Source organism: Acidovorax bellezanensis (assembly GCF_025421555.1).
GTDB classification, from domain to species: Bacteria; Pseudomonadota; Gammaproteobacteria; order Burkholderiales; family Burkholderiaceae_C; genus Comamonas; species Comamonas bellezanensis.
This window is the reverse complement of the sequence record NZ_JAODYH010000011.1, coordinates 56491-112282: the sequence shown is the minus strand read 5'-3', so window position 1 is coordinate 112282 and position 55792 is coordinate 56491. Positions and strand designations below refer to the sequence as shown.

The 55792-nt window shown below is 65.5% G+C and carries 48 protein-coding genes and 1 tRNA gene (1 of these 49 cut by a window edge); 21 read left to right on the top strand and 28 right to left on the bottom strand.

The features are described 5' to 3' along the window. The 3 genes from N0K08_RS19100 to cysC form a co-directional block, all read left to right on the top strand. A partial coding sequence (locus N0K08_RS19100; RefSeq protein WP_261501986.1) for a YDG domain-containing protein occupies positions 1-1182 on the top strand: 1182 nt, incomplete at its 5' end. Between the two features lie 12 nt (positions 1183-1194). After that, a complete protein-coding gene (locus N0K08_RS19095) occupies positions 1195-2040 on the top strand; it encodes a sulfotransferase family protein (RefSeq protein ID WP_261501985.1) in 846 nt (281 codons plus the stop codon). Then, positions 2040-2654 carry an adenylyl-sulfate kinase gene (cysC, locus tag N0K08_RS19090; RefSeq protein ID WP_261501984.1) on the top strand — a complete coding sequence of 205 codons (615 nt, stop codon included), beginning with the start codon at positions 2040-2042 and terminating at the stop codon, positions 2652-2654. The genes N0K08_RS19095 and cysC overlap by 1 nt, the downstream gene beginning before the upstream one ends. A gap of 96 nt (positions 2655-2750) precedes the next feature. On the opposite strand, the gene N0K08_RS19085 is transcribed toward cysC, so the two are convergent. After that, positions 2751-3782: a porin gene (locus N0K08_RS19085; protein WP_261501983.1), complete on the bottom strand. Its 1032-nt coding sequence runs from the start codon at positions 3780-3782 to the stop codon at positions 2751-2753. A gap of 310 nt (positions 3783-4092) precedes the next feature. Here N0K08_RS19085 and N0K08_RS19080 point away from each other — a divergent pair, with 310 nt between their 5' ends. After that, positions 4093-4962 carry an NUDIX hydrolase gene (locus N0K08_RS19080; protein WP_261501982.1) on the top strand — a complete coding sequence of 290 codons (870 nt, stop codon included), beginning with the start codon at positions 4093-4095 and terminating at the stop codon, positions 4960-4962. 23 nt (positions 4963-4985) lie between these two features. Here N0K08_RS19080 and N0K08_RS19075 read toward each other — a convergent pair whose 3' ends face one another. Continuing rightward, positions 4986-6296 carry an aminotransferase class III-fold pyridoxal phosphate-dependent enzyme gene (locus tag N0K08_RS19075; protein ID WP_261501981.1) on the bottom strand — a complete coding sequence of 437 codons (1311 nt, stop codon included), beginning with the start codon at positions 6294-6296 and terminating at the stop codon, positions 4986-4988. A gap of 146 nt (positions 6297-6442) precedes the next feature. Continuing rightward, the gene (locus N0K08_RS19070) at positions 6443-7318 is read right to left on the bottom strand and encodes a GntR family transcriptional regulator (protein WP_261501980.1); all 876 of its coding nucleotides are present in this window, start codon (positions 7316-7318) and stop codon (positions 6443-6445) included. A 78-nt stretch (positions 7319-7396) separates the two neighbouring features. Here N0K08_RS19070 and N0K08_RS19065 point away from each other — a divergent pair, with 78 nt between their 5' ends. The 5 genes from N0K08_RS19065 (at position 7397) to N0K08_RS19045 (ending at position 13692) form a co-directional block, all read left to right on the top strand. Continuing rightward, positions 7397-8557: a C45 family autoproteolytic acyltransferase/hydolase gene (locus N0K08_RS19065; protein ID WP_261501979.1), complete on the top strand. Its 1161-nt coding sequence runs from the start codon at positions 7397-7399 to the stop codon at positions 8555-8557. A 41-nt stretch (positions 8558-8598) separates the two neighbouring features. After that, entirely contained in the window at positions 8599-10176 is a 1578-nt protein-coding gene (locus tag N0K08_RS19060) for an ABC transporter substrate-binding protein (protein ID WP_261501978.1), read from the top strand. Positions 10177-10211: 35 nt separating this feature from the next. Further along, a complete protein-coding gene (locus N0K08_RS19055; protein ID WP_261501977.1) occupies positions 10212-11168 on the top strand; it encodes an ABC transporter permease in 957 nt (318 codons plus the stop codon). Continuing rightward, positions 11165-11995, top strand: coding sequence for an ABC transporter permease (locus N0K08_RS19050; protein ID WP_261501976.1), 831 nt, complete (start codon positions 11165-11167; stop codon positions 11993-11995). Before N0K08_RS19055 ends, N0K08_RS19050 begins: the two co-directional genes overlap by 4 nt. 68 nt (positions 11996-12063) lie before the next feature. Continuing rightward, positions 12064-13692 (top strand): dipeptide ABC transporter ATP-binding protein, encoded by a 1629-nt coding sequence (locus N0K08_RS19045; protein WP_261501975.1) that lies wholly within the window; start codon positions 12064-12066, stop codon positions 13690-13692. Positions 13693-13857: 165 nt separating this feature from the next. Here the strand turns inward: N0K08_RS19045 and N0K08_RS19040 are convergent. The 8 genes from N0K08_RS19040 to N0K08_RS19005 form a co-directional block, all read right to left on the bottom strand. Beyond that, a tRNA-Thr gene (locus N0K08_RS19040) sits at positions 13858-13933 on the bottom strand. A gap of 23 nt (positions 13934-13956) precedes the next feature. Continuing rightward, the gene (locus tag N0K08_RS19035) at positions 13957-14964 is read right to left on the bottom strand and encodes a class 1 fructose-bisphosphatase (RefSeq protein ID WP_261501974.1); all 1008 of its coding nucleotides are present in this window, start codon (positions 14962-14964) and stop codon (positions 13957-13959) included. A 163-nt stretch (positions 14965-15127) separates the two neighbouring features. Then, entirely contained in the window at positions 15128-17857 is a 2730-nt protein-coding gene (gene pepN / locus N0K08_RS19030; RefSeq protein WP_261501973.1) for an aminopeptidase N, read from the bottom strand. Positions 17858-17872: 15 nt separating this feature from the next. Next, a protein-coding gene (gene prfB / locus N0K08_RS19025) for a peptide chain release factor 2 (RefSeq protein WP_261501972.1) occupies positions 17873-18977 on the bottom strand; the annotation gives its coding sequence in 2 pieces (ribosomal slippage) (positions 17873-18895 and positions 18897-18977; 1104 coding nt in all). A 132-nt stretch (positions 18978-19109) separates the two neighbouring features. Continuing rightward, positions 19110-20837: a methyl-accepting chemotaxis protein gene (locus N0K08_RS19020; RefSeq protein ID WP_261501971.1), complete on the bottom strand. Its 1728-nt coding sequence runs from the start codon at positions 20835-20837 to the stop codon at positions 19110-19112. Positions 20838-21133: 296 nt separating this feature from the next. Next, positions 21134-22405: an acyl-CoA dehydrogenase family protein gene (locus tag N0K08_RS19015; RefSeq protein ID WP_261501969.1), complete on the bottom strand. Its 1272-nt coding sequence runs from the start codon at positions 22403-22405 to the stop codon at positions 21134-21136. Between the two features lie 30 nt (positions 22406-22435). Beyond that, positions 22436-23527 carry a phosphotransferase gene (locus tag N0K08_RS19010; RefSeq protein WP_261501968.1) on the bottom strand — a complete coding sequence of 364 codons (1092 nt, stop codon included), beginning with the start codon at positions 23525-23527 and terminating at the stop codon, positions 22436-22438. Between the two features lie 20 nt (positions 23528-23547). Next, positions 23548-24267: a Crp/Fnr family transcriptional regulator gene (locus N0K08_RS19005; protein WP_261501967.1), complete on the bottom strand. Its 720-nt coding sequence runs from the start codon at positions 24265-24267 to the stop codon at positions 23548-23550. A 440-nt stretch (positions 24268-24707) separates the two neighbouring features. On the opposite strand from N0K08_RS19005, the gene N0K08_RS19000 reads away from it, so the two are divergent. Next, entirely contained in the window at positions 24708-26864 is a 2157-nt protein-coding gene (locus N0K08_RS19000; protein WP_261501966.1) for a hypothetical protein, read from the top strand. A 51-nt stretch (positions 26865-26915) separates the two neighbouring features. Here N0K08_RS19000 and thiE read toward each other — a convergent pair whose 3' ends face one another. Genes thiE through N0K08_RS18980 form a run of 4 tightly spaced genes read right to left on the bottom strand, consistent with a single transcriptional unit; the run spans position 26916 to position 30035 of the window. Beyond that, complete coding sequence (gene thiE / locus N0K08_RS18995; protein ID WP_261501965.1) at positions 26916-27845, bottom strand: thiamine phosphate synthase; 930 nt, start codon at positions 27843-27845, stop codon at positions 26916-26918. 11 nt (positions 27846-27856) lie between these two features. Further along, positions 27857-28678, bottom strand: coding sequence for a thiazole synthase (locus N0K08_RS18990; protein WP_261501964.1), 822 nt, complete (start codon positions 28676-28678; stop codon positions 27857-27859). A 45-nt stretch (positions 28679-28723) separates the two neighbouring features. Beyond that, positions 28724-28921 carry a sulfur carrier protein ThiS gene (thiS, locus tag N0K08_RS18985; RefSeq protein ID WP_261501963.1) on the bottom strand — a complete coding sequence of 66 codons (198 nt, stop codon included), beginning with the start codon at positions 28919-28921 and terminating at the stop codon, positions 28724-28726. Between the two features lie 22 nt (positions 28922-28943). Then, complete coding sequence (locus N0K08_RS18980) at positions 28944-30035, bottom strand: FAD-dependent oxidoreductase (RefSeq protein WP_261501962.1); 1092 nt, start codon at positions 30033-30035, stop codon at positions 28944-28946. Positions 30036-30304: 269 nt separating this feature from the next. Here N0K08_RS18980 and thiD point away from each other — a divergent pair, with 269 nt between their 5' ends. Continuing rightward, positions 30305-31189, top strand: a complete 885-nt coding sequence (gene thiD, locus N0K08_RS18975) for a bifunctional hydroxymethylpyrimidine kinase/phosphomethylpyrimidine kinase (RefSeq protein WP_261501961.1) — start codon at positions 30305-30307, stop codon at positions 31187-31189. A gap of 142 nt (positions 31190-31331) precedes the next feature. Here the strand turns inward: thiD and N0K08_RS18970 are convergent, their stop codons facing one another. From N0K08_RS18970 to N0K08_RS18960, 3 genes are all read right to left on the bottom strand, one after another. Beyond that, a complete protein-coding gene (locus N0K08_RS18970; RefSeq protein ID WP_261501991.1) occupies positions 31332-31802 on the bottom strand; it encodes an SH3 domain-containing protein in 471 nt (156 codons plus the stop codon). A gap of 351 nt (positions 31803-32153) precedes the next feature. Then, a complete protein-coding gene (locus tag N0K08_RS18965) occupies positions 32154-33473 on the bottom strand; it encodes a purine-cytosine permease family protein (protein WP_261501960.1) in 1320 nt (439 codons plus the stop codon). Between the two features lie 192 nt (positions 33474-33665). Next, positions 33666-33809, bottom strand: coding sequence for a hypothetical protein (locus N0K08_RS18960; RefSeq protein ID WP_261501959.1), 144 nt, complete (start codon positions 33807-33809; stop codon positions 33666-33668). Positions 33810-34013: 204 nt separating this feature from the next. Between N0K08_RS18960 and N0K08_RS18955 the strand changes: the two genes are divergently transcribed. After that, the gene (locus tag N0K08_RS18955; protein WP_261501958.1) at positions 34014-34448 is read left to right on the top strand and encodes a hypothetical protein; all 435 of its coding nucleotides are present in this window, start codon (positions 34014-34016) and stop codon (positions 34446-34448) included. A 163-nt stretch (positions 34449-34611) separates the two neighbouring features. On the opposite strand, the gene N0K08_RS18950 is transcribed toward N0K08_RS18955, so the two are convergent. The 5 genes from N0K08_RS18950 to N0K08_RS18930 all read right to left on the bottom strand — a co-directional run bounded on the left by N0K08_RS18950 (position 34612) and on the right by N0K08_RS18930 (position 38261). Continuing rightward, complete coding sequence (locus N0K08_RS18950) at positions 34612-35397, bottom strand: peptidylprolyl isomerase (RefSeq protein WP_261501957.1); 786 nt, start codon at positions 35395-35397, stop codon at positions 34612-34614. Between the two features lie 72 nt (positions 35398-35469). Then, positions 35470-35742, bottom strand: coding sequence for a BolA family protein (locus N0K08_RS18945; RefSeq protein ID WP_261501956.1), 273 nt, complete (start codon positions 35740-35742; stop codon positions 35470-35472). Beyond that, entirely contained in the window at positions 35739-36296 is a 558-nt protein-coding gene (locus tag N0K08_RS18940) for a septation protein A (protein ID WP_261501955.1), read from the bottom strand. The genes N0K08_RS18945 and N0K08_RS18940 overlap by 4 nt, the downstream gene beginning before the upstream one ends. A gap of 43 nt (positions 36297-36339) precedes the next feature. Next, on the bottom strand, positions 36340-36753 hold the full coding sequence (gene msrB, locus N0K08_RS18935) for a peptide-methionine (R)-S-oxide reductase MsrB (protein ID WP_261501954.1): 414 nt from the start codon (positions 36751-36753) through the stop codon (positions 36340-36342). Then, positions 36750-38261: a protein adenylyltransferase SelO gene (locus tag N0K08_RS18930; protein WP_261501953.1), complete on the bottom strand. Its 1512-nt coding sequence runs from the start codon at positions 38259-38261 to the stop codon at positions 36750-36752. The genes msrB and N0K08_RS18930 overlap by 4 nt, the downstream gene beginning before the upstream one ends. 170 nt (positions 38262-38431) lie before the next feature. Between N0K08_RS18930 and N0K08_RS18925 the strand changes: the two genes are divergently transcribed. The 9 genes from N0K08_RS18925 to N0K08_RS18885 all read left to right on the top strand — a co-directional run bounded on the left by N0K08_RS18925 (position 38432) and on the right by N0K08_RS18885 (position 51071). After that, positions 38432-40072, top strand: a complete 1641-nt coding sequence (locus tag N0K08_RS18925) for a 3-(methylthio)propionyl-CoA ligase (RefSeq protein ID WP_261501952.1) — start codon at positions 38432-38434, stop codon at positions 40070-40072. Positions 40073-40338: 266 nt separating this feature from the next. Continuing rightward, positions 40339-41574, top strand: a complete 1236-nt coding sequence (locus tag N0K08_RS18920) for a branched-chain amino acid ABC transporter substrate-binding protein (protein WP_261501951.1) — start codon at positions 40339-40341, stop codon at positions 41572-41574. A gap of 231 nt (positions 41575-41805) precedes the next feature. After that, positions 41806-42759 carry a branched-chain amino acid ABC transporter permease gene (locus N0K08_RS18915; protein WP_261501950.1) on the top strand — a complete coding sequence of 318 codons (954 nt, stop codon included), beginning with the start codon at positions 41806-41808 and terminating at the stop codon, positions 42757-42759. A 4-nt stretch (positions 42760-42763) separates the two neighbouring features. Further along, positions 42764-44116: a branched-chain amino acid ABC transporter permease gene (locus tag N0K08_RS18910; RefSeq protein ID WP_261501949.1), complete on the top strand. Its 1353-nt coding sequence runs from the start codon at positions 42764-42766 to the stop codon at positions 44114-44116. Next, positions 44116-44895, top strand: a complete 780-nt coding sequence (locus tag N0K08_RS18905; RefSeq protein WP_261501948.1) for an ABC transporter ATP-binding protein — start codon at positions 44116-44118, stop codon at positions 44893-44895. The genes N0K08_RS18910 and N0K08_RS18905 overlap by 1 nt, the downstream gene beginning before the upstream one ends. 2 nt (positions 44896-44897) lie before the next feature. Further along, complete coding sequence (locus tag N0K08_RS18900; RefSeq protein WP_261501947.1) at positions 44898-45593, top strand: ABC transporter ATP-binding protein; 696 nt, start codon at positions 44898-44900, stop codon at positions 45591-45593. A gap of 272 nt (positions 45594-45865) precedes the next feature. Further along, complete coding sequence (locus tag N0K08_RS18895; RefSeq protein ID WP_261501946.1) at positions 45866-47962, top strand: 3-hydroxyacyl-CoA dehydrogenase NAD-binding domain-containing protein; 2097 nt, start codon at positions 45866-45868, stop codon at positions 47960-47962. 36 nt (positions 47963-47998) lie between these two features. Further along, entirely contained in the window at positions 47999-49174 is a 1176-nt protein-coding gene (locus tag N0K08_RS18890; protein ID WP_261501945.1) for an acetyl-CoA C-acyltransferase, read from the top strand. A gap of 70 nt (positions 49175-49244) precedes the next feature. Continuing rightward, positions 49245-51071 carry an acyl-CoA dehydrogenase gene (locus tag N0K08_RS18885; RefSeq protein WP_261501944.1) on the top strand — a complete coding sequence of 609 codons (1827 nt, stop codon included), beginning with the start codon at positions 49245-49247 and terminating at the stop codon, positions 51069-51071. 37 nt (positions 51072-51108) lie between these two features. On the opposite strand, the gene N0K08_RS18880 is transcribed toward N0K08_RS18885, so the two are convergent. The 5 genes from N0K08_RS18880 to N0K08_RS18860 all read right to left on the bottom strand — a co-directional run. Beyond that, on the bottom strand, positions 51109-51879 hold the full coding sequence (locus N0K08_RS18880; RefSeq protein WP_261501943.1) for an SDR family oxidoreductase: 771 nt from the start codon (positions 51877-51879) through the stop codon (positions 51109-51111). A 131-nt stretch (positions 51880-52010) separates the two neighbouring features. Then, positions 52011-53567 carry a phosphonate ABC transporter, permease protein PhnE gene (gene phnE / locus N0K08_RS18875; RefSeq protein WP_261501942.1) on the bottom strand — a complete coding sequence of 519 codons (1557 nt, stop codon included), beginning with the start codon at positions 53565-53567 and terminating at the stop codon, positions 52011-52013. Next, positions 53558-54376, bottom strand: coding sequence for a phosphonate ABC transporter ATP-binding protein (locus N0K08_RS18870; RefSeq protein ID WP_261501941.1), 819 nt, complete (start codon positions 54374-54376; stop codon positions 53558-53560). Before N0K08_RS18870 ends, phnE begins: the two co-directional genes overlap by 10 nt. Before the next feature lie 5 nt (positions 54377-54381). Then, positions 54382-55263, bottom strand: a complete 882-nt coding sequence (locus tag N0K08_RS18865) for a putative selenate ABC transporter substrate-binding protein (RefSeq protein WP_261501940.1) — start codon at positions 55261-55263, stop codon at positions 54382-54384. 384 nt (positions 55264-55647) lie between these two features. After that, positions 55648-55792: the final stretch of a hypothetical protein gene (locus N0K08_RS18860; RefSeq protein ID WP_261501939.1), read on the bottom strand. 161 nt of this gene lie beyond the right edge of the window; only the last 145 of its 306 coding nucleotides appear in the window; its start codon lies beyond the right edge, outside the window — the gene reads right to left on this strand; its stop codon occupies positions 55648-55650.

The window sequence follows — 55792 nt, the reverse complement described above, 5'->3', positions numbered from 1 at the left end:
GCCGACATCAACGCCAAGGCCTTGACGGTCAGCGGCGTGACCGCCGGCAACAAGACCTATGACGGCACGACCGCCGCAGCGCTGTCGGGCGGCACGCTCAATGGCCTGGTGGGTTCGGAGACCTTGGTTCTGTCGGGCCAGACGGGCACTTTCGCGGACAAGAACGTCGCCGCCGGTCAGACCGTGACCGTGACTGGCGCCACATTGGGCAACGGCACGGGTCTGGCGAGCAACTACACGGTCAGCAACGCCACGGGCGTGACGGCTGACATCACGGCCAAGGCCTTGACGGTCAGCGGCGTGACCGCGGGCAACAAGACTTATGACGGTACGACGGGGGCCACGCTCTCGGGCGGCACGCTCAATGGCCTGGTCGGTAACGAAACCTTGACCTTGACCGGTCAGTCGGGCGTCTTCAGCGACCAGAACGCGGGTGCCGGCAAGACGGTGACCGTGACCGGCGCGACGCTGGCCAACGGCACGGGCCTGGCCAGCAACTACACGGTCAGCAACGCCACGGGCGTGACGGCCGATATCACGCCCAAGGCCTTGACCGTGACCGGCATGACGGCCCAGGACAAGACCGCCGATGGCAGCGTGGTCGCCACTTTGGCTGGCGGCAAGCTGAGTGGTCTGGTGGGTTCGGAAACACTGGGCTTCACGGGCCAGAGCGGGCGCTTCGATGACGCCGATATCGGCACGGCCAAATCCGTCACCGTCAGTGGCCTGAGCCTGGTGAATGGCACGGGCCTGGCCAGCAATTACAGCGTGAGCAATCCTGCGGGCCTGTCGGCCAGCATCATCGCGCCTGCGAGAACCGCGGTCGGAGATGCCATCGCCGCTGCCCAGAACGTCGTGATGCCGGTGGCGGTGGGCGGCAACGTTGTGGCGCCCCAGATCGTGTTGGCACAGCAGCCGGTCACGACAGGCGAGGTATTGCCGGTCGACAACACGCTGCCCACGGCCGAGTCCGTATCCCGACAGGCAAGGGCCGACAACACCGAATCGGCAGTGCGCACCAACGTCGGTGTGTTGCCTTCGGTCTTGCAGGGCATGGGCCTTAATGTCGTGGGCAATGGTGTGAATCTGGCATTTGCTTCACCCGCGATAGGTGACGCTACGGGCAGCACCGGCGCATTCCGCCCGGCACCGGTCGATGACAATACGCGGGAACAGCGCTAAACAGGAAAGTCCATGCATTTCAACTTCGTTGGCATCACCGGTCTGCCGCGTGCCGGCTCCACTTTGCTGGGCCAGTTGCTGGCCCAGCATCCCGAGGTGCATTGCGAGGGCAACAGCTCGCCGCTGTGCAGCACACTGCAGGGCATACGGCGCCAGGTCAGCCATGAGCCGTTCTTTCTGTCGCAGCTCGATGGCGACTTCGACACCGCTTACGGGCATCTGGAGTCGGCCATGCAGGGATTTCTGCGTGGCTGGTACCGGGACGTGAAGAAGCCCATGGTGGTGGACAAGAGCCGCGCCTGGTTGAATTCGGTGGAGACCCTGCTGGCCCTGGCGCCCGAGGCCAGGCTCATCATCTGCCTGCGCGAACTGGGGCAGGTTTATGGCTCGGTCGAAGCGCGACACCAGAAGACGCCGTTACTCGACTTCGTCGACCAATTGGCGGACCTTGACCGTTTCGGCCGAGCCGATGCGCTGTTCACCAAGGAACGCGTGATTGGCGCGCCGCTGGCGTCGCTGCAGTCTGTTGGCGATTTGCCGCTGGCGGTTCGCCAGCGCCTGTTTTTTTTGCGCTTCGAGGACTTGATGGCCAATCCCGTGGCCTGCATGTCGCACCTGTTCGCCTGGCTGGGCATCGCGCCTTATGCCATCGATCCCGAGAACCTGCCCATAGGCGCGCCTGAAAGCGACAGCCACTACCGCATGAAGTACATGCATAGGCAGTCCGGTCGCATTTCCTCGCCGCGCCAGCATGAGATTCCGCCGCGCATCCAGGCGCAGATCGAGAAGGCATGTGCCTGGTACTACGAGCGCTATTACCCCGGTTTCAGCGCTGTCGCACAGCCTGAGCGGGCCTGATGTCAGTCCATCCCGCGCCGCCGGCGAACCTGGTCTGGCAGACCGGCCTGCTGGATGCTGCCGCTCGCCGCCAGCGCAACGGCCATCGCGGCGCCGTGGTCTGGCTGACCGGTCTGCCGGGCTCGGGCAAGTCCACGCTGGCGTTCAGGGCTGAAGTGCAGCTGCATGCCCTGGGTTTTCAGACCGCGGTGCTCGACGGCGACAACCTGCGCCACGGCCTGTGCGCCGACCTGGGTTTCTCACTGGAAGACCGGCGCGAGAACATGCGCCGCGTCGGCGAGGTGGCTCGCTTGTTCGCCGCGCAGGGCAGTGTGGTCTTCGTGGCCCTGGTCTCGCCGCTGCGCGCCGCGCGTGACGCGGTGCGTGAACGCCTGCCGCAGGGCGATTTCATCGAAGTCCATTGCGACTGTCCGTTGCTCGTGTGCCAGCAGCGCGACCCCAAAGGCATGTACGCCAAGGCCGCGCAGGGCCTGATCCCCGATTTCACCGGAGTGTTCTCGCCCTACGAGGAGCCGCTGGCGGCGGAACTCGTGGTGCACACGGCGCATGAAGGCAGTGAAACTTCGGCACAGCGGCTCGCGGAGTTTCTGCTTCAGCGTCTGCGCGCAAACTGAAAAGGCTGGTTCCTGTCTACGACAGGGACCAGCCTTCCACGATGGCCCAGTTTCCTGGGGCCGGTTCAATGCGCGACAGCGCACATGCCCCGGCGCTTAGAAGTTGTGGCGCAGGCCGATTTCGTAGCCCGTGAGGTTCTTGCCAACGTTGGGCGTGGGGCTCAGCGACGAACCAAGCTTGCGTGCCGCCTTGTCGTCATTGCTGATGTGCGCCACGGTCGCATAGATTTCCGTACGCTTGGACAGCTTGTAGCCATAGCCCAGGGCCAGGCGCTGCGAGTCGGCATCGTTTTGCTTCTTGTCCTTGTACATGGTGTAGGCGGCGCGCAGCTCGCCCGTGCCCAGATCCATCTTCAAGCCCACGCTGTACAAGTCCACGCGCTTGGCATTGCCGCGGTCCGAAGCGATCAGCAGCATGGGCGTGAAAGCGCCCAGCTGGTAGGAGGCGCCGAGGTTGAATGTCTTGTAGTCCAGGCCTGTTGCCGCCGTGCCGCCGCGTGCAACGCCGTAGGCTGCAGCCATGTTCAGAGGGCCCGCGGCATAACCCAGGCGCAGCCCGGTGTTGCTGGACAGGCTGCTGTTGTCGGCCTGCTCGCCAAAGCTGTGGGTCGCCTGGCCATAGATGCCGCCCAGCTTGGGCAGCAGGTAGCTGACGCTGTTGGAGACGCGCTTGGGGTTGGAGCCTTCGGGCGTTCCGGCCGCGGAGCCGCTGATCAGGCTGTGGCCGTTGATGGCGCCCATGCCGGCGTCGCCGAACGCATGGAAGGTTTCCAGGTTCTGATAGGCCGGCGTCTTGTCGCGGCCCAGGCGCAGTTCACCGAAGTCGCCCGACAGGCTGATGGTGGAGCGGCGGTCGAACTTGAAGCCGGCAGCATTGCCATCATCGACCGTGAGGCCGCCTTCAAGCCAGAAGCTGGCCTTGAGGCCCGCGCCCAGTTCCTCCACGCCACGAAAACCCAGGCGGCTGCTGGAATTGCCACCGTTGGCCAGGCCCGAGACATTCTTGCCGGAAGTCGAGAGATGGGCGACAGAGACGTCGGCCACGCCGAAGATGGTCACGCTGGAGCTTTGGGCCATGGCGCCAGTGGCAACGGTCAGGGCGGCGAGGGCGAGGAGTTGTCGTTTCATGCTGTGTACGGTGAGTATGGAAATCGGAAGGCCCTTGAGGGGCATGGGCCAGACATCGGCCATGCCCTGCTAGGGACTGAATCCATTAGACAAGTCGCAAATGAAACAATAGTTACAACCCCTAGCTTTGCCAAAAAAACTCTCAATCCGATGACACCCGGATCCGTGCCATGCCGGCAGATGCCCATTGGAGACATCTGGCCTGCGGGAGTTGCGGCAAACTATGACCGGTAATTCGCCAGCCAGACTTCAACCAGCAGGCCTTCCACGAAAGCTGGAGCGGTTCACTGCAAGGTAAACAAAGGTTTCAATGAGCCTCTCTACTTCTCCTATCGTTACTCCCAAGCACGCCTCGACCTTGATCTTGCTGCGCGACTCGGCGCAAGGGCCGGAGGTTCTCATGCTCAAGCGCAGCGGTCTGTCCGACGTGCTGGGCGATGCCTATGTGTTTCCCGGTGGAAAGCTGGACGCGGATGATTTCCAGCTGGATCCACGGATCTCCCTGGACGAACCGCTTGCGCTTCTCAAGCAGCGAATCTCCGACGATGCTTGCGACGCCGAAACCGCCGCGGCCTTGTTCGTTGCGGCCATTCGCGAGACTTTCGAGGAGTCGGGGATTCTCTTGGTCAACGGAGCCACCGCGCCTTTGTGCGAGCAGGTCGCGCGTGGTCTGCGTGAGGGCGCGTCGTTCAGTCAGACGCTGAGCGCGTCGAACCTGATGCTGAGCGTCTCGGCGCTGGCGCCCTGGTCGCGCTGGATCACACCGATCTCCTCGCTTCAAGCGAAGCGTTTCGACACCCGCTTCTTTGTCGCGCGGGTGCCTGAAGGCGCGTTGGGGCGCCACGACGGCCACGAGACCACGGCGAGCGCCTGGATGCGGCCACGCCAGGCCATGGACAGGTACTGGGCGGGTGAGATCAAGCTGGCGCCGCCGCAAATCATGACCTTGGTGGATTTCTCGGATGAGCGCGACGTGGAGAGCATCCTCGCCGCGGCGCGCTCCCGCGTCCCGCCCCTGGTGCAGCCGGTGATTCTGCAGGGTGAGGACGGCCCCAAACTGTGCTATCCCGGCGACCCGGACCACGACCAGCCCTTGCGTGCCATGCGTGGTCCGTTGAGGCTGGCCATACGCAACGGCCGGTACGAGCCAGAGAAGGGTTTCGCGGCCTTCTTCGAGTGACCTGTATTTGAGGGGCGCTGGCGTCAGGCGGTGGCCAGCAGGGCGGTGCGGATGCTGTCCACAATTTCGCCGATCTGCGCCGCGCTGATCACCAGCGGCGGCGAGAGCACCAGCGTGTCGCCCGAGTTGCGTACGAGTACGCCCGCCTCGAAGCAGGCCGTATGCACGGCGTTGCCGCGCGCGCCAGCAGCGCCTGGGCGCGATGCCAGGTCCACGGCGCCCAGCAGGCCGATGTTGCGCACGTCTGCCACGTGCGGCGCATCGCGCAGGCCGTGCAGCGCGGCTTCCCACACCGGGGCAATGGCCTGCACGCGCGCGGCCAGTTCCAGTTCCTCATGCACGTCCAGCGTGGCCAGGCCGGCCGCGCAGGCCAGCGGGTGGGCCGAGTAGGTGTAGCCGTGGAACAGTTCGATCACGCTGGACGTGCCCTGCATGAACGCGTCGTACACCGTGTTGCCCACGATCACTCCACCCATGGGCACTGCGCCGTTGGTCATGCCCTTGGCGCAGCAGATCAGGTCGGGCGTCACGCCAAAGGCCTGGGCCGCGAACGGCGCGCCCACGCGTGCAAAGCCGGTGATCACCTCGTCGAAGATCAACAAGATGCCGTGCTGCGTGCACAGCTCGCGCAAGCGCTGCAGATAGCCCACCGGCGGAGGGTACACCCCGCCCGAGCCCGTGACGGGCTCCACGATCACCGCGGCAATCGTGGCCGGGTCGTGCACCACGAACAACTGCTCCAGCGCATTCGCGTACTGCGCGTCCGTAGCGGGCTGGCCGTGCGAGAAGCGCGCATCGGCGTCATAGGGAAGGGGCAGGTGGGCCGTGTCGGGCAGCAGCGGACCGAAGTCGCGCTTGTGGCGGCCGAGGCCGGAGACCGAGAGGCCGCCAAAGCCCATGCCGTGGTAGCCCTTGGCGCGGCCCACCAGCAGGGTGCGACGCGCATCGCCGCGCGCCTGGTGGTAGGCGCGGGCGATCTTGAGGGACGTGTCCACCGCCTCGGAGCCCGAGTTGGTGAAGAACACATGGTCCATGCCTTCGGGGGCGATGGCGGCAATGCGTTCGGCCAGGGTGAAGGCCGCGGGGTGGCTCATCTTGAACGACGAGACGAAGTCCATGCGGCCCGCCGCCTCGCGTATGGCCTCGGTGATGCGCGGTTGGCCGTGGCCGGCGTTGCAGCACCACAGGCCCGCCATGGCATCGAGCACTTGGCGGCCATCGTCGGTGGTGTAGTGCATGCCCTGGGCGGCGGTGAACAGCATGGGCTGCTGCTGGAATTGGCGCTGGGCGGTGAAGGGCAGCCAGAAGGCGTCGTTGTGGGTGGCGGGTTTCATGGGGGCTTTCAGGGGGTGCTGCGACAGGGAAGGGCATCACAGCGCCGCCGCCATGGCGGGCGCTGGCCCATGCATGTCTTGCATTATGTTTTTTGTTTTGACAAAAATCAATACACCTGCGTGAAGCGATCACGCGCCCTGCCTGCTCAGGTCTTGCCGGGAGGACGCAGGCGGCTGGCGACATTCAGGTGGCGCTGCATCAGCAGGGCCGCCAGTTCCACGTCGCCGGCCTGCATGCGGTCGAGCATCTCCAGGTGCTCGCGGCAGTTCACTTCCATGCGCGCGGGTCCGTATTTCCAGTCGTAGTTGGACAGGCGGCGCAGGCGGTTCTGGCGCTGGATGTCCATGTGAAAGAAGCGGTTCCCCGAGGCCGCCGCGACCCCTTCGTGGAAGGCTGCATTCATCTCGAAGAAGGCCACGCTGGAGGAGTCCTCCGACAGCGTGCGCAGGAACTCTTCGTGCTGTTCGCGCATGTCCTGCGCCCAGGCGGGCGGCAGCGCGAAGCCGGGCTCGCGGATGGCCGCCGGCTCGATGACCATGCGGTAGCGGTAGCTCTCATGGCGCACGCTGGCGTCCCAGGCGCCGGTAGCGAAGCGCCAGCCATAGCCCAGCTTGGGCTCGATGGCGCCCAGGTCGGCCAGGCGCTCCAGGGCATTGCGGATCGCGGGGCGGGCCAGGTCGTAGGCCTGCATCAGCTCCTTTTCCGACACGTACTCGCCCAGGTGGCCGTGCTGGCGGTCGTAGGCAATGCGGCGCAGCAGGTCGTCGCCACCGTCCGCCGCCTCGCGTGCGGGGGCGGGCAGGGGCGGCGCGCGCAGCAATTCCACGCCCCGGTGGGGCTTGCGCTCGACAAAGCCCTGCTGGGCCAGCAGGTCGAGCGCGGCACGCACCGGCGTGCGCGATACCCCCAACTGCTCGGCCAGCTGGTTTTCATTGAGGCGCGCACCGGCGGCCAGGCCGTCCTGGTGGATGAGGCGGCTGATGCGGTCGGCCAGTTCTAGGTGCAGGGGGGTGTAAACCATGAGTTGAAAGAGTTGATGTTTTTTATTATACAAAATACACTTTGTGCACCGATCACGTAACTACCAATCTCCTTTGCCATGGACCACACATTTTCCTGGGGCGCCGGCCAGCCCATTCCTTCGTGCCCTCTGATTGAAGTCTCGGGCGCGCCACGTGAGCGGGGCCGTCAGTATGGCGAGCAGGCCAAGGCGCGCATTCTGCGTGGCATCGAACATTACTCCATTCAGCTCGAAGCCAGCAAGCTCGGCTGGCCCGAAATCGGCGTGCTGGTGCAGACCTTCGAGCCCACCATCGCGGCCTTCGAGCCCAGCTACCTGGATGAGATGCGCGGCATCGCCGAGGGCGCAGGCGTCTCGTACGAAGCCGTCGTGATGCTCAATGCGCGCACCGAAATCCTCAAGCTGGCCGACCGCCGCCGCAAGGGCCAGCCGGCGCAGATCGACCCCGACGGCTGTACCGGTGTGGTCGCCATGCCCCAGGCCACGGCCTCGGGCCGCGTGATCCATGCGCAGAACTGGGACTGGAAGGCCGAGTGCGCCGAAACCGCCGTGGTGCTGCGCGTGCTGCGCGATGACGGCCCGGACCTCCTGACCTTCACCGAGGCGGGCGGCATGGCGCGCTCGGGCATGAATTCTGCTGGCATCTCCATCACCGCCAACTACCTGGAGTCCGACCGTGATTACCGCCAGCTCGGTGTTCCCCTGGCCCTGCTGCGCCGCAAGGCGCTGGAGCAGGTGCAGCTCGCCCTGGCCATGCGCATCGTCTACTGCACGCCCAAGTCGGCGTCCAACAACGTGATGGTGTCGCACGCCGCGGGCGTGGCCATAGACTTCGAATGCGCGCCTGATGAAACCTTCCAGATCCACACCGATCGCGGCGTCATCGTCCATGCCAACCATTTCCAGAGCCCGATCGCGCTCGCCAAGCTCAAGGACATGGGCGTGGTGAACACCCCCGACTCGCTGTACCGCGACCTGCGTGTGCGCGAACTGGTGGAGCCGCATATCGGAGCGCTCACCCGCGAGCACATCAAGAATGCGCTGTTCGACGACTTCCAGTCGCCCTGGTCGGTGTGCCGCCCACCACGCCCCAACTCCAGCAGCAACCTGTCGGCCACCGTCGCCATGGTGGTCATGGAGCCGGCCCTGGGGGAGATGGAAGTCGCCATGCTGCCGGCGCTCAGCCGCAGCTTCGCGTCGTATCGGCTGGACCTGGAGCGCCATCTGGCGCTGGCCTGAGCCGGTCATCCGCCGCCGCCCCACGAAGAAAGGACCCCAAGATGATCCACTCCCCCTCGCGCTGGCTGTTCTCCGCTCTGGCCGTGCTCGCCGGTTTCTGCGCTGCAGGCCTGGCCCAGGCCCAGCCGCAGGCCGATACGCTGCGCATTCGCCTCAATGCCGACATCCGCTCCACCGACCCCGGCATCAACCGCGACAACAACACCGACGCGGTCATGATGCATGTGCTCGAAGGCCTGGTGGCCTACCGCGAGGATGCGTCGGTGGCTCCCTTGCTGGCACAGTCGGTCGCCACTTCGGCGGACGGCAAGACCTACACCTTCAAGCTGCGCCAGGGCGTGAAGTTCCACAACGGCGCGCCGCTCACGGCCGACGATGTGGTCTTCTCCTGGAACCGCTACATGACGCCCGCCAACAACTGGCGCTGCCTGGCCGAGTTCGACGGGCGTGGCCTGGCCAAGGTGGTCAAGGTGGACGCACCCGATGCGGCCACCGTGGTCTACACGCTGGACAAGCCTTCGGCCCTGTTCCTGGCCATGCTGGCGCGCGTGGACTGCGGCGGCACCGGCATCTACCACCGCAGCTCGCTCGACGCCGACGGCAAGTGGCGCGAGCCCGTGGCCACCGGCCCCTACAAGCTGGGTGAATGGAAGCGCAGCCAGTACATCGAGCTGCTGCGCAACGACGGCTATGCGGCGCTGCCCGGCCCGCGCGATGGCAACACCGGCGCCAAGATCGCCGAGACTTCCAAGCTGCGCTTCGTCATCATCCCCGATGCCTCGGCTGCCAAGGCGGCGCTGTTTTCGGGCGGTATCGACCTGAACTACGACATCAACGACGAGGACACGGCCGAGTACAAGGGCCGCAAGGACCTGCGCATGGAAACCCAGGCCACCATGAACGTGCAAGGCCTGCTGTTCCAGACGCGCGATCCGCTGCTCAAGGACGTGCGCATCCGCCGCGCCATTGCACTCGCGCTGGACATGCCCGAACTCGTGGCCGCCGTCACCTCGGGCAATGCCCCGCCCAGCCGCTCGGTCGTTCCCACGCCCAGCGCCTTCTACAAGAAGCCGCAGGCCGCCGTGCCGGCGCGCAACCTGGCGCAGGCCAAGAAACTGCTGGCCGAAGCCGGGTACAAGGGCGAGCCCATCAAGATCCTGGCCACCAAGCGCTACAACAGCGTCTTCAACATCGCCGTGCTGACCCAGGCCATGGTGCAGGAGGCCGGCATCAAGGCGGATGTGGAAGTGCTCGACTGGGCCACCTTGCTGGATCGCTACAACAAGGGCAACTACCAGGCCATGGCTTTCACCTTTTCGTCCCGGCTGGACCCCGCGCTGTCCTACGAGATGGTCACGGGCCTGAAGGACAAGCAGCCGCGCAAGGTGTGGGACGCTCCCCAGGCCCACGAACTGCTGGCCAAGAGCATGGAGACCAGCGACGTGGTCCAGCGCCAGGCGCTGTTCGACAAGCTCGAAGCCCGCATGCGCGAGGACGTGCCCGCCATCTTCATGTACTCGGCCGTGAACACCAGCGCCTCCCGTTCGTACGCCAAGGGCTACAAGGGCTGGGCACTGGGCACGCCGCGTGCCTGGGGCATTTCGCTGCGCGCTCCGTGATGCCTCCATCTGCCTGCTGACTGGGTCCACATACCATGGGTTCTTCCTTTCCTGCCTACCTCGGCCGGCGTCTCCTGTGGACGCTGCCGACCCTCTTTCTCGTGAGCCTGATGGTCTTCGTGCTGATGCGGCTGGTGCCGGGCGACCCGGCCTTGCTCATCCTCGGCGACAGCGCCACTCCCGAGCAACTGGCCGACCTGCATGCCCAGTTCGGACTGGACCGACCCATCCCCATGCAGTTCATGCTGTGGCTGGGCAAGATGCTGCAGGGCGACCTGGGCCACTCGATCACCAGCGGTGAGGCCGTTCTGCCGCTGCTGCTCGAGCGTTTCCAGGTCAGCGCGGTCATCGTCCTGGTGGCGGTGGCGCTGGCCGCGCTGCTGGCCGTGCCCGCGGGCCTGCTGGCCGCGTGGAAGCAGAACAGCGTGCTCGACACCATGGTGGTGGCTGCCGCCACGTTCTTCCTCTCTATCCCTAGTTTCTGGCTGGGCCTCTTGCTGCTGCTTTTCGTGGGGCTCAAGCTCGGGCTGGTGCCGGTGGTGGGCTATGTGCCCTTCAGCGAGGACTGGCGCTCGGCCCTGTCCTTCCTGATCCTGCCGACCATCACGCTGGCCTTGATCGAGCTCGGCATCCTCACCCGCATGGCGCGCGCCAGCGCGGTGGAAGTGCTGCGCCTGGAGTATGTGACGCATGCCCGGGCCAAGGGCCTGTCGGAGCGGCGCGTGCTGCTGCGCCATGTGCTGCCCAACGCCTTCGCGCCCACCTGGACCATGATCGGTCTGGTGCTGGGCAACCTGCTGGGCGGCATCGCGGTGCTGGAGACGGTGTTCACGCTGCCCGGCCTGGGCCGCCTGCTGGTGGACGCGATCTTTGCACGCGACTACCCCGTGGTGCAGGGCTGCCTGTTGTTCACGGCCGCCGTCTACGTGCTCGTCAACCTCGTGGTGGACCTGTGCTATCCCTTGTTCGATCCCCGGGTGTCCGCGTCATGATGAAGCGCCTTTTTCAACGTTTGCGTCCCAACGCCTTGATCGGTGGCATGCTGGTGGCCCTGGTGGGCGCCATGGCCTTGCTGTCCGTGTTCTGGACGCCGTACAACCCCATGGGCGTGGCATTGCGCCAGCGGCTGCAGCCGCCCTCGGGCACCTATTGGCTGGGCACCGACGAGTTCGGGCGCGATATCCTCTCGCGCCTCATGGCCGGGGCCGGTACCAGCCTGGTGGTGGCCGCGCTCACCGTGGCGCTGGCCTTGGGGCTGGGGGTGGTGATCGGCCTGATGGCGGGCTATTTCCGCGGCTGGCTGGACCGGGTGCTGATGGTCTTCAACGACGCCATGCTGGCCTTTCCCGGCATTCTGCTGGCCCTGGGTGTGATGGTCATCGTCGGGGCCAACCAGTGGGGCATCATCGTCGCGCTGGGCCTGGCCTATGCGCCCACGGCGGTGCGCGTGGTGCGCGGCTCGGTGCTCTCGCTGCGCGAGAAGGAGTACATCGAGGCCTCCAAGGTCATAGGCAACTCCGGCCTGCGCACCGTGTTCGCGCACATCCTGCCCAACTGCGTCGCACCCCTGGTGGTGCTGGCCACCTCCATGTTCGGTTGGGTCATCCTGGCCGAAAGCGCATTGAGCTTCCTGGGCCTGGGCGTGCCGCCGCCCGCGCCCACCTGGGGCAATATGCTGGCCTCGGGCCGGCCCTATATCGAAAGCGCCTCCTGGCTGGGCATCGCGCCCGGTGCCTGCATCGCGCTCACGCTGCTCGGCGTGAACCTGCTGGGCGATGCACTGCGCGACTGGCTCGACCCCCGCATGGAGCACCGCTGATGCGCGCCATTCCTGTACCCCTTGACGACTGTTCCATGCCCGGCGGCTCCACGCGGCGGAGAAACGATATGACGACCGAGAAGAATCCGTTGCCGCTGCTGTGCGTGCATGAACTCACGGTGCACGGCCCCCATGCACGTCCGCTGCTGGACGCTGTCTCGTTCGAGGTGCCCGCCGGCGGCGTGGTCGCCCTGGTGGGCGAATCGGGCAGCGGCAAGACCATGGCCGGACGCGCCGTGCTGGGCCTGCTGCCGCCCCAGGTGCGCCAGAGCGGAGGCAGCGTGCTGCTGCAGGGGCGCGATGTGGGCGCCTTGTCGGCCGACGAACTGCGCGCGCTGCGCGGCTGCGACGTGGGCATGGTGTTCCAGGAGCCCATGGTTTCGCTCAACCCCGCGATGACCATTGCCGAGCAGCTCTTCGAGGGTTTGCGCCTGCACGAGAAACTGAGTGTGGCCCAGGCGCGCGAGCGTGTCATCGCCATGCTGCGCCGGGTGCAGATCGCCGACCCCGAAGGTTGCCTGGCCGCCTACCCGCACCAGTTCTCGGGCGGCATGCGCCAGCGCATCATGCTGGCCTCGGTCATGCTGCTCAAGCCGCGCCTGTTGATCGCCGACGAGCCCACCACGGCACTTGACTCGCTGAGCCAGCGCGAGGTGATGGAGATCATGGCCGAACTCACGCGCACCGAGGGCACGGCCGTGCTGCTCATCACCCACGACCTGGGGCTGGTGGCGCGCTATGCACAGTCCGTGGTGGTGCTGGAAAAAGGCCGGCTCGTCGAAGCCGGCCCCGTGCGCAGCGTGCTCACTGCGCCGCGCCAAGTCTATACCCGAAGCCTCATCGACGCGCTGCCGCAGCGCGGTGCCCAGCGCCCGGCGCGGCCTGCACAGGCGCCGCTGATCGAGGCCAAGAATGTACAGGTGAGTTTTCCGGGTGCGCGTCAGGGCTGGCTGTCCAAGGCCGAGCCCAAGTTTGCCGTGCGCGGCGTCTCCCTGGCCATCCAGCCGGGCGAGGTGGTGGCGGTGGTCGGCGGCTCGGGTTCGGGCAAGACCACGCTGGGCCGCGCCATGATAGGCCTGCTGCCCGTGGCGGGCGGCGATGTGTGCTTTCGCGGCACGCCGCTGGGCAGCGCCGATGCCGCCGCGCGGCGCGAGTTCCGCCTGGCCTGCCAGCTGGTGTTCCAGGACCCGTATTCCTCGCTGGACCCGCGCCAGCGCGTGCGCGACATCGTCGCCGAGCCGCTGCGCCACGGCCCGCCGCTGACGCGCGAAGCGCTGCAGGCCGCGGTGGATGCGATGCTCGACGAAGTGGGCCTGGCCGGCTTTGGCGAGCGCTACCCGCATGCCCTCTCGGGCGGACAGCGCCAACGCGTGGCGATCGCCCGCGCGCTGGTGCGCAAGCCGGCCTTCGTGGTGGCCGATGAACCCGTCTCGGCCCTGGACATGACCATTCAGAAGCAGGTGCTGCAACTGCTCAAGCGCCTGCAGGCCGAGCGCGGTTTTGGCTGCCTGTTCATCTCGCACAACCTCGCGGTGGTGTCCGAGATCGCCGATCGCATCATCGTGATGGAAAACGGCTGCATCGTGGAGGAGGGCAGCGTGGCCGATATCTTCGACCGGCCTCAGCAGCCCTACACGCGCGCGCTGTTGGAAGCCGCGACCACCAGCGACTTGCTGGCCGAACTGGACGCGGCGTAGGGGCGGGCAGGGCGGCTGCAAGATGAAAGGGAGCGGTGATGCTCCCTTTTTTCATGGTGGCACCCAGTGTGCAGGCTCCGCGCTTGCGTTGCGACATCGTTTTGTGCCGGTCTCCACGCCGCCAAAGAAAAAGCCCCTGACTCTTGCGAATCAGGGGCTTCTATCTGGTGCCGGAGAGATGAATCGAACACCCGACCTTCTCATTACGAATGAGCTGCTCTACCGACTGAGCTACACCGGCTGAAGACTCAAATTATATACCAGTTATTGGCCGGTATGGTAGCTCGTGACACGATCCACTTCATTTTTCGAGCCCAGGATCACGCTCACGCGTTCGTGCAACTGCGTGGGTTGCAGTTCCAGGATGCGCTGCTTGCCGTTGGTGGACGCGCCGCCGGCCTGTTCGACCAGCCAGCTCATGGGGTTGGCTTCGTACATCAGGCGCAGCTTGCCGGCCTTGTTGGGCTCGCGCTGGTCCCAGGGGTACATGAAGATGCCGCCGCGCATCAGGATGCGGTGCACGTCGGCGACCATGGAGGCGATCCAGCGCATGTTGAAGTTCTTGCCGCGCGGGCCTTCTTCACCGGCCAGGCACTCGTCGACATAGCGCTTCACGGGAGCATCCCAGTGGCGCATGTTGGACATGTTGATGGCGAATTCCTGGGTGTCGGCGGGGATGCGGATGTTTTCGCGCACCAGCACGAACGAGCCTTGCTCGCGGTCCAGCGTGAACATGGCCACGCCGTCGCCCACCGTCAGCACCAGCGTGGTCTGCGGGCCGTAGATGCAATAGCCGGCAGCGACCTGCTCGAGGCCGGGCTGCAGGAAGTCTTCGTCATGCACGCCAGGGTGGCCTTCGGGCTTCTTGAGCACGCTGAAGATGGTGCCGATGGAGACGTTGACGTCGATGTTGGACGAGCCGTCGAGCGGGTCGAACATCAGCAGGTATTCGCCCTGGGGGTAGCGGTTGGGCACCACGTAGATGCCTTCCATTTCCTCGGAGGCCATGGCCGCGAGGTGGCCGCCCCATTCGTTGGCTTCGATCAGCACTTCGTTGGCGATGATGTCGAGCTTCTTCTGCACTTCGCCCTGGATGTTTTCCGTGCCGGCCGTGCCCATGACGTCACCGAGTTCGCCCTTGTTGACGGCGAAGCTGATGCGCTTGCAGGCGCGGGCGACCACTTCCAGCAGCAGGCGCAGCTGGGGAGGGATGCGGCCGTCGACGCGTTGTTGTTCGACGAGGTAGCGGGTCAGGCTGGGGCGTTTGCTCATGGCGGAAATCCGTTAATTACAAAAAAGAAGGGCAGTGCCCATAAAACTGGCGAGGCCCAGCAAGGGGGCAGCGAGGAAGGGCCGCCCCGCACCGAGGCTGCCGTCCCCCTCCACCGAAGGTTGAGAGGGGGAAGACGCGAAGCGGCTCAGGGGGTGTTTCATCTCAGTCGGCGAGGGCGCGGGTCACGACCTCGCGCACGTCGTTGCTCAGGTCGGGGCGGGCGGCCACGCGGGCAATCGCTTCGCGCGCGGCGCTGCGATAGGGCTCGGCCAGCTTGCTCCAGCGGTCCAGGGCCCGCGCCAGGCGTGCCGCGACCTGCGGGTTGATGGCGTCAAGCTCGATCACGCGCTCGCTCCAGAACAGGTAGCCCGCGGCGTCCCGGCGGTGGATGGCGCCGGGGTTGCCACTGCAGTAGCTGAAGATCACGCTGCGCGCCCGATTCGGGTTTTGCAGCTGGAAGTCCGGGTGCTTCATCAACTGCTTGACGGCCGGCAGCACCTGGCCGCCGCGGTCGGTGGCGCTGGCCTGCAGCGCGAACCACTTGTCGAGCACCAGTGCTTCGGTCTTGAACAGCGCATGAAAGCGTGTCAGCGCGTCGGCGGCCAGCGGGTGGCCGCTGTGGACCAGGGCCGACAGCGCGTTCATGCGGTCGGTCATGTTGGCCGCATCCTTGAAGCTCTGGAAGGCCCGGCCCGGCCAGACGGTGTCGCCGGTCTGGCGTGCATCCAGGCACAGCATGGCAAGCGCCATGCCGCTCAGTGCGCGCCGGCCCGACGAGATCGGATCGGGGTGGTAGGCACCCGGGGTCTGGTGCGTTTCCCAGGCCCAGGCCCAGTCATCGCGCAAGGCCGCGGCCAGTTGCTGGCGCAGGGTCTCGCGCACGGCGTGCACGCGCTGCGGGTCTACTACGTCGAGTTGCTCGGAAAGGTAGCTTTCCGAAGGCAGGCTCAGCACCAGTTCCTTGTAGGCCGCGTCCAGCGTGGGGTGGCGCAGCACGCTGCGCATGGCTTGGGCAAAGTTCGCGGGCAGGAGGTTCTGCGCGATCTCGCCACTGGCGCTGACCACCACGGCCGGGTCGTTGATGGCGCCCAGCGCAATGCGCAGGCCCAGGCGTTGACCGGCTTCCCAGCGGTTGAACGCGTCGCTGTCCTGCGCGAGCAGGGTCAGCAGGGCGTCGTCGCTGTAGTCGTATTGCAAGGCCACGGGGGCGGTGAAACCGCGCAGCAGCGAAGGCACGGGTGCCTGCGCTACGCCGCTGAAGACAAAGCTTTGCTCGGCTTCGGACAGCACCAGCAGGCGACTGTCGGCCAGACCGCCGGCCATGCCGGCTGCATCCAGCAGTTGCACGGTCTGGGCCGCGCCGTCGGCCGTCAGCAGACCGACTTCGACGGGGATCACGAACGGCAGCTTTTCGCTCTGGCCGGGCGTGGGTGCGCAGCATTGGCGCAGCGTCAGCGTATAGGTCTGGGCATCGGCGTCGTAGACGCCGCTGGCCGCGACCTGGGGCGTGCCGGCCTGGCTGTACCAGCGCTTGAATTGCGCCAGGCGCAGGCTCAGTTCGCTGTCCGGGTTGGCGTCGGCAATGGCCTGGGCGAAATCGTCGCAGGTCACGGCCTGGCCGTCATGGCGCTCAAAGTATAGCGCCATGCCCTTGGCAAAGCCTTCACGGCCGACCAGGGTGTGCATCATGCGCACGACTTCCGCACCTTTTTCGTAGATCGTGACGGTGTAGAAGTTGTTGATCTCGATGTAGCTGTCAGGCCGCACCGGGTGGGCCATGGGGCCCGCATCTTCGGCGAACTGCACGGTGCGCAGCACGCGCACGTCCTCGATGCGCTTGACGGCGCGCGCCGAGGGCGTGCCGGCCAGGTCCATGCTGAACTCCTGGTCGCGGAAGACCGTCAGGCCTTCCTTGAGGCTCAGCTGGAACCAGTCGCGGCAGGTGATGCGGTTGCCGGTCCAGTTGTGGAAATATTCATGGCCGACCACGCTTTCGATGTTGGCGTAGTCGACGTCGGTGGCCGTGGCCTGGTTGGCGAGCACATATTTCGTATTGAAAATGTTCAAGCCCTTGTTTTCCATCGCGCCCATGTTGAAGTCGCTGGTGGCGACGATCATGAAACGGTCCAGGTCCAGCGACAGGCCGAAGCGGGCTTCGTCCCAGGCGACGCTGGCCATCAGCGAGTGCATGGCGTGCTCGGTCTTCTCGAGATCGCCGGGGCGCACATAGACTTGCAGCAAGTGTTCCTTGCCCGCGCGGCTGGTGATGCGCTGCTCGCGCGACACCAGTTGGCCCGCGACCAGCGCGAACAGGTAGCAGGGCTTGCGATGCGGGTCGACCCACTTGGCGAAGTGGCGTCCCTCATTGCCCTGGCCCTGCAGGTCGCCGCTGTCGACCAGATTGCCGTTGGACAGCAATACCGGGAACAGCGCCTTGTCGGCACGCAGCGTGACGCTGTACATGGCCATCACATCGGGGCGGTCGAGGAAGTAGGTGATGCGCCTGAAACCCTCGGCCTCACACTGCGTGAAGAACGTGCCTTCGCTCACATACAGACCCATGAGCTTGGTGTTCTTGGCGGGTGCGCAGGTGGTGAAGATTTCCAGCTCGAAGGGCGCATCGCCTTCGGGCAGGTTCTCCAGCACCAGGGCGCTGCCGTCCATCTTGAATGACGTGCCTTCCCCATTGACCATGACCCGTGCGAGGTTGAGCTCGTCGCCGTCCAGACGCAAGGCCTTGGCCGGTACGTCGGGGTTGCGGCGCACGCGCATGCGGTTGAGCACGCGGGTCTTGGCGGGGTCGAGATCGAATGTCAGATCCACCGTGTCGATCCACCAGGCGGGAGCCTGGTAGTCGGCGCGGTGAATGGTGTTAGCTTGTCCTTCACGCATCGTGATGTTCCTCCCTTATATGCCTTGCTTGAGCGAGGCTTCGATGAACGCGTCGAGGTCGCCGTCCAGCACTTTTTGCGTGGCCGAGATTTCGACGTTGGTGCGCAGGTCCTTGATGCGGCTGTTGTCCAGCACGTACGAGCGGATCTGGTGGCCCCAGCCCACGTCGGTCTTGGTGTCTTCGAGCTTTTGCTGCTCTTCCATGCGCTTGCGCATTTCGTAGTCATACAGACGCGAGCGCAGACGTTGCCAGGCCACATCGCGGTTGCTGTGCTGGCTGCGACCGTCTTGACATTGCACCACGATGCCGGTGGGTATGTGTGTCAGACGCACGGCCGAGTCGGTCTTGTTGATGTGCTGGCCGCCGGCGCCCGAAGCGCGGTAGGTGTCGGTGCGCACATCCGAGGGATTGATGTTGATCTCGATCGAGTCATCAATATCGGGGTAGACAAACAGCGAAGCGAAGCTGGTGTGGCGGCCGCCCGACGAGTCGAACGGGCTCTTGCGCACCAGGCGGTGCACGCCGGTTTCGGTGCGCAGCAGGCCGTAGGCGTACTCGCCTTCGATGTGGATGGTCGCACCCTTGATGCCGGCGACATCGCCCGGCGTTTCTTCTTCCACCGTGGCCTTGAAGCCCTTGCGTTCCGCGTACTTGAGGTACTGGCGCAGCAGCATGCTGGCCCAGTCGCAGGCTTCGGTGCCGCCGGCGCCGGCCTGGATGTCGATGAAGCAGTTGAGCGGATCGGCTTCGTGGCGGAACATGCGGCGGAATTCCAGCTCTTCGATGAGCGGGCGCAGCTTTTCGGTTTCGGCTTCGATGGTCAGCAGACCGTCTTCGTCCTGTTCCTCACGGCTCATCTCGTAGAGCTCGGAGTTGTCGGCGAGTTCGGTGGTGAGCTTTTCCAGCGTCAGCACGACGCCGTCCAGCGACTTCTTTTCTTTGCCCAGTTCCTGGGCCTTCTTGGGGTCGTTCCAGACAGCGGGGTCTTCCAGCGAGGCGTTGACAGTCCTCAGACGTTCGTATTTGGCATCGTAGTCAAAGATACCTCCGTAAATCTGCCGCACGTTGCGTCAGATCTTCGAGGGTGTTGCCGATTTGGTTGATGTGTTCTGCTTCCATGGTGTGTCCTTAGTGTTCTTACGAATTAATCCGTGATTTTCTCATGCACGGCGGACACTTCCATGTCTCAGGCATTTATTCCTGCCCCGCAGGGGGGCGCGGGGCAGGAATAAGGCCCAAAGACGGGCAGTTTCAGAAGCTTTCCCACTCGCTTTCATTGGATGTGGTCGCGGCGGCGCGCTTCACGGGGGTGCTGCGGGCCGGTGTGGCAGCGGGCTGGCGCGCGGATGCCAGCGCCGGACGCGCGGCCTGGGGCGCTGCGCGGGGCGTGGACGGGGCGGCGGGCAAGGCGCTCGCGCGCTGGCCCGCACCCGGCTCCAGCTGGAACACGCTGACGACCTGGGACAGGGCCGAGGCCTGGCCTTGCAGCGCGTCGGTGGCGGCCGCCGCTTCTTCGACCAGGGCCGCGTTTTGCTGGGTCATCTGGTCCATCTGGGTGACGGCCTGGTTGATCTGTTCGATGCCGGCGGTCTGTTCGTGGCTGGCGGCCGTGATCTCGCTCATGATGTCGGTGACGCGGCGCACGCTGGTGACGATTTCTTCCATGGTCTTGCCGGCCTGCTCGACCTGGCCGTTGCCTTCCTCGACCTTGCGCACCGAGTCGTCGATCAACTGCTTGATTTCCTTGGCAGCCGAAGCCGAGCGCTGGGCCAGGGTGCGCACTTCCGAGGCGACGACGGCAAAGCCGCGGCCCTGGTCGCCGGCACGGGCGGCTTCGACGGCGGCGTTCAGCGCCAGGATGTTGGTCTGGAATGCGATGGAGTCGATGACGCCGATGATGTCCACGATCTTGCGCGAGGAGGCATTGATGTCAGACATGGTCTGCACCACCTGGCCCACGGCCGCGCCGCCGCGCACGGCGACCTGGGAGGCGACCCCCGCCAGCTGGTTGGCCTGCTGGGCGTTGGCGGCGTTCTGCTTGACGGTGGAGGTCAGCTCTTCCATGGAGGCGGCAGTCTGCTCGAGCGAGCTGGCTTGCTCTTCGGTGCGCACCGACAGGTCCTGGTTGCCCGAAGCGATCTGGCTGCTGGCCGTGGCAATGGAGTCCGTGCCCTGGCGTACCTGACCGACGATCTGCTGCAGGCTGGCGTTCATGTCCTTGAGCGCTTGCATCAGCTGGCCGGTTTCATCCTTGCCATGCACTTCGATGCGGCTGCTGAGGTTGCCTGCGGCGACCTGCTGGGCCAGCTTGACGGCGTTCTCCAGCGGACGCGCGACGATGCGCGCAACGCCCAGTGCCAGGCCCAGGCCCAGCAGCACGGCGCCGATCAGCAGCGCGCTGATCCACCAGCGCGCCGCGGCGTACATGTCGTCGCCCGCGGTGTTGATGGCGTCGGCGCTGGCGTTGTTGATCTTGTCGAGTTCGTCGAGCTTGGCGTTGATGTTGCGGCTGGTTTGCAGCGCATCGCCGCGCAGCAAGGCCGTGGCCTGGTCAGCCTGCTGGTCGCGTGACAGCTGCAGGATTTGCGCCGTCTGCGCCGCATAGCGCTGGAGCTCGGCACCGACTTCGGACAGCAACTGCTTTTCCTGGGGGGTTTTGGCGTACTGGCCATAGGAGGCATGCTGCTTGAGCAGACCGTCCCATTCCTGGGGCATGCTTTTTTCATACACGGCGGCCTCGTCGGGCGTGGCCGACAGCACGTGCTGCATGCTGAGCGAGCGGTAACGCTGTATCTGGTATTTGAGACTTTGCAGCGTGCGCGCGGCGGGCATCGATTGCATTGCCAGATCGGTGCCGGTCTGGTTGACGCGGTCGAGCTGGAACAGCGCAAAAAGCCCGACGCTGGCGGTCAGCACCAGCATCGCGGCAAAGGAGGCCAGCAGCTTGTGGGCCAACTTGAGGTTATGAAAGAACGTCATGGTGAGAGGGGCCGCAGGGTAGGGCGAAGAGAAACAAAGAGAGGGGAATGCCTGGCGAACCCGGATTGGCCGGGGAGGTGCGTGCAAGCTTGCTTCGTTTATCGGAATCCAGACGGAAACCCTTAGGGGATTGCATCGATTTTTCGAAAGAGTTACATATCAGCGCGGTTCTGATTGTTATTCAGCGTGTTTTGGCGCGTATTGGCGCGTATTGCGACTGGGCAAGAGCGCCACAGACCCGCAACAGCATGAAAAAACCCGGCGCGCAGGCCGGGTGGATTGGGGAGGGCGTGGGGTCAGCCGCGCGTGATCGGCACTTCAGCGCCGCGGCCGTAGCTGCCGTACTTGCCCAGTTCCCATTTGGCGATGGCGTTGCGGTGGACTTCATCCGGGCCGTCGGCAAAGCGCAGGGTGCGCGAGATCGCGTAGCCATAGGCCAGAGGGAAGTCGTCGCACATGCCGCCACCGCCATGCACCTGCATGGCCCAGTCGATGACCTGGCAGGCCATGCTGGGAGCGACCACCTTGATCATGGCGATTTCGGTGCGTGCCACCTTGTTGCCGGCGGTGTCCATCAGCCAGGCGGCCTTGAGCGTGAGCAGGCGGGCCATGTCGATCTTGCAGCGGGCTTCGGCAATGCGCTCCTGGGTCACGGTCTGCTGGGCCACGGTCTTGCCGAAAGCGGAGCGCGACGAGGCGCGTTTGCACATCAACTCGAGCGCGCGCTCGGCCAGGCCGATCAGGCGCATGCAGTGGTGAATGCGTCCGGGGCCCAGGCGGCCCTGGGCGATTTCGAAACCGCGGCCTTCGCCCAGCAGGATGTTGGTCACGGGCACGCGCACGTTTTCGAAATACATCTCGACGTGGCCGTGGGGCGCGTCGTCGTAGCCCATGACGTTGAGCGGGCGCACGATGCGGATGCCGGGCGTGTCGGCGGGCACCAGCACCATGCTTTGCTGCGAGTGCTTGGCCGCTTCGGGGTCGGTCTTGCCCATGGTCACGAACACGGCGCAGCGCGGGTCGGCGGCACCGGAAATCCACCACTTGCGGCCGTTGATCACGTATTCATCGCCCTGGCGCTCGATGCGCGTCTCGATGTTGGTCGCATCGCTCGATGCCACGTCGGGCTCGGTCATGGCAAAGGCCGAGCGGATCTGGCCTTCGAGCAGGGGCTTGAGCCAGCGCGCCTTGTTGGCCTCATCGCCGTAGCGGGCAATGGTTTCCATGTTGCCGGTGTCGGGCGCCGAGCAGTTGAACGCTTCCGAGCACCATGGCACGCGGCCCATGATTTCCGCCAGCGGGGCGTATTCCTGGTTGGTGAGGCCCGCGCCTTCGTAGCCCGATGCGGCCGTGCTGTCCACGGGCAGAAACAGATTCCACAGACCCGCGGCCCGGGCCTTGCGCTTCAAGTCCTCGACGGTTTCCAGCGCTGTCCAGCGCTTGCCCGCAGCCGTGTTGGCCGCCAGCTCGGCCGCGTAAACGGCTTCCGCTGGGTAGATGTGCTCGTCCATGAAACGCAGCAGGCGGGCCTGCAAATCCTTGGTTTTGGGCGAGTAGTCAAAGTCCATGGGGTCTCCTTGATGATTTCCACAGGCGCTTCAAGCGCCGCTCTTGCTTGCGAACGACCAGGCCAGTTGGGCCATGGGCCGGGCCGTGTCGCCCGAGGCCTTGGCCTGGGCGCTGGAGGCGGTGCCGGCCTCTACCCGTTTGGCAATGCCTTGCAAGATGGCCGCGATGCGGAACATGTTGTAGGCCAGGTAGAAATTCCAGTCGGGGCGCAGCGCCTCGGGCGTGGTGATGCCGGTGCGCTTGCAATAGCTGCGGATATAGCTTTCTTCATCGGGAATCCCCAGGGCGGCGAGGTCCAGGCCGGCGATGCCGCGGCCCAGCGCGGCAGGGATATGCCAGCTCATGCAGTGGTAGCTGAAGTCGGCCAGGGGGTGGCCCAGGGTCGACAGCTCCCAGTCGAGCACGGCGATCACGCGCGGCTCGGTGGGGTGGAACATCAGGTTGTCGAGCCGGTAGTCGCCATGCACGATGGAGACATGGGCGGCGTCGCGTGCGCTGGCCGGCATATGGGCCGGCAGCCAGGCCATCAACTGGTCCATCTCGGGGATGGGCTGGGTGACCGAAGCCAGGTATTGCTTGCTCCAGCGGCCGATCTGGCGATCGAAGTAATTGCCGGGCTTGCCGTAGTCGGCCAGGCCGCGGTCGGCGAATTTCACCGAATGCAGCGCGGAGATCACGCGGTTCATCTCGTTATAGATGGCGGCGCGTTCGTCGGGCGTCATGCCCGGCAGCGACTGGTCCCACAGTACCCGGCCTTGCATGCACTCCATGACGTAGAACGCGCGGCAGATCACCGACTCGTCTTCGCACAGCGCAAACATGCGCGGCACGGGAACGTCGGTGCCGTACAGCCCCTTCATCACCGCAAACTCGCGCTCGATCGCATGGGCCGACGGCAGCAGCTTGGCCACCGGTCCCGGCTTGGAGCGCAGCACATAGCTTTGGCTGGGCGTGATCAGCTTGTAAGTGGGGTTGGACTGTCCCCCCTTGAACATTTCGACACTCAGCGGTCCGGCAAAACCGTCCAGGTGGCGCGAAAGCCATTCCGACAGGGCGGCGGTGTCAAACGCGTGTTGCTCGGAGACGGGGCGTGTGCCTACAAAGTGGTCGAAAGTGCTCATGGGTCAGAGGGTCCTTGTCGTCAGTTGTCGGTTTCCGCAATGCGCATCAAGGCGGGCCGGTTGCGCACCACCAGGCCGCCTGGCTCGATGCGTATGGTTTCTTCGCGCTCCATGGACTTGAGTTCCTGGTTCACCCGCTGGCGTGAGGCGCCCAGCAACTGGGCCAGCTCCTCCTGTGCCAGCTGCAGGCCTATGCGTATTTCCTGTCCATCGGACAGGCTGGGCACGCCGTAGCTGCGCACCAGGTGCAGCAACTGTTTGGCCAGCCGCGCGCGCAAGGGCAGGGTGTTGAGGTCTTCCACCAGGCCATAGAGCTGGCGTATGCGCCGTGCCTGCAGGCGCAGCATGGCTTCCGAGAACTCGGCGTGGGTCGCGAGAATCTTCTTGAAGTCCGCCTTGGAGACGCACAGGATGGTGCTCTCCCCATGCGCGTAGGCATCGTGGGTGCGCCGGTCGCCGTCGAAGATGGAAACATCCCCGAACCAGATGCCCGGCTCCACATAGGTCAGCGTGATGAGCTTGCCCGAGATAGAGGTTGAACTCACTCGCACCGCGCCCTTGGCACAGGCAATCCACTCTTCGGGCGGCTCGCCACGCGCACTGATGAGCGAGCCATCCTTGTACCGTTTGACGTATGCGCATCGAAGTATGTCGTGCCTGAGGGAAGGTGAAAGAGAGCTAAACCAGCGACCTGAGTTGATCGCTTCTCGTTCTTCGATAGTAAGAATCGGGTCGTCCATGGCCTGTCTTTTTCGTGACTGATGACAGACTGATTGTCGCGTGCGGGACGGCCTTCGTATGTATTGGTCTTCCCTGGCTTGTCGCATGGGTGTCTGGCTGGGCCTGAAGCACTGGACATGGGGCTTGCCGGAGTGCAAAAAACGCAGCCCGGGGCCTGCCATTCAGACGCCGCGGCGCGGGGCTCATAACAGGGCTTGAAAGTGGCCCGAAAATGACGCAGCATGCTGTACAGAACCTTGTGTGCCAAAATTCAATCCCTCGGGGGAAATTATTTGTGAAAATTTGTTGCACATTCGGAGGGGCAGGCCTCTTCGCGTTGTCCCTGACGGCGTCCGCGCTGTCTCTGGGCCAGAGCCAGGGCCACGTGGTACTAGGCGCACCCCTGGATTTGGTGTTCCAGCTTCAGCCGGAAGCTGGACAGGATGCAGCCGCTTCCTGCGTGAATGCTTCGCTGCAGCTCGGTGACCGCCGCATCGACGGTGGGCGCGTTTCTGTCACGCCGCTGCCGTCACGGGACGGTCAACCCGCTGCCGTGCGGGTACGCGCTTCGGTCACGGTCGATGAGCCGGTGGTGGTGGTGCAAGTCTCCGCTGGCTGTCAAGGCCGGGTTTCGCGCAGTTATACGTTTTTTGCGGAGCTGCCCGAAGCTGCTCCCCGCAGCGCCATGCCTGTCGATCTGGCAAAGCTGAGCTCCGCGCCCGTGGTGGCGGCCACTGCTGCGGGCACTGCGTTGTCGCCCGCGACGGCTGAACCCCGCCGCACGCCCCCTGCCGCAGTGTCAAAACCGGCGCCCGCCCCCCGTGCGCCGGTGAAGGTGGCGCCGCCCAAACAGCCCCCCAAGGCCGTTGTCAAACCCCCCGCACCCGCGCCTGCGCCTGCGCCTGCGCCAGTGCCCGCGCCCGCTGTTGCAGCGACGCAGCCACCACAGCCCGAATCGCGCTTGCGCATGGAGCCGCTCGAAGCCTGGTCAGGCCCGACCGCCGCTGGCGCCAGCCCGGGCACCAAGCCCCATAGCGATGCCGATGCCGCGGCCCAGCCGCCGGCAGCCTCGGCGGCGGATGCTGCGGCCAGGGAGCCCGCCGATGCGCGGGTCCAGGCGCTGGAAGCACAAATGCTGGCGCTCAAGGCCCGCGAGGTCAGCCAGAACGCCAGCTTGACGCAAATGCGCAGCGAACTGGCCGCCTTGCAGGCCCGCGACGAAGGCAGCATCTGGACCATTCCCTTGCTGGCTGCCCTGGCGATTGCGCTGGCGGCATTGGGCTGGCTGCTGCTGCGTTTGCGCGGACTGGCACAAAATCCCCAGCAACAGGCATGGCTGCATTCGGTGGATGCGAGCCTGCGTGCGAGCGGTGGCGCGCAGGAGCCGGTGGCGAGCAACCCGTTCGAAGCGGCCGGTGCGCAAGAGCATGTAACGACGCTGGCCGGCACCGAGATGCCGCCTGCACCCGCCGCCGTCCATGAGGAAAGCGCAGCGCCCGACTTCGGGCCGGCGACGCTTCTGGCCGCGCCCGTCGTTGCCGCGGCCCCCCGGGTGCGCGATGTGGTCAAGCCCGAAGAGCTGATGGATGTGCGCCAGCAGGCGGAATTCTTCACTTCGGTGGGCGAGTACGAGCAAGCGATTGCCGTGATGCGCAAGCACATTGCGCAGCACGAGGATTCGTCGCCGCTGGCCTATCTGGAGTTGCTGGGTCTGTTCTACCAGCTCAGCCGCAAAAACGAATTCGATGCCTTGCGCGCGCAGTTCGAGCAGCACTTCGCAGCCCGGGTGCCCGACATGGCCCAGTTTGCCCAGCGCGGCAAGTCGCTGGAGCATTACACCGAATTGCTGGCCACCATCGAAGCCCTGTGGCCTACCGATGAAGTGGGCGATCTGCTGGAAAGCTATCTGTTCCGCCACCAGGGCCCCGACAGCGGTGTGCTGTTCGACCTGGCGGCTTTCGACGACCTGCTGCTGTTGCAAGCCGTGGCCCGCACCACGCCGGCCGCTGCACGCGGCAATTTGAATGCACGGCTGCGCACCACGCCGGCGGTGGCCCCTGTCGACCAGGTGCAGGCCACCCCTGTGGCGGCGGCCGGCGCCGGCCTGGCACTGGCCGACGAGCCCTGGGCCACGCTGGAGAAGAATGCGGCAGCACCGGCGCTGGTGAACGTGCCTCTGATGCCAGAGTTGGATCTGGAAATTCCATCGCGCTTTGATGTGCCCGACGGCGCGTTTGCGCGCTCGAGTCCCCTGAATGACGGTGCCGCCGACATGCCCGCAGCCTCGCCTTTGCTGGACATTGACTTGAGCGATGTCGGTCGCCTGGCGCCACTGGATTTGCCCAAAGTCGAGCCCTTGCCGTTTGATGCGCTGGAGTTCCCCAGCTGGACGGTCGCAGCGCCCGCTGATGACCAGGCCGTGGGTTTCAATGCGCGCGATCCCAAGCGCCCTATGTCTGTCGACCTGGAGCTCGAGCCCTGGGATCAGGATGCGCCGGAGAGCATTTTCACGGCCCTGAACTCGGCGCGCACAGCGCTGGTGGCGCCGCCGTCCGCCGAGGCGAATGCCGGCAAGCCCAAGCCAGACGACGACAAGGGCCCCAAGTCGCCGCGCTGAGACCTTGAGCAGCTTCTACCGCAACGGGCCCGTACAGGGCCCGTTGCGCTTTCAGCGCCAGAAATTCATCAGCTGCTGTGCTGTGGCTTCAGGGTCTTGGGCGGTGACCAGGGCGCGGACCACGGCGATGGAGCCGGCGCCGGTGGCCAGCACCTCGGGGAACTGCTCCGCACCGATGCCGCCAATCGCCACCAATGGGTATTGCCCCATCAATCGCACATAGGCCGCAAGCCGCGCCACGCCCTGGGGGGCTGTGGCCATGCGCTTGAGCGTGGTGGGAAACACCGCACCCAGGGCGATGTAGCTGGGCCGCACCCGCTGGGCGCGCTGCATTTCCGCATAGCCGTGGGTGCTGACACCCAGACGCAGACCGGCCGCGCGGATGGCGTCCAGATTCTGGCCTTGCATGGCGTCCAGGTCTTCCTGGCCCACGTGCACGCCGTAGGCGCGCGCATCGATCGCGGCCTGCCAGTGGTCGTTGATGAACAACAGGGCGGATGTGCCCTGCACCGCCGCCACCGCGGCCTCGACTTCCTGGCGGATGGCGACCGGGTCTTCCGACTTGAAGCGCAACTGCACCGTCGGCACGCCGGCGCGGGCCATGCGGCCCACCCACTGCGCATCGGGCAGCACGGCGTACAGGCCCAGCGCCTGGGGGCAGGCGGCAAAAGCCGGGGGCGAGGCTGCGTCGGCCGGGATCAGGCCGAAGTCGCGGCCGTCGTCAGGCCAATGCGACGCATCGAAGTGCCCGTTGCGTTCCGTCTGCGCCTGCCAGGCGCATGCCAGGCATTCGGCGTCGACCGCGATGAAGCCCAGTTGAGCGCAGGCCTGCAGCGCCGCGAGGTAGGCGGGCTCGCTGCGGGTCGCGGGCGGCACGGGCTGGGGCGGCAGCGCGCTGCGGTCGCTGCCTTCGGGAGTGAACGCCGCGGCATGGTGATCCAGGATGGACCGGGCCAGGGTGTCGATATGGGTCGTGGTCATGGCGTGGTCCATCAAGGCTTGTCGTGGTGCCAGAACGGCGTGCCCAGCACCGGCGTGCTGGGTTGGGCTGACTGCTGCTCGGCCATGGCCCCCGCATGCCAGGCCGCACGGCCCGCATGCGTGGCGTCGGCGAAGGCGCCGGCCATGGCCACCGGGTCTTGCGACAAGGCCACGGCGGTGTTGAGCAGCACGCCGTCAAAGCCCCATTCCATCACCTGGCAGGCGTGGGACGGACGGCCCAGGCCGGCGTCGACGATCATCGGCACCGTCAGGCGTTCGCGCAGCGTCTGCAGTGCATAGGGGTTGACCGGACCGCGGCCCGTGCCGATGGGCGCGGCCCAGGGCATGACGGCCTGGCAGCCCACATCGACCAGGCGCTGGCACAGCACCAGATCTTCGGTGCAGTAAGGCAGCACCTGAAAACCGTCCTTGATCAGAATCGATGCGGCTTCGACCAGATTGAGCGTGTCGGGCTGCAGCGTGTAGTCGTCGCCGATGAGTTCGAGCTTGATCCAGGGCGTGTCGAACACTTCACGCGCCATCTGGGCGGTGGTCACGGCCTCCTGGATGCTCAGGCACCCCGCGGTGTTGGGCAGCACCGGCACGTCCAGGCGGCGCAGCAGTTCCCAGAAGCTCGCGCCGGTCTCCGCCGCCTGGCTGCCCTGGCGGCGCAGCGAAGCGGTGAGCATGGCCGGGCGCGAGCGCTTGACGGCTGCTTCGAGCACGGCCGGCGACGGGTAGCGCGAGGTGCCCAGCAGCAGACGGCTGTGAAAGGTCTGACCGTACAGGACCAGCGGATCGGTGCTGGCTGGGGCTTCGGTGGAGGAGGACATGGCTGTGTTCATCTGCGGCAAATTCGGTGAAATGAGGGAGCGGGCTCAGCCGCCGGTCACGGGCGACACGACTTCCACGCGATCGCCTTCCTGCAAGGCCTTGGCCGCGTATTGCGTGCGCGGCACAAACAAGGTGTTGACGGCCACGGCATAGGGGGGGAGCAAGGCCTGCTGGGCCAGTGCGTCAGCCAGGCTCGCGCCTTCGGGCAGGGCCAGCGGCTGTTGGTTCAGAAGAATGTTCATGGTGGGCAAGGAAATAAGGCACTCACTGGTGCACGGCCACGTCGAAGTCGCGGGCCAGCGGGCAATCGCCTGTGGTGAGAAGCTCCAGCACCACGTCCAGCATGGCGGGCGAAATCATGAAGCCGTGGCGGTACAGGCCGTTGACTTCGAGCACGCGTTCGGACAGGCGGCGCACGGCGGGAAGATTGTCGGGCAGGGTGGGGCGGCACTGGACGGAGAGCTCCACGATCCGCGCTTCGGCAAAGCCCGAGTGCACGGTGTAGGCCGCGCTCAGCAGCTCCAGCGTCGAACGCACGCTGGCGGGCGACATGTCGTCGGATTCGATCTCGGTGGCGCCGATCACGAACAAATGGTCTTCCTTGGGCGCGATGTACAGCGGGTAGCGTGGATGCACCAGGCGCGTGGGACGCTGCAGCGTGACTTCGGGCGCATGTACGCGCAGCACTTCGCCGCGCACGCCGCGCAGCTGCGGCCAGGCCGTGCGTGCGCCCAGGCCGCGGCAGTCGAGCACCCAGCCGGGCTGACCAGCACTGCCCGGCGCGAAGTCACTCAACTCGCGCGGCGTTTCCCAATGCATTTCCACGCCCAGGCGCGTGAGCGTCGCCAGCAGCGCGGCCAGCAACTGTCGGTTGTCGAGCTGGCCTTCACCGGGCAGGTAGACGCCCTGGCTGAAGCGGTGGGTGGTGGCCGGCTCGATGTCGTGCAAGGCCTGGCCCGACAGCGTCTGCAAGGCCGGCAAGGAAGGGTTGATGCGGCGGTTCTTGTCGAACAGCGCGCACAGGCGCTGGGCATCGCTCGCATCCTGGCGGTGCCACAGCACCAGCGTGCCGTTCTGCTGGAAGAACACCGGGGCGTCGAGCTCGGCAATGATTTGCGGCCAGCGGTTCAACGCGTGCTGGCCCATGCGGACCACGCCGGGCTCGGTCACGGCCGACTCGGCCAGGGGCGCGAGCATGGCAGCGGCCACGCGGGCGGCTGCGCCGTCGGCTTGCGGGCCATGGGCGTCGTACAGCGCAATCTGGTGACCCTGGCGTGCGAGCGCGCAGGCCAGCAGCCGGCCCATGAGGCCGGCGCCCAGAATGGCGATACGGGAAGAAGGTTGAAGGCAAGGCATGGGAAATCCCGTCGATGAGTCCCGTCGAAATACGGCTGGGACAAAAAAGGCGTGACCACGCTTTGCAGGAAACTCCCCACGCCAGTATGACCTGGATCGGGTAGCGGGGCGGCAGGCCCCAGGGTGTTTCTCAGTCGCACACTGGCCGCTGCGGTTGCCGAGGGCAACCGGGCCGACAGTGGGACACCCCTGTTTCGTCCGTTCAGACAGAATTACAGCACAAGCCGGGTGACCACGGCGGACATGCCTACATGGGCCATAATTTTCGTATGACAACCCATACTCCGGCGGACCTGCCTGACGCCGCTTCCGAACGCCCCGCGCGCTACCTGCGCGTTCTCTCCATCGCCGGCTCGGACAGCGGCGGCGGTGCCGGCATCCAGGCCGACCTCAAGACTTTCAGCGCCCTGGGCTGCTACGGCATGACGGCCATTGCGGCCATCACGGCGCAGAACACCTGCGGCGTGCGCGCCATCCATGGCATTCCGGCCGAGATGCTCAAGGCCCAGATCGATGCCGTGGTGCAGGACATCGGCGTCGACGCCGTGAAGATCGGCATGCTCGCATCGCCCGAGACCGTGCGCGTGGTGGCCGATGCCATCCGCCAATACCAGCTGCCGCATGTGGTGCTGGACCCGGTGATGGTCGCCACCAGCGGCGACCGCCTGATCGCCACGGAAACTTCCGATGCGCTGGTGCGCGAGCTGTTTCCGCTGGTCGAGCTGGTGACGCCCAATCTGGACGAAGCGGGCTGGCTGCTAGGACAGCGCATTGAAGGCATCGAGGCGCTCGAAGGCGCGGCGCGGCAATTGCTGGCGCTGGGCGCGCCCGCCGTGCTGCTCAAGGGCGGCCACCTGTCCGGCGACTGGGTGGTGGACCTGCTGGCCGAGCGCGAGGCCCCCAGCCTGCGGCTGGAATCGGCGCGCATCGTGACCCATAACGGCCACGGCACGGGCTGTACCTTGTCGTCGGCGATTGCCGCCGAGCTGGCCGGGGGCGCCACATTGCCCCAGGCCGTGACCAGCGCGCGCGCTTACATCCTGGGCGCGATCGCGGCCGGGGCCGATGTGCGCACCGGCAGCGGCCACGGCCCGCTGAACCACGGCTATGCGCCGCGGGTGCAGAAGGTAATCAGGCCCCCCCTGAGCCGCTGACGCCCTGGGCGGGCCCCGTCTTCCCCCTGAGGGGGATGGCAGCCTCGGTGCGGGGGGCCCTTCCTCGCAGCCTCCTTGCTGAGCTACGCCAGTTGCAGAGGCTGTGCGCTGCACCTGGGACGAAACACCTGCTCCGTTGGGCTTACCAGCCCCAGCCCAGTCGCTTGGCGATCCAGCCCTGCTGGCCGTTCTCACGGCGCACCTGGGCCCAGCCGCCGGACTTCTTGAGCGTGCGCACGACTTCGTGTTGCTCGAGCTTGGCCACGCGTTGGTACTTTTCACCCGGGCCCGAGCGCAGGTTGGCGGAGCGGGCGGTGATGACCATGTGCGGTGTCTTGCTCGTCAGCGGCGCGTGCACCCAGCCCAGGCTGGATTCGAAATCGCGGACCTTGAGCCATTTGCCCTGGCGCTGCGTGACCTGCAGCGGATAGCCCCGGCCCAGTTCCCACAGCGTGGCCGAGCGGGTATGGGGCTTTTCGCGCACATTGACCGTATTGCCTTGGATGCTGACAAATTCCGGGGCTGCGCTGGCTGCCGTGGGAAGCAGCAAGGCGGTTCCCAAAGCCAGGCCGGCAGCGGCGACGAAATGCGAGAGACGGCGGGACAAAGACAGCACGGCAACAGCTCCTATCGAGAAACGTCAAAGCCTGTCAGAGCCCTGGCCAGGTGTCGAAGTTCCAGCGGATCATCAAAAAGTGAGCGTGAAACCCTGATATTGCCGTGAATTTCTGAATTTCTACTCGAAATTGTCAGCGCATATCAACAGTGTCTGCTATTGAATTGATAGTTTCTGGACACCCATGCTCTGTCGCATCTTTGCGCAGGTCTGTGGCCTGCGCGCAAAAGATCTGTGAATGCAGGCCTTTGAGGCATTGGGGAAAGCCCGTGATTGCGCGGCTTTGCCGGTCAGAATGCCGCGAAAAACCCTGCGCGCGAGTACTTATGGATACTTTTGTTACTGCTTCTAGGCGGGCTCTGTGCGGGCACCGTGCGCCAGTTCCGAAGGGCGCGTCGCCCAGGACAGGCCAAAGCACAACAGCAGGGTCGGCAAGGCCGAGCCGAAGGCCGTGGTGATCTGGGGCAGCAGGTGGAAGAATGCAATGCCTGCCAGCCACAAGCCCACGGCCGGCCAGTGCACGCCGGCGGCCTGCTGCAGGCGCTGCGCCACCGGAGTGCCGAAAGCCAGCCGGCCGAGGATCACGCCAAATAGCGGCACGAACACCGAACTCAGCAACAGCAGGAAGGGCTCCAGGCTGTGCATGGGCAGCACCAGGGCCAGGGCCGTGCTGAGCGCGGCCACCAGCAGCCCCCAGCGGCGTACGCTCCAGCGCGGCAGCAGGCTGTGGCTGGAAACGGCTGCGGAGTAGGCGTCGCCATAGGCATTGTCGATTTCGTCGAGCAGGATCAGCGACAGCGCAATCAGACCGCCCTGGGCCAGCAGCAGGGCCGTGACCAGGTTTTCACTGGGCAGCGTCAGCGCCACCAGCACGCCCAGCGCATAGCACCAGATATTGGCCAGGGCATAGCCCAGCCAGGTGCCGCGCAGCGCGCCCTGGCTGGTCTTGCCGTAGCGCGCATAGTCGGCCACCAGCGGCAGCCAGGAAATGGGCATGGCAATCACCAGGTCCAGCGCGCCCATCACGCCCATGCCGCCTTCGCCGCGGCGGCTCCACAGCTGTGCCCAGCCTTGTGCCTGGGCCATGTGGGCAAACTGCCAGCTCAGCCACAGCAGCGACAGCAACACCAGCGGCAGCGCGATGCGCGAGATGATGCGGCGCACCAGCGTCACCATGGAGCCGCTGATCAGCAGCATCACCACGCCGCCCCACAGCAGCGTGGCCAGCACCGGCGCATAACTGGCGCTCAGGCCGGCGCTTTGCTGGACTATGGCCACCGTGGCGTCGCGCATCACCACCAGCTCGAACGTTCCCCAGCCCAGCAATTGCACGATGTTCAGCAATATGGGCAGGCGCGCAAAACGCCGGCCATAGACGGCATGCATCAAGCCGGCGCTGGCCAGGCCGCTGTCGCAGCCGATTTTTGCAACCCAGCCCAGCAGGCCGGCGCCCAGCAGCGAGCCCGCGACAATCGCCAGCAGCGCTTGCTGCGTGCCCATGGCGGGCACCAGATAGGCCCCCATTTGCATCACCAGCAGGCCTACGCCCAGGCTGAACCACAGCGAGGCATGGTCGTGCCACTGGAATACGCGCTGGCTGGCCGCGACGGGGGACAGCGCCTCGTTGGGGGTGCGCGCCGATGCGGCTGATGCGGGGGATGAAGACATGCAAGCTCCGGACAAGGCAGCGCGCCAGCGGCTGCCCGCCCGCATGGCCTGGCCATGCCAGGCGGCGGGCCTGGAGGCTTGGCCGGCGCAGAAAGGGTCTGCCAGCCTGCGCTGGGCGTCTGGCGTGGCGGGTGCTGCCGGGACGGGCCCGGCCAGCGCCGCGATTGTGCCAGACCGGGGCGCCGCCGCCGCTCAGGCTTCGTGCGGGGGCCGCGGGTCTTGCACCGGCGGCGTGGTCACGGGGCTCTGGGGTGGGTCGCCAATGGGCTTTTCTTCGGGCAGTTCAATCGGTGGCGGGGGCTGGGTGGGCGGGGTGGTGGGGTGTTGGCGGTGCATGGCGGATCATCCTGGGTTGCGCTGGGCGGGAAGCGATGCCTGTAAACGATGCAGCACCCCAAGGAAAAAGCAAGGGCGAAATGAAACTGATTGAAACTCTTGGGCCTTGTTCGTCAGCTGCGACGCGCATCTGATAGAACAGACACATTGGCTACGATACGTAATTGATCATTGCGTGATCGATAAAAATGAGGGGAGAAAAGCGTGAATTACGAGTTTGAGCGCCGCGCCGTCGCTTTCTTGAAGCGCATTGAGGGCATGACGCCCTGCAGTTCGCGACAGCAGGCCTACGAGAGTTTGCTCGCGCACTGGCATGCCGTGGAGTCTTGTTACCTGGAAGACAAGGCGGCTCTGGATGCCTTGTTGCGCAAGAAGATGACGCCCGAGAACGACTGGCATTGTCTGGACTGCAATCCCTGCTACTGGCAAAGCCCCAAGGCCCCGGAAATACGCGTCTACATCCATGACGACGGGTCCATCGTCATACAGCGGCTGGGCGGGTCGCGCGACGGCGGGATTCTGTTCGCGCTGAACTCGGCCACCCCGGCGTTTGCGTCCCTGCACGAGCCGGACAGCGCCGGCTTGGCCCATGCGGCGCATGCCACCGTGTGCCCACCTTCCTTGCTCTCCAAGATGTGAGTGCTGGGCGCCCATGAAAAATGCCCCCCCCACGCTTGCTCGCTTCGCGTAGCCGCTGCCCCCCTAGGGGGCGTTTTTCATCTTGGGGCGGCCCGGCGATGAAAAAAGCGGCCGAAGCCGCTTTTTTTCATGCCGTGGACAGCGCGCAGGGCGCTGTCAGGACTTACTCGACCTTGGCCTTGGCGCGCAGGCCTTCCTGGAACTGCATCAGCTTTTGTTGTTGCAGTTGCTGGGCCACTTGCGGCTTGACTTCCTCAAGCTTGGGCAACTCGGCCTGGCGTGTGTCGTCCAGGCGGATCACGTGCCAGCCGAACTGGCTCTTGATAGGCGTCTGGGTGTAGGCGCCTTTCTTCAGCTTGATCATGGCTTCGGTGAACTCGGGCACATAGCTGTTGGCATTGGCCCAGTCGAGGTCGCCGCCGCGTGCGCCCGAACCGGTGTCCTTGGACTGCTTCTTGGCCATTTCGGCGAAGTTGCCGCCCTTTTTGAGCGAAGCGATGATGGCCTTGGCTTCGGCTTCCGTGGGCACCAGGATGTGGCTGGCACGGTATTCCTGGCCTTGGTTGGCGGCCACGAACTTGTCGTATTCAGCCTTGATTTCCGCGTCGGTGACGGGGTTCTTCTTCTGGAAGTCTTCGAACAGTTCGCGGATCAGAATGGTCTGGCGGGCCAGTTCCATTTGCGACTTGTAGTTGGGCGATGCTTCAAGGCCCAGGCGGTTGGCTTCCTGCATGAAGACTTCGCGGGCGATGACTTCTTCCTTGATCTGGCTTTCGACCTCGGGCGACATGGGGCGGCCGGAGCGCTCGATCTGCTGCTTGAGCACTTCAACGCGCTCCTTGGGAACGGGCTTGCCGTTGACGATGGCCAGGTTTTGGGCCGAGGCACCCAGGGCCACAGTGCCCAAAACGGCAGCCGTCACCAGGCTGGACAAGAACTTTTTATTCATGCGAAATCCCGAAAGAAAAAGAGAACGTTTTGTTGGAACAACGTTGACATGCCCGCTGGGGCATGCATTTAGTCAAAGCACTTCAATGGCGATGGCATGAACACCTTGGTCAATGAAGTCTTGCAGCGCATCATACACAAGGCGATGGCGTGCCACGCGGGACTTGGCGGCAAATTCCGGGGCCGCGATGCGTACCCGAAAATGCGTGCCGAAGCCGCTGTCGTTGGCGCCCACATGGCCGGCATGCTGGGCGCTTTCGTCTATCACTTCCAAGTGTGTCGGTGCCAGGCGCTGGCGCAGTGCGGCTTCCATGGCCGCGGCGCTGATGGGGGGCAGGTTGCTCATGGCTGGCCGTCCTTGGTGACCGTGCCGTCTTCCTTCATGTAGCGGCCCAGGAACAGTGCCTGGCCGATCACGAACACCAGCATCAGACCCATGCCGCCGAACAGCTTGAAGTTGACCCAGGTATTGGTGTCGAAGTGAAACGCAATCCACAGGTTGAGTGCGCCCATCACGGCGAAAAATGCGGTCCAGGCCCAGTTGAGCTTGAGCCAGACGGGGTCGGGCAGTTGCAGTTGCGCACCCATGACCGAGCGCAGCAGGTTCTTGCGAAACAGCAACTGGCCCAGCAGCAGGGCGCTGCCCATGAGCCAGTACAGCACCGTGGGCTTCCACTTGATGAAGGTCTCGCTTTCGGCGAGCAAGGTAGCGCCGCCAAACAGCACGATCACGCCCAGGCTGACCCATTGCATGGGCTCGACCCGGCCGTTGCGCAAGCGCAGGTAGATGATTTGCAGCACGGTGGCCACAATCGCCACGGCCGTGGCCGTGTAAATACCCCAGACCTTGAAGGCGACAAAGAACAGGATGATGGGGAAGAAGTCGATCAGTAATTTCATGGGGCCTGCAAGCCAGAGGAAGAAAAAGGCGGGGCGGAGTGGTTCAGGATGCGTCGGAAGAGAAATCCAGCGAAGCCGAGTTCATGCAGTAGCGCAGGCCCGTGGGGCGTGGACCGTCTTCGAACACATGGCCCAGATGGGCGCCGCACTGGGCGCAGACGGTTTCGGTGCGGCTCATGCCGTGGCTGTGGTCGACGATTTCACGGATGGCGCCGGGAATGGCCTGCGAAAAGCTGGGCCAGCCGCAGCCGGCGTCGAATTTGGTGTCGGCGTTGAACAGCTTGCTGCCGCAGCAGATGCAGTGGTAGCTGCCGTCGGCCCAGTGCTGCTCGTATTTGCCGGTGTAAGGGCGCTCGGTGGCGGCGTGGCGTGTGACCTGGTAGGCACCGGGCTCGGCACCTTTTTCCTGCAGCACGGCATGCCACTGCGCGTCGGTTTTCTGGATGGGGAAGCTCATGATGAACAGCTGATGGCAATGGACGAAGCCCATTCTGGCGCAAATCCGGCCCACTGGGCGTGTTCGGGATGGTCGTCATAGGGTCGTTCGAGCACGTCCTGCAGCTGGCGCAGCACGCTGAAGTCGCCTTGCTCGGCCGCGCGGATGGCCAATTCGCCCAGGTGGTTGCGCAGCACAAAGCGCGGGTTGCTCTGGCGCATGCCCGCGGCCGCCACGCCGGCATCGGCGTGCACCAGCAGCGCGGAGTAGGCCTGCAGCCAGGCGTCCCAGCCTTCGCGGTCGAGGAACAGGTCGCGCACGGGCGTGAAATTGCCCGAAGCCACGGCCTCGGTCAGGCGCAGCCAGAACACCGTGTAATCCACGCGGCCTGCGGCCAGCAGGCCCAGCAGTTGTTCGACCAGCGCGCCGTCGCTTTCGCTCAGCTGCACGCTGCCCTGGCGATTGGCCAGGCCGAGCTTGGCGCGCATGCGCTCGAGGAAGGCCACGGCATACACCGTCTTGTAGCGCTCCAGGGCGGCCAGCGCCGCATCCTTGCTCTCGATCAGCGGCATCAGGGCCTGGGCCAGGCAAAACAGGTTCCAGTAGGCGACCTGGGGCTGGCGGTTGAAGGCATAGCGGCCCTGGGCGTCGCTGTGGTTGCAGATGTGCTGTGGGTCGAAGGTGTCGAGGAACTGGAACGGGCCGTAGTCAATGGTCAGCCCGAGGATGCTCATGTTGTCGGTATTCATCACGCCGTGGCAAAAGCCCACGGCCTGCCAGTGCGCGAGCATGACGGCCGTGCGCTCGGCCACGGCCTGCAGCAGGCCGGCGTAGGCATTGGCGCCCGCGGGCGGGTGGCTGCGGCAGGCGGGGTAGTAGCGATCTATCACGTAGTCGGCCAGCGCGCGCAGCTCGGGCTGCATGTCTCGCGCGGCGAAGTGCTCGAAATGGCCGAAGCGCACGAAGCTGGGCGCCAGCCGCGTGACCACGGCCGCCGTTTCCTGGGTTTCGCGCTGCACCGGCTGGGGCGATCCCGTGACGCACAGCGCACGCGTGGTGGGAATGCCCAGCGCGTGCATGGCTTCGCTGCACAGGAATTCACGGATGCTCGAACGCAGCACGGCCCGGCCGTCGCCACCGCGCGAGTAAGGCGTGCGGCCCGCGCCCTTGAGCTGAATTTCTATGTTCTGCCCGGTTTCTCCGAGCAGGATGGCGCGGCCGTCGCCGAGCTGGCCGGCCCAGACACCAAACTGGTGGCCGCTGTAGACCGTGGCCATGGGTTGGCTGCCCGGCAGTAACTGGTTGCCGGTCAAGGCCTGCAAGGCCTCGTCGCTGTCCAGCCAGCCGGGCGGCAGGCCCAGCCATTGGGCGGCGCTGGCGCTCACGCCGACCCAGTGCGGGCGCGGCAGCGGCGTGGGCTGCAGGGCGGTGAAGAACGCCGGGCCCAGCGCGGAAAAACCGGGCTGCCAGTCCCAGTCGGGGCGATTGGCAGGGGCGGTGGCGGGGCTGGCGGTGTCGGTCTCGTTCATGGCTGGCATTGTCGCCCAGCATGGACGCCCACAGGCGGGCCGGGGCATCGCCGTGCATCGTCAAAAAAGTCCGCTTTTGCGCAGCCGCATTGGTGACAGCCCGCAGACGCAGCTCCCAGGCGGCGCGGTAGGATGGTTGGACAAACTATTACACCGAAGGAGCACTCTTCATGCTGGGACTGATGCAAAGCCAACCGTTGCTGATTTCGTCGCTGATCGATTTTGCGGCCCGCCACCACGGCGATGCACAAATTGTTTCTCGCCGTGTCGAGGGTGACATCCATCGTTATACCTACCGTGATCTGTCGGCCCGCTCCAAGCAGCTGGCCAACGCGATCGAGGCGCTGGGTCTGGCGCAGGGTGAGCGCGTGGCCAGCCTGGCCTGGAATGGCTACCGCCACATGGAGATGTATTTCGGCGTGAGCGGCTCGGGCCGGGTGTTGCACACCATCAATCCGCGCCTGCATCCGGACCAGATCGCCTGGATCGTCGGCCATGCCGAAGACCGCGTGCTGTGCTTCGACACGACGTTCCTGCCCATCGTGAAAGCCATTCACGACAAATGCCCCACGGTCCAGAAATGGGTGCTGCTGTGCGACGCCGACAAGCTGCCGGCAGATACCGGCATTCCAGGCCTTTGCAGCTACGAAGACTGGATTGGCGGCCATTCCACCGACTACATCTGGCCCCAGTTCGACGAGAACACCGCGTCCAGCCTGTGCTACACCAGCGGTACCACGGGCAACCCCAAGGCCGCGCTGTACAGCCATCGCTCGACCACGCTGCACGCCTATGCGGCGGCCTTGCCCGACGTCATGGGCCTGTCGGCGCGCGATTCGGTGCTGCCGGTGGTGCCCATGTTCCACGTCAATGCCTGGGGCGTTCCCTACTCGGCAGCGCTCACCGGCGCCAAGGTGGTGTTCCCCGGCCCGGCGCTCGACGGCAAGTCGCTGTATGAATTGATGGAAGCCGAAGGCGTGACCTATGCGGCCGGCGTGCCCACGATCTGGCAGATGCTGCTGGGTTATATGCAGCCCAACGGGCTACGCTTCAGCACGCTCAAGCGCACGGTGATCGGCGGCTCGGCCTGCCCGCCGGCCATGATCACCACCTTCCAGGACGTTTTCGGTGTCGAAGTGCTGCACGCCTGGGGCATGACCGAAATGAGCCCGCTGGGCACGCTGTGCACGCTCAAGAACAAGCACCTGGAGCTGCCCGCCGACGAGAAGATGAAGATCCTGCAAAAGCAGGGCCGGGCCATCTACGGCGTGGACATGAAGATTGTCAACGAGCTGGGCCAGGAGCAGCCCTGGGATGGCAAGAGCTATGGCGACCTGCTGGTGCGCGGGCCCTGGATCATCGACAGCTACTTCAAGGGCGAGGGCACGCCGCTGGTCTACGACGAACAGGGCCGGGGCTGGTTCCCCACGGGCGACGTGGCCACCATCGACGCCGACGGCTTCATGCAGATCACCGACCGCAGCAAGGACGTGATCAAGTCCGGCGGCGAATGGATCAGCTCCATCGATATCGAGAACATCGCCATGGCCCACCCGGCCGTGGCCATGGCGGCCTGCATTGGCATGTTCCATCCCAAGTGGGACGAGCGGCCCATCGTGGCCGTGGCGCTCAAGGCCCAGGCCGTGCTGGGACGCGAGGAACTGCTGGCCTTCTTCGAAGGCAAGACGGCCAAATGGCAGATCCCGGATGACGTCGTGTTTGTCGACGCCATTCCGCTGGGCGCCACGGGCAAGATGCTCAAGACGCGACTGCGCGAGATGCTCGCCGGCTACAAGCTGCCGGGGCTCTAGGACTTACCCTTTGTCCTGAGCCCGACCAAGGGCAGGATTTCCTCTTTTCAGCGCCATGCGCCGACACCTCGCCCCAGGCCTGCCTGGATGGCTGGGGCGTCGGTGCATGGCGTTTTTGCGTGGGTGCAGCGCAGCCAAAAAGAAGCTGCGCGGCGCCTGCGGCAAGCCAGTCACCTAAGCGATAGCGGCTAGGGCATTCCCCATCCAGCCCGCTTGGAGGAAGCAGTTACTCTGCTCCTGCTAATCCACCATAAAGGAGACAAACTATGAAGTTCGCTATCAAGGCTGTAGCTGCGTCGGTGATCCTGGCAAGTGCAGGCGGGGCGTTCGCCCAGCAGGGGGAGACAGTCAAGATTGCCTGGCTGGATCCCTTGTCGGGGATGATGGCTGCGCTGGGTTCCAACCAGCTCAAGAGCTTCCAGTTTTTGGCCGAGGAGTTCAGCAAGAAGAACGCGGCCGGCGTCAAATACGAAATCATCGGTATCGACAACAAGCTCAGCCCCCAGGAGACCACCAGCGCGCTGCGCTCGGCCATGGACCAGGGCGTGCGCTTCGTCGTGCAGGGCAATGGCTCGGGCCCGGCACTGGCCATCATGGATGCGCTGGAAAAGCACAACGCGCGCAACAAGGGCAAGGAGGTGGTCTACCTCAACTACGCCGCAGTCGACCCGGACCTCACCAACAGCAAGTGCAGCTACTGGCACTTCCGTATGGATGCCGACACGTCGATGAAGATGGAGGCGCTGACCACGTACATGAAAGACCTTCCTGACGTGAAGAAGGTCTACCTGATCAACCAGAACTACGCCCACGGCCACCAGGTGTCCAAGTACGCCAAGGAAATGCTGGCCCGCAAGCGTCCGGATGTGCAAGTCGTCGGCGACGACCTGGCGCCGCTGGCCCAGGTGCGCGACTTCGCTCCCTACATCGCCAAGATCAAGCAGTCGGGTGCCGACTCGGTGATCACCGGCAACTGGGGGTCCGACCTGGCGCTGCTGATCAAGGCGGCCAACGATGCCGGCCTGAACAACGTCAAGTTCTACACCTACTACGCCATCGCCACCGGCTCGCCCACGGCCATGGGTGCCGGCGCCGCGGGCAAGGTCTACATGGTGGGCTATGGCCACATGAACCTGCCGGGCGACATCGGCCGCGTGGTCGGCGAGTTCAAGAAGCGTTTCAACGACGACATGTACACCGCGTCGGCCTACAACACCTACGCCATGCTGACGGAAGCCTTTGTGCGCACCAAGTCGACCGATCCGGTCAAGGTCGCGGCCATGCTCGAAGGCATGAAGTTCAAGGGCTTCAATGGTGAAGTCGAAATGCGCAAGACCGACCACCAGCTGCAGCAGGGCCTGTACATCAGCCGCTGGGAAAAGGCCGCTGGCAAGTTCCCTATGGACTCGGAGAACACGGGCTACACGTTCGTGCCGGTGAAGTACTACGAGCCCTATGTCGCCAGCACGCCGACCTCGTGCCAGATGAAACGGCCATCGTGAGCAGCACCCCCTGAGCGGCTTACGCCGGATGGCCGGCCCCCGCTCCCCCCTCTCATCCTTCGGTGGAGGGGGCGGCACCCTTGCTGCGCGACGGCGCTTGCTCGGTGCCCCTGAGCTGGGGTGTGCCAGTTTCGTAGGCCGTGGGCGCTGCGAGCAAGGGGAGTACGGCGCAGGAGCCCGGGCATTCTGGGTTCCTGATTTCTCGGTCTTTTCTGTGATTGAAGTCTTGCGATGAATCTTGAGTTTTTCACCATCTCGCTGCTCAACGGAGTGAGCTATGGGCTCCTGCTGTTCATGCTCAGCTCCGGCCTGACCCTGATTTTCAGCATGATGGGTGTGCTCAATTTTGCGCACACCAGCTTCTACATGCTGGGCGCCTACTTCGCCTATACGCTCAGCGGCGTGGTCGGCTTCTGGCCGGCCCTGTTCATCGCGCCCCTGCTGGTCGGCGCGCTGGGCGCGCTGTTCGAACGCTACAGCCTGCGCCGCGTGCACAAGTTCGGCCATGTGCCGGAACTGTTGATCACGTTCGGCCTGTCCTATCTGATTCTGGAGCTGGTGCAGCTGATCTGGGGCCGGGGCACCGTGCCCTATGCGCTGCCTACGCAGCTGCAAGGCCCGCTGTTCACGCTGTACGGCACGCAGTTCCCCAAGTCGCGCTCGTTCGTGATGCTGGTGGCGCTGCTGATGCTGGCGGCTGTGTGGCTGATGCTCACGCGTACCCGTATCGGTCTGGTGATCCAGGCCGCGCTCAAGCACCCCGAAATGGTGCAGGCGCTGGGCCACAACGTGCCGCGCGTCTTCATGCTGGTGTTTGGCGGCGGCTGCGCGCTGGCCGGCCTGGCCGGCGTGATCGGCGGCAACACCTATGTGACCGAGCCAGCCATGGCGATGTCGGTGGGCTCCATCATCTTCGTGGTGGTGGTGGTCGGCGGCATGGGCTCGCTGGCTGGCGCATTCCTGGCCTCGCTGCTGATCGGCATCGTCCAGACCTTTGCGGTGGCCCTGGACTATTCGCTGGTCCATCTGCTGGGCGCCATCGGCGCCAAGGTGACCGACCAGACCTTTGGCTATCCCGTGCTCAAGCTCACGATTTCCCAGGTCGCGCCCATCCTGCCTTACCTGTTCCTCGTGCTGATTCTGATTTTCCGCCCCAAGGGCCTGCTCGGCACCCGGGAGGATTGAGACCATGAATACACCATCTAGCACTCTCTCGGCCAACAAGACGGCGACCCCGGCGGCCGCGGCCAGTTCGGCGGCCTACCGCTTCAAACCGCTGAATATCGGCCGCTTCGTGGTCTGGGCGCTGTTCGTGCTGGCGCTGGTCGTGGCACCGCATGTGTTCACCAGCAGCCTGGCGCTGACCATGCTCAGCCAGATCGGCTACCTGATCATCATCTGCCTGTCGTACAACATCCTGCTGGGGCAGGGCGGCATGCTGAGTTTCGGCCATGCGGTCTATACCGGCCTGGGCTCGTTCATCGCCATCCACGCGATGAACAAGGCCGGCGCCGGCGACTGGCATATACCGCTGGTGCTGATTCCCATCATCGGCGGCCTGGGCGGCATGTTCTTTGCCATCTTGCTGGGCTATGTGACGACCAAGAAGTCGGGCACGACCTTTGCCATGATCACGCTGGGCATCGGCGAGCTGGTGGCGTCGATGGCGCTGATGTTCCCCGAGTTCTTCGGTGGCGAAGGCGGCATCACGTCCGACCGGGTCTACGGTCAGCCTTTCTTCGGCATGACTTTCGGCCCGGGCATCGAGGTCTACTACCTGATCGCCGCCTACTGCTTTGTCTGCACGGCGCTGATGTTTGCCTTCACCGCCACGCCGCTGGGGCGCATGCTCAATGCCGTGCGCGACAACCCCGAGCGCGTGGAATTCGTGGGCTACAACACCCAGCGCGTGCGCTATTACTCGTTCATCATTGCCGGCTTTTTTGCCGGCATCGGCGGCGGCCTGGCGGCGATCAACTTCGAGATCATCACCGCGGTCGACAGCGTGAGCGTGCTGCGCTCGGGCGGCTACCTGCTGTTCACTTTCCTGGGCGGCGCGACCTTCTTCTTCGGGCCCATCATCGGCGCGGTGCTGCTGGTGTTCGCATCGATTTTGCTGTCCGAGCTGTCCAAGGCCTGGCTGCTGTACCTGGGCCTGGTCTTCATGTTCATGGTGATGTATGCGCCCGGCGGAATTGCCAGCCTGATCATGATGAACCTGCGCGTGGCCAAGTTCGGCAAGCTCAAGCAGCTGCTGCCGACCTATGCGGCGCTCACCGTGACCGCCTTGGTGGGCGTGGCCGGCTTCGCGGCCATGGTCGAGATGATCTACCACCTGCAGCTCAACGCGGCCATGGGTGACAACCTGCACTTCATGGGCCTGATGCTGGATACGCGCGGCATCAACAGCTGGCTGGGCGCGCTGGCGCTGCTGCTGGTGGGCGGGGCCTTGTTCGAAATGGCGCGCCGGCGTTTCGTCAGGCAGTGGAGCCAGATCCAGGAAGACATAGAGCTGAAGACCAAGCGCGGGGAGACGCAGTAATGACACAAACCACCTACGCGCTGGAGCTGTGCGACCTGCACAAGAGCTTCGGCAAGACGCAAATCATCCGCGGTGCGAACCTGGCCGTGAAGGCCGGTGAGCGCGTGGCCATCATCGGCCCCAACGGCGCGGGCAAGTCCACGCTGTTCAACCTCATCAGCGGCCGCTTCGGCCCGACCAGCGGCTCGGTGCTGCTGCACGGCCAGCGCATCGACGGCAAGAAGCCCTATGAGATCAACCGCCTGGGGCTTTCGCGCAGCTTTCAGATCACCAACATCTTCCCCAAGCTGAGCGTGTTCGAGAACCTGCGCTGCGGCGTGCTGTGGAGCATGGGCTACAAGTACACCTTTTTGCGCTTTCTGTCGGGCCTGCATGACGCCAACGCGCGTGCCGACCAGCTGATGCAGATGATCAATCTGGAAAAGAAACGCGACGTTCTGGCCATCAACCTGACCTATGCCGAGCAGCGCGCGCTGGAGATCGGCATCACCATCGCCGGCGGCGCCAGCGTGATCCTGCTCGACGAGCCCACGGCGGGCATGAGCAACAGCGAAACCACGCGTTTCATCCAGCTGATCAAGCAGGTCACCGAAGGGCGCACGCTGCTGACGGTGGAGCACGACATGGGCGTGGTGTTCGGCCTGGCCGACAAGATTGCCGTGGTGGTGTATGGCGAAGTGATTGCCTTCGATACACCGGAGAATGTGCGCGCGAACCCGCGCGTGCAGGAAGCTTATCTGGGATCTGCCGTGGCCGATCAGCAGGCGGGAGCGCACTGAAGATGCTGAAGATTGCCAATTTGCATGCCTATTACGGCAAGAGCCATGTGCTGCATGGTGTGGAGTTCGAAGTCCAGCCCGGTGAAATCGTCGCGCTGCTGGGCCGCAACGGCTCGGGCCGCTCGACCACGGCCAAGGCCGTGATGGGGCTGGTGGACTGGGAGGGCACGCTGGAGTGGAAAGGCGAGTGCCTCAAGGGCAAGAAGACCTATGAGGTCGCTCACCGCGGCATAGGCTACGTGCCCGAAAGCCGTGACGTCTTTCCCAATCTCACGGTGCACCAGAACCTGCTGCTGGGCCAGAAAGGCAAGGGCCAGGGCAGCCGCTGGGACTTTGACGACATGTACACCATGTTCCCGCGCCTCAAGGAGCGCCAGCACACCGAGGCCGGCGTGATGTCGGGCGGCGAGCAGCAGATGCTGACCCTGTGTCGCACGCTGATGGGCGACCCGGACCTGATCATCATCGACGAGCCCACCGAAGGCCTGGCGCCCAAGATCGTCGAACTGGTCGGCGAGTACCTGCAGAAGATCAAGTCGCGCGGTATCTCCGTGCTGCTGATCGAACAGAAGCTCACCATTGCCATGAGCATTTCGGACCGGGCCCTGGTCATGGGCCATGGCGCCATTGTTTTCGACGGCACGCCGGATGGGCTGCGCGCGGATGAGCGGGTGCGCAAGGAATGGTTGGAGGTTTAGGCTCCCCCTGAGCCGCTTCGCGGCTTCCCCCTGAGGGGACGGCAGCCTCGGTGCGGGGCGGCCCTTCCTCGCTGCCCCCTTGCTGGGGCGCGCCAGTTGCGAAGGCTGCTGGTCATGGTCGTGCCGAAAGGAAACGCCCATGTGGATGTCTGACACAGGCGCGGCCTCCGGGCCTTGTCTCAGGCGAGACAAGCGCCTCTGGTCAGGCGCGCGCAAGCTTCTACAATAAAAAACGCACGATCGTTCTTTTCCACTTTCCAAGGGACAACCGCATGAGCGCTGATTACCAGAAGGACGGCTCCATCGCCGTCATCACTCTGAACAACCCGCCGGTCAACGGCCTGGGCCTGTCTACCCGACGCGCCGTGGTGGAGCTGCTGGAGCGGGCCAACGCCGACGCCTCCATCCGGGCCATCGTGCTGACCGGTGCCGGCAAGGCCTTTTCGGGCGGAGCGGACATCACCGAATTCGGCACCGACCGCGCGACCCAGGAGCCCCACCTGCTGAGCGTGATCAAGGCCTTGGAGCTGTCGGCCAAGCCGGTCGTGGCCGCCATCCACTCGGTGTGCATGGGCGGCGGGCTGGAACTCGCCATGGGTTGCCATTACCGCGTGGCGGCTCCGGGCACGGCTGTGGCCCTGCCTGAAGTCAAGTTGGGCCTGCTGCCCGGCGCCGGCGGCACACAGCGTCTGCCGCGCCTGCTGGGCCTGGAGACCGCGCTCAACATGGTCGTCAGCGGCGAAATGGTGAAAAGCGAAATGCTGGCGGCCATTCCCGGTCAGAAGCTGTTCGACCAGTTGACGGCTTCGGCCGAGAGCCTGATGGCCGAAGCCCGCGCCTTTGCCGAGAAGATCGCCGACCAGCGGCCGCTGCCCCTGGTGCGCGACCTGCCGTGCAAACACCCCCAGGCCGAAGCCTATCTGCAGTTTGCCCGCAATATGGTCAAGGGCATGGCCAAGAATTTCCCGGCGCCCGGCAAGTGCGTCGATGCGGTCGCCGCATCGGTGGGCAAGTTCGACGCCGGCATGCAGGTCGAGCGCGAGCTGTTCACCCAGCTGATGTTCACGCCCGAGTCGCGTGCCCTGCGCCACCTGTTCATGGCCGAGCGCGCAGCGTCCAAGATTGCCGACGTGCCGTCCAACACCCCCATACGCGAGATCCGCAGCGTGGGCGTGATCGGTGCCGGCACCATGGGCGGCGGCATTGCGATGAACTTCCTCAACGCCGGCATTCCCGTGACCATCCTGGAAACCAAGCAGGAAGCGCTGGACCGCGGCGTGGCCATCATCCGCAAGAACTACGAAGCCCAGGTCAAGAAGGGCAAGCTCAAGCCCGAGAAGTACGAAGAGCGCATAGCGCTGCTCAAGACCACGCTGTCCTATGACGACCTCAAGCAGGCCGATCTGATCATCGAAGCCGTGTTCGAAGAGCTGGGCGTGAAGGAAATCGTGTTCAAGCAACTGGACGCCGTGGCCAAGCCCGGCGCCATCCTGGCATCGAACACCTCGACGCTGGACGTGGACAAGATCGCGGCCTTCACCCAGCGTCCCCAGGACGTGGTAGGCATGCACTTCTTCAGCCCGGCCAACGTTATGAAGCTGCTGGAAGTGGTGCGCGGCAAGCACACGGCCAAGGACGTGCTGGCCACGGTGATGCAACTGGCCAAGAAGATCAAGAAGACGGCCGTGGTCTCGGGTGTCTGCGACGGCTTCATCGGCAACCGCATGATCGAGCAGTACAGCCGTCAGGCCGGCTTCCTGCTCGACGAAGGCGCAACGCCCCAGCAGGTCGACAAGGCCATCGAGAAGTTCGGCTTTGCCATGGGACCGTTCCGCATGGGCGATCTGGCGGGCAACGACATCGGCTGGGCGATTCGCAAGCGCCGCGCCGTCGAGCGCGCCGACATGAAGTACAGCCGCACGGCCGACAAGCTCTGCGAGCTGGGTCGCTACGGCCAGAAGACCGGTGCTGGCTGGTACGACTACCAGGCAGGCAAGCGCGACGCCATCGTCTCGCCCGTGGTGACGCAGATGATAGAAGCCCACCGTGCGGCCGAAGGCATCACGCCGCGCAAGATTTCCGACGAGGAAATCGTGCAACGCCTGGTGTTCTCGCTGGTCAATGAAGGCGCGCACATCCTGGAAGACGGCATCGCCGGCAAGTCCGGTGACATCGACATGGTCTACCTCACGGGCTATGGCTTCCCCATTCACCGTGGCGGCCCCATGCACTACGCCGGGGAAGTGGGCCTAATCAACGTGGTCCAGGCCATGCACCGCTTTGCGAAGAATCCGCGGGACGACGCGGCTTTCTGGCAACCCGCGCCACTGCTGGCCCGACTGGCCGCCGAAGGCAAGACGTTCAGCTAAAGCGCCGCCAGACGAACCGAATTCCAAGGATATTCCATGACCTCCGCAGTGATTGTTTCCACCGCCCGCACCCCTTTGGCCAAAAGCTGGAAGGGCTCTTTCAACATGACCCACGGCGCGACGCTGGGCGGCCACGCCGTGCGCCACGCCGTGCAGCGCGCCGGCATTGACGCCGCCGCCGTCGACGACGTCATCATGGGCTGCGCCACGCCCGAAGGCGCGACCGGCGCCAACATCGCGCGCCAGATCGCGCTGGCTGCCGGCCTGCCCGTGACCACCTCGGGCATGACCATCAACCGTTTCTGCTCGTCCGGCCTGCAGACCATTGCCACCGCGGCCCAGCGCATCATCGCCGGCGAAGGCGAGGTCTACGTGGCCGGCGGCGTCGAGTCCATCTCCTGCGTGCAGCAGGAAATGAACCACCACATGCTGCAGGATCCGGCGCTGCTGCGCAGCAAACCCGAAATCTACTGGAGCATGCTGCAGACCGCGGAAACCGTGGCCAAGCGCTACGGCATAGGCCGCGAAGCCATGGACGAATACGGCGCGGGCAGCCAGCAAAAAGCCTGCGCCGCCCAGGCCGCGGGCCTGTTCGACGCGGAAATCGCGCCCATCACCGTCACCGCCGGCGTGGTCGACAAGCTGCGCGGCCTGATCACGCGCGAAGTCACGGTCTCCAAGGACGAAGGCACGCGCGAAGGCACGACCGTGGAAGCCATCAGCGGCCTGCGCAGCGCGCTGCCCGGCGGTCTGATCTCGGCCGGCAATGCCAGCCAGTTCTCCGACGGCGCGGGTGCCTGCGTGCTGGTCAGCGAAGACTATGCGGGCCGCCATGGCCTCAAGCCCCTGGGCCGTTTCCTGGGCTTTGCGGTCGCGGGCTGCGAGCCTGACGAAATGGGCATAGGCCCGGTGTTCGCCGTGCCCAAGGTGCTCAAGAAGCTGGGCCTCACGGTGCAGGACATCGACCTGTGGGAGCTCAACGAAGCCTTTGCCGTGCAGGTGCTGTACTGCCGCGACAAGCTGGGCATTCCGGCCGATCGCCTGAACGTCAATGGCGGCGCCATCGCCCTGGGCCACCCCTATGGCGTGTCGGGCCAGCGCCTGACGGGCCACGCGCTGATCGAAGGCAAGCGCCGCGGTGCCAAGCGCGTCTGCGTGACCATGTGCATCGGCGGGGGCATGGGTGCTGCCGGCGTCTTCGAAGTGCTGTAAGCGCAGTGCTTGCTAGCTGATCTTTTCCGGGCCGCATGTTGCGGCCCGCTTTGTTTGTGAGGAGTGAACCATGGGCTTGCGCGCTACGCTGGATTTCTTGTTGTATGACTGGCTGCAGGTGGAGGCACTCAACGGCCGTGAACGCTTTGCCGACCATTCGCGCGAAACTTTCGACGCGGTGCTCGACACCTGCGAGCGCATTGCGCGCGACAAGTACGCGCCTTTCAACCGCACGGTCGATACCGAGGAGCCGCGCTTCGACGGCGAAAAAGTCATACTGCCGGCCTGCACCCACGCGGCGCGCCTGGCCTATGCCGAGTCGGGCATGCTCAGTGCGGCCCAGGATTACGCGATCGGCGGCATGCAGTTGCCCTATACGCTGGAATCGGCGGCCAACAGCTTCTTTGCCGCGGCTTCGGTGAGCATAGGCTCGAACATGCTGACCTCGGGCAATGCCAGCGCGCTGATGGCGCATGGCAGCGCCATGCAGAAGAAAGTCTTTGCGCTCAATGAATTCAACGGCCGCTGGGCCGGCACCATGTGCCTGTCCGAGCCGCAGGCGGGCTCGTCGCTGTCCGACATCGCCACGCGCGCAACGCTGGACGGCGAAGGCGCCCAAACCGATGCCCTGGGCCCGCGCTACCGCCTCAAGGGCAACAAGATGTGGATCTCGGCGGGCGACCACGAGCTGACCGAGAACATCGTGCATCTGGTGCTGGCCAAGATCCCCGGCCCCGACGGCCAGCCCGTGCCCGGCGTCAAGGGCATTTCGCTGTTCATCGTGCCCAAGCAACTGGTCGACAGCGAAGGCGCGCTCACGGGAGAGCGCAACGACGTGGCCCTCGCCGGCCTGAACCACAAGCTGGGCTGGCGCGGCACGACCAACACCTTGCTTAACTTCGGCGAAGGCAAGTACCCCGTGCGCGGCGCGGCCGGCGCCATCGGCTACCTCGTGGGCGAGCCCGGCCGGGGCTTGCAGTGCATGTTCCACATGATGAACGAGGCGCGCATTTCCATAGGCATGGCCGCGACCATGCTGGGTCTGGCGGGCTATTACGCCAGCCTGGACTATGCGCGGAATCGGCCCCAGGGCCGGCCCATGGGAGCGGGCGGCAAGGACGCGACGCAGCCCCAGGTGCGCATCATCGAGCACGCCGACGTCAAGCGCATGCTGCTGGCGCAGAAGTCCTATGGCGAAGGCGCGCTGGCGCTCAACCTCTACTGCGCACGCCTGGTGGACGAGCAGCACACGGCCGGGCCGCAAGCCGCCGACGAGGCGCGGCTGCTGCTGGAAGTGCTCACGCCCATCGCCAAGAGCTGGCCCAGCGAGTTCTGCCTCGAAGCCAACTCGCTGGCCATCCAGATCCACGGCGGCTACGGCTATACGCGCGACTTCCAGGTCGAACAGTATTGGCGCGACAACCGCCTGAACATGATCCACGAAGGCACGCACGGCATCCAGGCCATGGACTTGCTGGGCCGCAAGGTGTTGATGGAAAAAGGCCGGGGCCTGCAACTGCTGGTGGCGCGCATTCAGGCCAGTATCCAGGCCGCCGAAGCCGCGCCGCTGCTGGTGGTCGAGGCTGGCGCGCTTGCCGCCGCGCTGCGGCAGGCGCTGGCCGCCACCGAAGCCGCCTGGTCCACGGGCCAGCCCGGTGAAGCCCTGGCCAATGCCGTGCCCTATATGCAGGCGCTGGGCCATGTGGTGCTGGCCTGGATGTGGCTGGACGTGGCCCGGGCCGCGCTGCGCGCCGATGCGGCCTTGCCGGCGAATGCGGGCCGGCTGGCTGCGGCGCGCTATTTCTTCCGCTACGAGCTGCCCAAGATCGGCGCCTGGCTGGAGGTGGTCAGCCGCCGGGACATGACTTGCGCGCTGATGGACGAAGCCGGATTCTGAGCCGCCCGGCCTGCAGGATGCAGGCCGGTTCCGCGCCTCAGCGCGCGTGGGTCACGCCGCCGTCGACGATGAGGGTGGAGCCGACCACGTAGTCGCCGGCGCGCGAGGCCAGGAAAATGGCCGCGCCGGCCATGTCCTCGGGTGTGCCCACGCGGCCCGCGGGAATGCGCGCGCTGACTTCCTCGGCATGGTCGCGCGCCGTGCGGTTCATGTCGGAAGCGAAAGCGCCGGGGGCGATGGCGGAAACGCTGATGCGCTCCTTGGCCAGGTGCAAGGCCATGCGGCGCGTCAGCTGGATCAGCCCGGCTTTGCTCGCGGCATAGGAGTAGGTTTCCTGCGGGTTGACCGAGATGCCGTCGATGGAAGCGATGTTGATGACCTTGGCCAGGTGCTCGCGGGTGGCGGCCTTGAGCATGGGCGTCAGCGCCTGGGTCAGGAAGAACGGGGCCTTGAGGTTCAGGTCCACCACCTTGTCCCAGCCCGACTCGGGAAATTCCGCGTAAGGCGCGCCCCAGGCGGCGCCGGCATTGTTGACCAGGATGTCGAGGGCGCTTTCACGTTGCGACAACTCGCCGACCAAGGCCTGTATGCCTTCCAGCGTGGACACATCGCCGGGCAGGGCCACGCAGGTGCCCAGTGCCGACAACTCGCGCGCCGTGGCCTCGCAGGCCTCGGCCTTGCGGGCGGTGATGTAGACGCGTGCGCCCTGGGCCAGAAAGCCTTCGGCAATCATGCGGCCGATACCGCGCGATCCACCGGTGACGAGGGCGCAGCGGCCTTTCAGGGAAAAAAGATCCTGGGTGTTCATGGAATGTCTCCTGGGTTGGGCAAGGCGATGAAGCGGACGTTCGCGGCACGCTGGCGTGCCACGGCTTCAGCAGAATGCCAGACGCAGGAGTGGTTGAAGGGCACCTTGGCGACTCGGCGGCCGCCGTTGCCTCAGCGCATCCTGCGGCGCAGCCAGGCGCTGGTCTGGTCCACGCCCATGGACAGCAGCAGCATGGCGATGATCACCGTGCAGGCCTGGGCGTAGTGGAACAGCGACAGCTCGAAATACAGCAGGTGGCCCAGTCCGCCGGCCCCGACAAAGCCCAGGATGGCCGCCATGCGGATGTTCATTTCCCAGCGGTACAGCGTATAGGCGATCAGCTGGGGCGCGGCGCCGGGCAGGGTGCCGTAGAAAAAGGCCAGGCCGCGCGCCGCGCCGCTCAGCCGCAGCGCTCCGGCCGGTGCCGGGGGCGTATTGTCCAGCGCTTCGCCGTACAGCCGCCCCAGCACGCCCGTGGTGTGCAAGGCCAGGGCCAGCGCGCCGGCAAACGGCCCCAGGCCTACGGCCAGGGCCGTGATGGTGGCCCAGACCAGCTCCGGCACCGAGCGCAGCAGATTGAGCACAAAGCGGTTCACGGGCTTGAGCGGCGCCAGGGCGAATACGAGGCCCAGAACGGCCGCGAGCAGGGTGCCGACCACCGAAATCGCCAGCGTTTCCCAGATGCCTATGGCCACGCGGCGCAGCCAGTCGGCGCTGACGTCGGGTGGGAAGAAGCTGGCGATGAACTGGCCCATGGAGCTGGCCGACTCCACGGAAAACAGGGCCAGCAAGTCCATGTCGAGCAGCCCGAAGCTTGCCAGCACCGCGATCAGCAGGACGGCCGCGCTGCCGGCGCTGCGCCAGCCCCAGGGCGAAGGCCGGGCGGCCACGGGAGCGTCCAGCGAGCGGCGCAGCCAGCCCGACAGCGCATCGGCGGCGAACACCAGGACCAGGAAAGTCAGCAGGATGCTCGCGGCTTCGCCGCCGTTGAGCATCTTCATGGACTGGTCCATCAACTGGCCCAGGCCGCCGGCGCCGACGAAGCCCATCACCACCGAGGCGCGGATCGCGCATTCCCAGCGGTAGACGGTATACGAGGCCAGCTCCTTGGAAGCCTGGGGAATCAGTCCGTACAGAATGGCCAGCGGCCGGCGCGCGCCGCTGTGGGCCAGGGCGCGCGCGGGCGCGGGGTCGGTGGATTCGAGAATTTCCGCATACACCTTGGCCAGCATGCCGCCATAGGTCAGGCCCAGGGCCAGCACGCCGGCGGCCGGTCCGAGTCCGAAGACGCGCACGAAGACCAATGCCCAGACCAGTTCGGGAATGCCGCGCAGTATGGTTAGCAGGCCGCGGACGATGGGGTTGAGCGTGGGCCGGTCGCGGCCCGCGGCGCTGGCCAGATAGGCCAGCGGAACGGCCAGCAAACAGGCCAGGGCCATGCCGGCCGTGGCAATCGCCAGCGTCTGCAGCGTGGCCTGGCCCAGGTAGGCGAGGAACTCGCTGCCGGTTTCCGGCGGCAGGAAGGCGGCGAGGAAGTTGCCGATGACGCTGAGATTGCCGGCCTCGAACAGGGCGGAGGGCCGCACCTGGGCGGCCTGGAACAACGGCCACAGAACGCACAGCGCCAGAACCGTATGCACCAGGCGACGCAAGGCCGCGGGGTCGCGCTCCACGGACTTCAGCGGCATAGCGTCAGCGGGGCTGGTGTGGCCGGTGCGGGCGCGGCCGGCCCAGGCTGAAGCGTGGGCGGCGTCTGGCCCTCGCTGGCATACAAGGCCTGCAAATGTTCCTGGCGGACCTGGTCCGTGGGCAGATCGAAGGCGATGCGCCCGCCCTTGATGCCGACGATGCGCGCAAAGCAGTTCAGCGCCAGGTCGACCGCATGCAGGCTGGCCACCAGCGTTGCGCCGCGCTGGGCGGCATCGTCGATCAGCAGCCGCACGGTGGCCTGCGCCAGGGTCGGGTCCAGCGCCGAGACGGGCTCGTCGGCCAGCACCAGTGCCGCTTGTTGGTAGAGCACGCGGGCAATGCCGGCGCGCTGCAGTTGGCCGCCCGACAGTTGGTCGCAGCGTGCAAACAGCTTGTCGTCCAGGTCGACCTGGGCCAGCGCCGCGCGGGCACCGGGAATGTCCATGGGGTAGGCCAGCGAGGCCAGCGCTTTCCAGGCCGGCCATTGGCCCAGCCGTCCGGCGAGCACGGACGTGACCACGCGCTGGCGCCCGGGCAGGGGCGGGGCCTGGTGCACGGTGCCTATGCGCGCGCGCAAGGCGCGCAGTGCCGGGGCCGAGAGACCGCGAAGCTCCGTGCCCAGCAACTGGGCGCTGCCCTGGTCCGGCGTCCAGGCCGTGGCCAGTACCGACAGCAGCGAAGTCTTGCCCGCGCCCGAGGGGCCGATCAGGGCAATGCATTCGCCCTGGCGCGCGGCCAGCGAAATGCCGGCCAGCGCCACGGAGCCATTGGCGTGGGTCAGTCCCACGCCTTCCAACGCGAAGCCCATGGGGCTTACTTCAGCAGACCGGCGGACTTCGCGGCGTCCTCGATGCCGACGTAGTTCTTGGCGTTGGTCGGGACGAACTTGGATGCGCGCTGCAGGCCCAGAATGGCCTTGTCCTCGGGTTTGGCCGGGTCGAGCGCCAGGAAGGCGTCGGTCAGCTTCTTCACCAGGGCCGGGTCCAGGTCGCCGCGCACCGTCCAGTTGTAGTCGAAGTAGGTCGGCGTAGTAGCGAAGACGCGCACCTTGCTGGTGTCGACCTTCTTTTCTTCGACCATCTTGTCCCAGACCGAAGCGTTGAGCACACCGGCTTCGGCGCGGCCGGCGGCGACGAAGGCGACGGTGGCGTCATGGGCGCCGGAGAAGGCGACGTTCTTGAAGTCCTTGTCCGGGTTCAGGCCCGCTTGCTGCAGGAAAAAGCGCGGCATCAGGCTGCCCGAAGTCGACGAAGGCGCGCCAAAGGCAAAGGTCTTGCCCTTGAGGTCGGCCAGGCCCGTGATCTGCGGGTTGGCGGTGATGAACTTGGACGTGAACTGGGCATCTTCCGCGCGCTGGACGATGGGAATGGCCGTGCCATTGGTGCGGATCTTGGCCTGCACAAAAGTGAAGCCACCCAGCCAGGCCAGGTCGATCTTGCGCGTGGCCAGCGATTCCACCACGGCGGCGTAGTCGGTGACGGGCGTGAACACGACTTTCATGCCGGTCTGCGCTTCCAGATACTTGCCCAGCGGCGCGAACTTGCGCTGCAATTCGGTGGGTGCTTCGTCGGGAATGGCCGAAACCCGCAGCACCGCGTCGGCGGCCAGAGCGGGCAGGGCGCCCATTGCGGAAACGGCCAGGGCGCAGCTAAGCGCCTGCTTGAGCGCCAGGCGGCGTGCAGGAGTAAGACTCATGGGGTGTTCCGATTGGTTGCGACCACCACCGTGCGGATTCCACGGCAGCTGAATAAGCGCCAGGGCGCTGAAGTTTTCCGTGCGGCGTCCATGCCGCGACGCCATTGTAGTGATGCAGGGCGCGGCGGGCAGAGGGGGCGGGCGCTGCCCCCGCGGCGCGCTCGGTTTCCTGTCACAAGGGGAAGCGGCGCAAGCCGCCCGGGTACTTCTTCTCAGCACTCGCATTGTTCACCGCCCATGCAACTGACGTGGCCCAGCAGGGAGGCAGCGAGGAAGGGCCGCACCTGGGCGGCCCCCCCGCACCGAGGCTGCCGCCCCCCTCCACCGAAGGATGAGAGGGGGGAGCCGGGGCGGCCCATGCCGCGTCAGCGGCTCAGGGGGGGCTTATGTAAACCTTACTTCAAAGAAGCTGCATTCGCCATCACCCAGCCCCTGCATGCCGGCCTGCACGGCAGCGTTGGAGGCCTTGGTCCAGCGCGCAAACATGGCCTTGGCCTCTTCGGTGATTTCTTCGGGTGGGGTGTCCTCA

Bases quoted from the DNA above. Each gene is read 5' to 3' on its own strand.
- N0K08_RS18950 (WP_261501957.1), bottom strand. From the start codon at position 35,397: ATGAATAAAAAGTTCTTGTCCAGCCTGGTGACGGCTGCCGTTTTGGGC.
- N0K08_RS19055 (WP_261501977.1), top strand. From the start codon at position 10,212: ATGGGTTCTTCCTTTCCTGCCTACCTCGGCCGGCGTCTCCTGTGGACG.
- N0K08_RS18915 (WP_261501950.1), top strand. From the start codon at position 41,806: ATGAATCTTGAGTTTTTCACCATCTCGCTGCTCAACGGAGTGAGCTAT.
- N0K08_RS19065 (WP_261501979.1), top strand. From the start codon at position 7,397: ATGGACCACACATTTTCCTGGGGCGCCGGCCAGCCCATTCCTTCGTGC.
- N0K08_RS18900 (WP_261501947.1), top strand. From the start codon at position 44,898: ATGCTGAAGATTGCCAATTTGCATGCCTATTACGGCAAGAGCCATGTG.
- N0K08_RS18960 (WP_261501959.1), bottom strand. From the start codon at position 33,809: ATGCACCGCCAACACCCCACCACCCCGCCCACCCAGCCCCCGCCACCG.
- N0K08_RS18910 (WP_261501949.1), top strand. From the start codon at position 42,764: ATGAATACACCATCTAGCACTCTCTCGGCCAACAAGACGGCGACCCCG.
- N0K08_RS18870 (WP_261501941.1), bottom strand. From the start codon at position 54,376: ATGGGCTTCGCGTTGGAAGGCGTGGGACTGACCCACGCCAATGGCTCC.
- phnE (WP_261501942.1), bottom strand. From the start codon at position 53,567: ATGCCGCTGAAGTCCGTGGAGCGCGACCCCGCGGCCTTGCGTCGCCTG.
- N0K08_RS19050 (WP_261501976.1), top strand. From the start codon at position 11,165: ATGATGAAGCGCCTTTTTCAACGTTTGCGTCCCAACGCCTTGATCGGT.
- N0K08_RS18890 (WP_261501945.1), top strand. From the start codon at position 47,999: ATGACCTCCGCAGTGATTGTTTCCACCGCCCGCACCCCTTTGGCCAAA.
- N0K08_RS18880 (WP_261501943.1), bottom strand. From the start codon at position 51,879: ATGAACACCCAGGATCTTTTTTCCCTGAAAGGCCGCTGCGCCCTCGTC.
- msrB (WP_261501954.1), bottom strand. From the start codon at position 36,753: ATGAGCTTCCCCATCCAGAAAACCGACGCGCAGTGGCATGCCGTGCTG.
- N0K08_RS19060 (WP_261501978.1), top strand. From the start codon at position 8,599: ATGATCCACTCCCCCTCGCGCTGGCTGTTCTCCGCTCTGGCCGTGCTC.
- N0K08_RS18940 (WP_261501955.1), bottom strand. From the start codon at position 36,296: ATGAAATTACTGATCGACTTCTTCCCCATCATCCTGTTCTTTGTCGCC.
- pepN (WP_261501973.1), bottom strand. From the start codon at position 17,857: ATGCGTGAAGGACAAGCTAACACCATTCACCGCGCCGACTACCAGGCT.
- N0K08_RS18865 (WP_261501940.1), bottom strand. From the start codon at position 55,263: ATGAGTCTTACTCCTGCACGCCGCCTGGCGCTCAAGCAGGCGCTTAGC.
- N0K08_RS18905 (WP_261501948.1), top strand. From the start codon at position 44,116: ATGACACAAACCACCTACGCGCTGGAGCTGTGCGACCTGCACAAGAGC.
- N0K08_RS19010 (WP_261501968.1), bottom strand. From the start codon at position 23,527: ATGAGCACTTTCGACCACTTTGTAGGCACACGCCCCGTCTCCGAGCAA.
- N0K08_RS19075 (WP_261501981.1), bottom strand. From the start codon at position 6,296: ATGAAACCCGCCACCCACAACGACGCCTTCTGGCTGCCCTTCACCGCC.
- N0K08_RS18920 (WP_261501951.1), top strand. From the start codon at position 40,339: ATGAAGTTCGCTATCAAGGCTGTAGCTGCGTCGGTGATCCTGGCAAGT.
- thiS (WP_261501963.1), bottom strand. From the start codon at position 28,921: ATGAACATTCTTCTGAACCAACAGCCGCTGGCCCTGCCCGAAGGCGCG.
- N0K08_RS18930 (WP_261501953.1), bottom strand. From the start codon at position 38,261: ATGAACGAGACCGACACCGCCAGCCCCGCCACCGCCCCTGCCAATCGC.
- N0K08_RS19020 (WP_261501971.1), bottom strand. From the start codon at position 20,837: ATGACGTTCTTTCATAACCTCAAGTTGGCCCACAAGCTGCTGGCCTCC.
- N0K08_RS18885 (WP_261501944.1), top strand. From the start codon at position 49,245: ATGGGCTTGCGCGCTACGCTGGATTTCTTGTTGTATGACTGGCTGCAG.
- thiE (WP_261501965.1), bottom strand. From the start codon at position 27,845: ATGACCACGACCCATATCGACACCCTGGCCCGGTCCATCCTGGATCAC.
- thiD (WP_261501961.1), top strand. From the start codon at position 30,305: ATGACAACCCATACTCCGGCGGACCTGCCTGACGCCGCTTCCGAACGC.
- N0K08_RS18925 (WP_261501952.1), top strand. From the start codon at position 38,432: ATGCTGGGACTGATGCAAAGCCAACCGTTGCTGATTTCGTCGCTGATC.
- N0K08_RS18990 (WP_261501964.1), bottom strand. From the start codon at position 28,678: ATGTCCTCCTCCACCGAAGCCCCAGCCAGCACCGATCCGCTGGTCCTG.
- N0K08_RS19045 (WP_261501975.1), top strand. From the start codon at position 12,064: ATGACGACCGAGAAGAATCCGTTGCCGCTGCTGTGCGTGCATGAACTC.
- N0K08_RS19015 (WP_261501969.1), bottom strand. From the start codon at position 22,405: ATGGACTTTGACTACTCGCCCAAAACCAAGGATTTGCAGGCCCGCCTG.
- N0K08_RS19080 (WP_261501982.1), top strand. From the start codon at position 4,093: ATGAGCCTCTCTACTTCTCCTATCGTTACTCCCAAGCACGCCTCGACC.
- N0K08_RS19070 (WP_261501980.1), bottom strand. From the start codon at position 7,318: ATGGTTTACACCCCCCTGCACCTAGAACTGGCCGACCGCATCAGCCGC.
- cysC (WP_261501984.1), top strand. From the start codon at position 2,040: ATGTCAGTCCATCCCGCGCCGCCGGCGAACCTGGTCTGGCAGACCGGC.
- N0K08_RS19085 (WP_261501983.1), bottom strand. From the start codon at position 3,782: ATGAAACGACAACTCCTCGCCCTCGCCGCCCTGACCGTTGCCACTGGC.
- N0K08_RS19005 (WP_261501967.1), bottom strand. From the start codon at position 24,267: ATGGACGACCCGATTCTTACTATCGAAGAACGAGAAGCGATCAACTCA.
- N0K08_RS19095 (WP_261501985.1), top strand. From the start codon at position 1,195: ATGCATTTCAACTTCGTTGGCATCACCGGTCTGCCGCGTGCCGGCTCC.
- N0K08_RS18945 (WP_261501956.1), bottom strand. From the start codon at position 35,742: ATGAGCAACCTGCCCCCCATCAGCGCCGCGGCCATGGAAGCCGCACTG.
- N0K08_RS18980 (WP_261501962.1), bottom strand. From the start codon at position 30,035: ATGCCTTGCCTTCAACCTTCTTCCCGTATCGCCATTCTGGGCGCCGGC.
- N0K08_RS18895 (WP_261501946.1), top strand. From the start codon at position 45,866: ATGAGCGCTGATTACCAGAAGGACGGCTCCATCGCCGTCATCACTCTG.
- N0K08_RS18965 (WP_261501960.1), bottom strand. From the start codon at position 33,473: ATGTCTTCATCCCCCGCATCAGCCGCATCGGCGCGCACCCCCAACGAG.
- N0K08_RS19035 (WP_261501974.1), bottom strand. From the start codon at position 14,964: ATGAGCAAACGCCCCAGCCTGACCCGCTACCTCGTCGAACAACAACGC.